38 protein-coding genes are annotated in these 46,121 nt (G+C 61.7%); 4 read left to right on the top strand and 34 right to left on the bottom strand.

The features are described 5' to 3' along the window. From HPA02_RS12510 to HPA02_RS12425, 18 genes are all read right to left on the bottom strand, one after another. The coding region (locus HPA02_RS12510; protein ID WP_146803539.1) for a methyl-accepting chemotaxis protein at window positions 1-1,605 on the bottom strand (1,605 nt) is incomplete at its 3' end. A 56-nt stretch (window positions 1,606-1,661) separates the two neighbouring features. Continuing rightward, window positions 1,662-3,371, bottom strand: coding sequence for a methyl-accepting chemotaxis protein (locus HPA02_RS12505; RefSeq protein ID WP_186809981.1), 1,710 nt, complete (start codon window positions 3,369-3,371; stop codon window positions 1,662-1,664). Window positions 3,372-3,521: 150 nt separating this feature from the next. Next, on the bottom strand, window positions 3,522-4,016 hold the full coding sequence (gene cheW / locus HPA02_RS12500) for a chemotaxis protein CheW (protein WP_146803538.1): 495 nt from the start codon (window positions 4,014-4,016) through the stop codon (window positions 3,522-3,524). Continuing rightward, window positions 4,013-6,166, bottom strand: a complete 2,154-nt coding sequence (gene cheA / locus HPA02_RS12495; RefSeq protein WP_146803537.1) for a chemotaxis protein CheA — start codon at window positions 6,164-6,166, stop codon at window positions 4,013-4,015. Before cheA ends, cheW begins: the two co-directional genes overlap by 4 nt. Before the next feature lie 68 nt (window positions 6,167-6,234). After that, window positions 6,235-7,197 (bottom strand): flagellar motor protein MotB, encoded by a 963-nt coding sequence (gene motB / locus HPA02_RS12490; RefSeq protein WP_146803536.1) that lies wholly within the window; start codon window positions 7,195-7,197, stop codon window positions 6,235-6,237. Then, window positions 7,194-8,057 (bottom strand): flagellar motor stator protein MotA, encoded by an 864-nt coding sequence (gene motA, locus HPA02_RS12485; RefSeq protein ID WP_146803535.1) that lies wholly within the window; start codon window positions 8,055-8,057, stop codon window positions 7,194-7,196. Before motA ends, motB begins: the two co-directional genes overlap by 4 nt. 228 nt (window positions 8,058-8,285) lie before the next feature. After that, window positions 8,286-8,864 carry a flagellar transcriptional regulator FlhC gene (gene flhC / locus HPA02_RS12480; RefSeq protein WP_146803534.1) on the bottom strand — a complete coding sequence of 193 codons (579 nt, stop codon included), beginning with the start codon at window positions 8,862-8,864 and terminating at the stop codon, window positions 8,286-8,288. A 3-nt stretch (window positions 8,865-8,867) separates the two neighbouring features. Then, window positions 8,868-9,200: a flagellar transcriptional regulator FlhD gene (gene flhD / locus HPA02_RS12475; RefSeq protein ID WP_146803533.1), complete on the bottom strand. Its 333-nt coding sequence runs from the start codon at window positions 9,198-9,200 to the stop codon at window positions 8,868-8,870. Window positions 9,201-9,513: 313 nt separating this feature from the next. After that, window positions 9,514-9,798, bottom strand: a complete 285-nt coding sequence (locus tag HPA02_RS12470) for an EscU/YscU/HrcU family type III secretion system export apparatus switch protein (RefSeq protein ID WP_146803532.1) — start codon at window positions 9,796-9,798, stop codon at window positions 9,514-9,516. After that, complete coding sequence (fliK, locus tag HPA02_RS12465; protein WP_146803531.1) at window positions 9,795-11,177, bottom strand: flagellar hook-length control protein FliK; 1,383 nt, start codon at window positions 11,175-11,177, stop codon at window positions 9,795-9,797. The genes HPA02_RS12470 and fliK overlap by 4 nt, the downstream gene beginning before the upstream one ends. Next, window positions 11,174-11,575 (bottom strand): flagellar protein FliT, encoded by a 402-nt coding sequence (gene fliT, locus HPA02_RS12460; RefSeq protein WP_146803530.1) that lies wholly within the window; start codon window positions 11,573-11,575, stop codon window positions 11,174-11,176. Before fliT ends, fliK begins: the two co-directional genes overlap by 4 nt. A gap of 2 nt (window positions 11,576-11,577) precedes the next feature. Further along, entirely contained in the window at window positions 11,578-12,009 is a 432-nt protein-coding gene (gene fliS / locus HPA02_RS12455) for a flagellar export chaperone FliS (RefSeq protein WP_146803529.1), read from the bottom strand. Window positions 12,010-12,179: 170 nt separating this feature from the next. Beyond that, window positions 12,180-13,877, bottom strand: coding sequence for an HD domain-containing phosphohydrolase (locus HPA02_RS12450; RefSeq protein ID WP_146803528.1), 1,698 nt, complete (start codon window positions 13,875-13,877; stop codon window positions 12,180-12,182). Window positions 13,878-13,983: 106 nt separating this feature from the next. After that, window positions 13,984-17,199: an EAL domain-containing protein gene (locus HPA02_RS12445; protein ID WP_146803527.1), complete on the bottom strand. Its 3,216-nt coding sequence runs from the start codon at window positions 17,197-17,199 to the stop codon at window positions 13,984-13,986. Further along, window positions 17,196-17,429, bottom strand: coding sequence for a DUF2835 domain-containing protein (locus HPA02_RS12440; RefSeq protein ID WP_146803526.1), 234 nt, complete (start codon window positions 17,427-17,429; stop codon window positions 17,196-17,198). Before HPA02_RS12440 ends, HPA02_RS12445 begins: the two co-directional genes overlap by 4 nt. Before the next feature lie 64 nt (window positions 17,430-17,493). Beyond that, window positions 17,494-17,865, bottom strand: a complete 372-nt coding sequence (locus HPA02_RS12435; RefSeq protein WP_146803525.1) for a hypothetical protein — start codon at window positions 17,863-17,865, stop codon at window positions 17,494-17,496. Window positions 17,866-17,982: 117 nt separating this feature from the next. Continuing rightward, window positions 17,983-19,941, bottom strand: a complete 1,959-nt coding sequence (locus tag HPA02_RS12430) for a diguanylate cyclase domain-containing protein (RefSeq protein ID WP_146803524.1) — start codon at window positions 19,939-19,941, stop codon at window positions 17,983-17,985. Next, complete coding sequence (locus tag HPA02_RS12425) at window positions 19,938-20,918, bottom strand: ABC transporter substrate-binding protein (protein ID WP_146803523.1); 981 nt, start codon at window positions 20,916-20,918, stop codon at window positions 19,938-19,940. Before HPA02_RS12425 ends, HPA02_RS12430 begins: the two co-directional genes overlap by 4 nt. 413 nt (window positions 20,919-21,331) lie before the next feature. Between HPA02_RS12425 and HPA02_RS12420 the strand changes: the two genes are divergently transcribed. The 4 genes from HPA02_RS12420 to HPA02_RS12405 all read left to right on the top strand — a co-directional run bounded on the left by HPA02_RS12420 (window position 21,332) and on the right by HPA02_RS12405 (window position 24,288). Then, window positions 21,332-21,958 carry a flagellar basal body-associated FliL family protein gene (locus tag HPA02_RS12420; RefSeq protein ID WP_146803522.1) on the top strand — a complete coding sequence of 209 codons (627 nt, stop codon included), beginning with the start codon at window positions 21,332-21,334 and terminating at the stop codon, window positions 21,956-21,958. Between the two features lie 451 nt (window positions 21,959-22,409). Then, window positions 22,410-23,237 (top strand): SrfA family protein, encoded by an 828-nt coding sequence (locus tag HPA02_RS12415; protein WP_146803521.1) that lies wholly within the window; start codon window positions 22,410-22,412, stop codon window positions 23,235-23,237. Window positions 23,238-23,432: 195 nt separating this feature from the next. After that, window positions 23,433-23,783 carry a hypothetical protein gene (locus HPA02_RS12410; protein WP_146803520.1) on the top strand — a complete coding sequence of 117 codons (351 nt, stop codon included), beginning with the start codon at window positions 23,433-23,435 and terminating at the stop codon, window positions 23,781-23,783. A gap of 34 nt (window positions 23,784-23,817) precedes the next feature. Further along, entirely contained in the window at window positions 23,818-24,288 is a 471-nt protein-coding gene (locus tag HPA02_RS12405) for a DUF4234 domain-containing protein (protein WP_146803519.1), read from the top strand. A gap of 147 nt (window positions 24,289-24,435) precedes the next feature. On the opposite strand, the gene HPA02_RS12400 is transcribed toward HPA02_RS12405, so the two are convergent. From HPA02_RS12400 to HPA02_RS12325, 16 genes are all read right to left on the bottom strand, one after another. After that, window positions 24,436-24,774: a hypothetical protein gene (locus HPA02_RS12400; RefSeq protein ID WP_146803518.1), complete on the bottom strand. Its 339-nt coding sequence runs from the start codon at window positions 24,772-24,774 to the stop codon at window positions 24,436-24,438. Window positions 24,775-24,962: 188 nt separating this feature from the next. Next, on the bottom strand, window positions 24,963-26,297 hold the full coding sequence (locus HPA02_RS12395; protein ID WP_146803517.1) for a UDP-glucose dehydrogenase family protein: 1,335 nt from the start codon (window positions 26,295-26,297) through the stop codon (window positions 24,963-24,965). Between the two features lie 41 nt (window positions 26,298-26,338). Next, the gene (locus HPA02_RS12390; RefSeq protein WP_146803516.1) at window positions 26,339-27,121 is read right to left on the bottom strand and encodes a cephalosporin hydroxylase family protein; all 783 of its coding nucleotides are present in this window, start codon (window positions 27,119-27,121) and stop codon (window positions 26,339-26,341) included. 12 nt (window positions 27,122-27,133) lie between these two features. After that, window positions 27,134-27,919 (bottom strand): NAD-dependent epimerase/dehydratase family protein, encoded by a 786-nt coding sequence (locus tag HPA02_RS12385; protein ID WP_146803515.1) that lies wholly within the window; start codon window positions 27,917-27,919, stop codon window positions 27,134-27,136. Beyond that, complete coding sequence (locus HPA02_RS12380) at window positions 27,919-28,407, bottom strand: acyltransferase (protein WP_146803514.1); 489 nt, start codon at window positions 28,405-28,407, stop codon at window positions 27,919-27,921. Before HPA02_RS12380 ends, HPA02_RS12385 begins: the two co-directional genes overlap by 1 nt. Before the next feature lie 35 nt (window positions 28,408-28,442). After that, a complete protein-coding gene (locus HPA02_RS12375; RefSeq protein ID WP_146803540.1) occupies window positions 28,443-29,663 on the bottom strand; it encodes a methyltransferase domain-containing protein in 1,221 nt (406 codons plus the stop codon). After that, window positions 29,663-30,220, bottom strand: coding sequence for a dTDP-4-dehydrorhamnose 3,5-epimerase family protein (locus HPA02_RS12370; protein ID WP_146803513.1), 558 nt, complete (start codon window positions 30,218-30,220; stop codon window positions 29,663-29,665). The genes HPA02_RS12375 and HPA02_RS12370 overlap by 1 nt, the downstream gene beginning before the upstream one ends. A gap of 44 nt (window positions 30,221-30,264) precedes the next feature. Further along, window positions 30,265-31,314, bottom strand: coding sequence for a CDP-glucose 4,6-dehydratase (gene rfbG, locus HPA02_RS12365; RefSeq protein WP_146803512.1), 1,050 nt, complete (start codon window positions 31,312-31,314; stop codon window positions 30,265-30,267). Window positions 31,315-31,335: 21 nt separating this feature from the next. After that, window positions 31,336-32,106 carry a glucose-1-phosphate cytidylyltransferase gene (gene rfbF, locus HPA02_RS12360; RefSeq protein ID WP_146803511.1) on the bottom strand — a complete coding sequence of 257 codons (771 nt, stop codon included), beginning with the start codon at window positions 32,104-32,106 and terminating at the stop codon, window positions 31,336-31,338. Window positions 32,107-32,138: 32 nt separating this feature from the next. Then, window positions 32,139-35,924 carry an O-linked N-acetylglucosamine transferase family protein gene (locus tag HPA02_RS12355; RefSeq protein ID WP_146803510.1) on the bottom strand — a complete coding sequence of 1,262 codons (3,786 nt, stop codon included), beginning with the start codon at window positions 35,922-35,924 and terminating at the stop codon, window positions 32,139-32,141. Between the two features lie 39 nt (window positions 35,925-35,963). Next, the gene (locus tag HPA02_RS12350; RefSeq protein WP_186809980.1) at window positions 35,964-38,900 is read right to left on the bottom strand and encodes a sulfotransferase; all 2,937 of its coding nucleotides are present in this window, start codon (window positions 38,898-38,900) and stop codon (window positions 35,964-35,966) included. Between the two features lie 143 nt (window positions 38,901-39,043). Next, a complete protein-coding gene (locus HPA02_RS12345; RefSeq protein ID WP_146803508.1) occupies window positions 39,044-39,865 on the bottom strand; it encodes a flagellin N-terminal helical domain-containing protein in 822 nt (273 codons plus the stop codon). A gap of 325 nt (window positions 39,866-40,190) precedes the next feature. Next, window positions 40,191-41,552, bottom strand: a complete 1,362-nt coding sequence (gene fliD, locus HPA02_RS12340; RefSeq protein WP_146803507.1) for a flagellar filament capping protein FliD — start codon at window positions 41,550-41,552, stop codon at window positions 40,191-40,193. A 224-nt stretch (window positions 41,553-41,776) separates the two neighbouring features. After that, window positions 41,777-43,462 (bottom strand): putative bifunctional diguanylate cyclase/phosphodiesterase, encoded by a 1,686-nt coding sequence (locus tag HPA02_RS12335; protein ID WP_244945923.1) that lies wholly within the window; start codon window positions 43,460-43,462, stop codon window positions 41,777-41,779. Between the two features lie 140 nt (window positions 43,463-43,602). Continuing rightward, entirely contained in the window at window positions 43,603-44,904 is a 1,302-nt protein-coding gene (locus HPA02_RS12330) for a sensor domain-containing diguanylate cyclase (protein ID WP_146803505.1), read from the bottom strand. A 424-nt stretch (window positions 44,905-45,328) separates the two neighbouring features. After that, a partial coding sequence (locus HPA02_RS12325; protein ID WP_146803504.1) for an OmpA/MotB family protein occupies window positions 45,329-46,121 on the bottom strand: 793 nt, incomplete at its 5' end.

The following is a 46,121-nucleotide window of genomic DNA, read 5'->3' as shown; positions in this document are numbered from 1 at the left end:
CAGCGCCAGGATATTGGTCTGGAAGGCGATGGAGTCGATCACGTCGATGATCTCGGTCATCTTGCGGGACTGCTCGGTGATGCGCCCCATGGTCTGCACCACCTCGCCCATCAGCTCGCCGGCCTGCCCCACCTGAGTGGCGTTGTCCACCGCCAGGCCGCTGGCCTGGCGGGCATTGTCGGCGTTCTGCTGCACCGTGGTGGTCATCTCCTCCATGCTCGAGGCGGTCTGTTGCAGGGAGGCCGCCTGCTGCTCGGTGCGCGAGGAGAGGTCCTCGTTGCCCTGAGCGATGTCCCGCGCCGCCGGCGTCACCACGGAGACGCCGCGATTGACGTCGCCGACGATGCTGCCGAGGCTCTTGCGCATGATATCCAGGGCATGCATCAGGCGACCGATCTCGTCGCGGCGCCGCGAGGGCATGCTGGCCCCCAGGTTGCCGGCGGCCATCTGCAGGGTGAAGGCCGTGGACTCCTTGAGCGCCTTGATCATACTGCGCACCATCAGGGTCCCCAGGCCCACCAGCAACACCAGGCCGACGATCAGCAGGCTGAGCTGGGCGAGCATCATCTGCTGCTTGCCGGCGGCGGCCTCCTCGGCCATCACCAGGGCCGCGCCCTGCTTGTCCTCGATCAGGCCGTTGACCTGGGCGGAGAGCTCGCGACCGCTGGATTGTAGGTTATCGCGGCGCTGCTGGGCGCCGGTGAAGATCTCGAAGGCGTCCTCGGAGGAGAGCACCGAGACCATCTCAAGGATCCCGTCCTCGATATAGGCCGACAGGCCCTCATCGAAGGTATCGGCGCGGGGGGTGTGGTTGACCTCCCGGTTCCGGTACTCGCCCCAGATGGTCTCCAGGCGCTCGGCCACACCGGAGAGCTCCCCGACCAGGCGCTCGGAGTTCTGCACCAGCTCCATCTGGTTGGTGGTCAGCAGGGACTCATAGCCGGCGGTGATCAGGCGATCGAGCTGCTGCAGCCGCGCCACGTCCTGGAGACCGTCCTGGTTGAGGGCCTGGAGTCGCTCGCCGGAGGCCTGCAGCCCGTAGAGGCCGAGCAGGCCACTGGCCAGCATCAGCACCATGGAGATCGCCACCATGCCGCTGATGCGCGCGCGCATGGAGCCCAGATTGACGCGCTTGAGCTTGGCCATCACCCCGCGGCGACGCAGGCGGCCGCGGTGCAGGGTCAGGTGTTTGCCACGCCCCTCGCGAATCTCCGCGTAGGCCGCCTCGGCCTGGGTCACCTCCTCGCGGCTGGGCTTGACGCGCACCGAGGCATAACCCACCGTCTCGCCATTCTCGACGATCGGGGTGACGCTGGCATGCACCCAGTAGAAGTCGCCGTTCTTGCAGCGATTCTTCACCACCCCGGTCCAGGTCTCGCCCTCCTTGAGGGTCTCCCAGAGGTTGGCGAAGGCCGCCTCAGGCATGTCCGGGTGACGCACCAGGTTGTGGGGGGCGCCGATCAGCTCCTCCCGGGAGAAGCCGCTCACCTCGACGAAGGCCGGGTTGGCATAGGTGATGCGGCCCTTGAGATCGGTCCGCGAGATCAGGAAGGTGTGCTCGTCGAGGGGATACTCGCGACGAGTCACCGGCTGGTTATTACGCATATCGTGGCTCCCTGCATGGCGCCCCCCTGGGGCGCCGGGTCGTTATTTTTTATTGGTCAGAAACTTTCCCAGTCATCGTCGTCGCCCTGGGCCCGCGCCACCGGGGTCGCCGCCGGCTGCGGCCGGGACTCCCGGGCCTCGCCGCGGGCGCTTCCCAGGTCGGGCAGCCAGCGCGCCAGGTCATCGTCGCCACGCGTCTCGTCGACGCGGAACTGGGCCACCGATTCGCGCAGCCGCGCGGCTTCCTCCTCCAGGGCGGCGGCGGCGGAGGCGGCCTGCTGCACCAAGGCGGCGTTCTGCTGGGTCACCTGATCCATCTGGGTCACCGCCTGGTTGACCTGCAGGATGCCGTGACTCTGCTCCTGGGAGGCGGAGGCGATCTCGTCCATGATGTCGCTGACTTTCTGTACCGCCTGGACGATCTCGCCCATGGTCTGGCCGGCGCGATCCACCAGCGCCGAGCCGGTATCCACCTTGGCCACCGAGGCGTCGATCAGCTCACGGATCTGGCGGGCCGCCTCGCCGCTGCGGCTGGCCAGATTACGCACCTCGCCGGCCACCACCGCGAAGCCGCGGCCCTGCTCGCCGGCCCGGGCCGCCTCCACCGAGGCGTTGAGCGCCAGGATATTGGTCTGGAAGGCGATGGAGTCGATCAGGCCGATGATCTCGGTGACCTGCCGCGAGCTGTCGCTGATCTCACGCATGGTCTCCACCACCTGGCCCACCACCTCGCCGCCCTGACCGGCGGTCTGGGAGGCTTCCTCGGCCAGGCGGCTGGCCTGGCGGGCGTTGTCGGCGTTCTGCTCCACGGTGGAGGTGAGCTCTTCCATGCTGGAGGCGGTCTCCGCCAGGGAGGCGGCCTGCTCCTCGGTGCGCGCCGAAAGGTCCTGGTTGCCGCTGGCGATCTCCTGGGTGCCGCCATAGATGGACTGGCTGCCACGGCGCACCCGGCTCACGGTACCGGCGAGCCCCTCCTGCATGTGCCCCAGGGCGGCGTAGAGGCGACCGATCTCATTGTTGCCGCGGCGCTCGACCACCCCGGAGAGATCGCCCTTGGCGATCCGCTCGCAGTGATCCACCACCCGGCCCAGGGGACGAATCACGTTGACGGTGACGCCCCACAGCACGACGACCACGGTGGCGGCGGCCACCAGCAGCACCAGGATGATGGCCAGCTTGACCGTATTGGCGACGCTGAAGAAGTTCTCGTAACGCTGGGTCCCCTCCGCCTCCACGGTATGGAAGAAGCTCACCGCATCGGCATAGAAGGCGGCGTTCAGGCGCTCGGCCTCGCTGCGCAGGGCCTGAAAGCGCTCGATATCGCCCTCCGCCAGGGCGCGCTGCTGGGGGATCAGGGCTTCGTCGAAGAGCGCCGCGACGCTTGCCGCGATAGGCGGAATCAGCGCCTCGTTCTCCGGCTGGGCGGGAAGCGCCACGAACTCCGCTAAGACTCGCTGGGCGCTCTCCAGGCGCTCGCCCAGCGCCACCGCCGCCTGTTGCGCCTGACGACGCCCGCTATCGCCATCGGCATCGACAAGCTGCGCATGCAGGTCCTCCATGGCGATTCGCGCGGACATCATCATCGAGTTGCCACGATTGAGGGTGGCCTGCTGATCCACGTTGACGGCGCTAAAGGCCGCCAGCTCCCGCTGGCTATAGTTGACGGCGTAGAGGCCCAGGCCGCTGAGCAACAGCAGCAGGGCACTGAAGGTGACCAGCACCAGGGTCCAACTGACCCGCACGGTCATGTTATCGAGAAGCTTCACGACTACCCCTTGAATTACCGGGCCCCACCCCTGGGGTGGAGCGACTTGAGCGTTGGGCCGCGGCATACCGCGGCCGTATCAGGGTCGTTGTTGTTGTCTACCCGACGCTCTGCGGCGTCTCGGCGCCGAGTCGCCCCGGCGCCCTCCCCGTCATTCGCTGACGTTTTCCACCAGCGCCATCTCGTCGCTGGTCAGCAGGCGTTCGATATCCACCAGCACCAGCATGCGATCCTCCAGGCTGCCCAGGCCGCTCAGGAAGTCGGAGGAGAGGGTCACGCCGAATTCCGGCGCCGGCTTGATCTGTTCCGGGGTCAGGGTCATGACGTCGGAGACGCCATCGACCACGATACCCACCACGCGCTCGCCGACGTTGACCACGATCACCACCGTCTGGCCACCGTACTCGACGCTGTCGAAGTGGAACTTGATGCGCAGGTCGACGATCGGCACGATCACCCCGCGCAGGTTGGTCACCCCCTTGATGAAATCGGGGGCATTGGCGATCCGGGTGACGTTCTCGTAGCCACGGATCTCCTGCACCTTGAGGATATCGATGGCATACTCCTCGTCTCCCAGGGAGAAGACCAGGAATTCACGGCTATCGGCATCCACGGCGGCGGCGCTGGCGGCATTCATCTCGCTCATGAGGGTTCGACCTCCTTCTCGGTCTGGGGCAGGTGGTGAGTCGGCGCGTGCCGACGCTGTTCGTAGCCGACCTGCTGCTTGCTCTGATTGAGGCGGTGCAGGCCGGCGATATCGAGAATCAGGGCGACGCTGCCGTCGCCGAGGATGGTGGCGGCGGAGACGCCGGGCACCTTGCGGTAGTTGGTTTCGAGGTTCTTGACCACCACCTGCTGCTGGCCGAGCAGGTCATCCACCAGCAGGGCATAGCGACGCCCCTCGCCCTGGACGATCACGGCGATGCACTGGGTCGGCTCGGTGCAGGCACCGGCCACGTCCAGGGCCTGGTGCACCGCCACCACCGGCAGGTACTCGTCGCGCACCTTGAGCACCACGTCATCGCCGGCCATGGCGTAGAGATCCTCCTGGCGCGGCTGCAGCGACTCCAGCACCGCCGACAGCGGCAGGATAAAGACCTCGCCGCCGACCTTGATCGACATGCCGTCGAGGATCGCCAGGGTCAGCGGCAACACGATGCGGGTGGTGGTGCCCTGCCCCGGCCGCGAGAGGATCTCCACGTGACCGCCCATCTCCTGGATGTTGCGCTTGACCACGTCCATGCCCACGCCACGGCCGGAGACATCGCTGACCTCCTGGGCGGTGGAGAAGCCCGGGGCGAAGATCAGCTGCCACACCTCGTCGTCGCTCATCGCGTCGGAGACCGAGAGGCCGTTCTCGCGGGCCTTGGCCAGCAGCTTGTCGCGGTTGAGGCCGGCGCCGTCGTCGATCACCTCGATCAGGATATTGCCGCCCTGGTGCTGGGCGGAGAGGGTCAGGCGACCGGTGCGCGGCTTGCCGGCGGCCTCGCGGGCCTCGGGGGATTCGATGCCGTGATCGAGGCTGTTGCGGACCAGGTGGGTCAGGGGGTCGATGATGCGCTCGGTGAGGCTCTTGTCGAGCTCGGTGGACTCGCCCTCGGTGACCAGTTCCACGTCCTTGTCGAGCTTCTTGGCCAGGTCGCGCACCAGCCGCGGGAAGCGGCTAAAGACATAGTCCATGGGCACCATGCGGATCGACATCACCGACTCCTGGAGGTCCCGGGCATTGCGCTGCAGCAGGCTCATGCCGTTGACCAGGGCGCCGTTGGAGACGTTATCCAGCTCGCTGACGGTCTGATCGAGCATCGACTGGGTGATGATCAGCTCGCCCACCAGGTTGATGATCTGATCGACCTTGTTGACCGGCACGCGAATCGAGGTCGTCTCGCCGCCCTTGGCCGCCGCCTTGGGCTTGGCGGCAGGCTTGGCGGCGGGCTTGGCCGAGTCCGCCGCCTTGGCCGGCGCCACCACGGCGGGGGGAGTCGTCTTGGCGGACGCCGTCTCGGAGGGTGCCGCAATCGGCGGCTCGGCCTCCGCCGATGCCGACGGCTGGGGCGCCGAGGCCTCGCGCACCTCCACCTGCTCCGCCTCGACGATAAAGCACATCACCGCCTCGATCTCGTCGCGGTCGCTCTCGGTGGCCAGGCTCACCTCATAGCGTTCGGCGTCGCCGCCCTGCCCCTTGATCTCGCCCAGGTGTCCCAGCTCCTCGATCAGCAGCTCGCGATCCTTGTCGCCCACCTTGAGCAGGGCCACCACCAGGTTGGCCCCCTCGGCCGGCGCCGGTGCGGCCGGGGGCACCGACTCGACCGGGGGCTCGGGCCGGGGTTCCGCGGCGGGCGCCTCGGCCGGCGCTTGCGGAGCCGTCGCCTCGGGGGCGGCGCCGCCGGCCCCTTCCAGCCCCTGGCCCATCTCGTCCAGGGCGATCTGCTGCAGCACCTTGCAGATGCGCTCGAAGGCCTCCGGATCGGGCTCGCCGCCCTGACGATAGGCGTCCAGCTGATCGTTCAACATATCCTTGGTTTCCAGAAAGGTATCGACGATATCGCGGCGCAGGGCGAGCTCACCGCGCCGGGTATGATCGAGCAGGTTCTCGAACAGGTGCGTGGTCTGCTGGAGCACGTCGAAGCCGAAGGTGCCGGCGCCCCCCTTGATGGAATGGGCGGCACGGAAGATCGCATTGAGCTGCTCGGGGTCCGGCGACTCGAGGTCAAGCTCGAGCAGGTGGCGCTCCATGTCCGCCAGCAGCTCCTCGGCCTCTTCGAAGAACGTTTCGTAGAAATCACTGAAATCCATGCTAGTCCCCGCCTTGTAATTCGATGATCAGACCCGATCCGAGCCCCTCGCTGTATCCGTTGGTCCGCTCAGGGCGTCGGCGCCGCGGCGTCTTCGCCATCCGCCTCGACGGTCCCATCCGGCAATGCTTCGACGGCGCCTTGCGGCAGCACCTCGGGGTCCGCGGTCATGCCCTGGGAGAGAATCTGCTGCGCCGCCCACTCGTCCAGTACCACCAGGCTGATACGGCGATTCACCGCATCGTCCGGGGCGGTGTCCGCCATGGGCACCCGGTCGGCCATGCCCGCCACCCGCAGCAGCCGCTCCGACTCCAGGCCGCCGGCCACCAGCTCGCGGCGCGAGGCATTGGCCCGGTCGCTGGAGAGCTCCCAGTTGCTGTAACCACGATTGCCGCCGATATAGGGCACGCTGTCGGTGTGGCCGCTGATGCTCAGGCGATTGGGCAGCTCGTTGAGCAGCGGCGCGATGGTACGCAGCAGGTCGCGCATATAGGGGGCGACCCGATCGCTGCCCAGTTCGAACATGGGGCGCCGCTCGGAGTCCACCAACTGGATACGCAGCCCCTCCTGGGTCAGGTCCAGGCGCATCTGCTCGCGCAGCGGACGCAGCTGCGCATCGGCCTGGATCGCCGCCTCGATGCGCTCTTGAAGCTCGCGCAGGCGCCGACGCTCCTCGGCGCGCCCGCGATCGCGCAGGCGTTGTCGCTCCACCGCCTCGCGACTCTGGTCGCGCAGCTCGATGCGCGCGATCTCGCCCTCGGCATGGGCCGGATCGGGACCGCCACCGGGAATGGCGCTGTCGCTGGAGGTGGTGCGATCCCCGCCGGCGATGGCGGTGGTGAGCGGCGTGCGGAAATACTCGGCCACCGCCTCCAGCTCGGCACGGCTCGACGAGGAGAGGATCCACAGCACCAGGAAGAGCGCCATCAGGGCGGTCATGAAATCGGCCAGGGCGATCTTCCAGGCGCCGCCATGGTGGTTATGCACCACCTTCTTGCGGCGAATGATGATCGGGCGACGCTGCTCGCTCATGCCCCACCCTTGGCGGCACGCACGTGCTCCTCCAGCTCGATGAAGCTGGGCCGCTCGGCGCTATGCAGCGCCTTGCGCCCGAACTCCACCGCCACCTGGGGAGCGCAACCATTGAGGCTGGCCAGCAGGGTGACCCGCACGCACTGCAGCATCTTGACCCCTTCGGCCACCTGGCGCTCGATACGATGGGCCAGAGGATTGACGAAACCGTAGGCCAGCAGGATGCCGAGGAAGGTCCCCACCAGGGCGTGGGCGATCATGACGCCCATCTCGTCGGGGCCCGCATCGGCGGCGCTGAGCGCCTTGACCACCCCCATCACCGCCGCCACGATGCCGAAGGCCGGCAGGGCATCCCCCACCTTGGCCAGGGCATCGGAGGGAATGCTCGCCTCGTGCTCGAAGGCCTCGATCTCGTGGAGCATCAGCTCGTCGAGCTCCAGGGGATCCATGCTGCCGCTGACCATCAGCCGCAGATAGTCGGTGATAAAGCCCATGATCAGCGGATCATTGAGAATCTTCGGATGCTCATTGAACAGGGCGCTCTCCTGGGGGTTGTCGATATCCCGCTCAATGCCCAGCATGCCCTCCCGGCGCATCTTGGCCAGCAGCTTGTACTGCAGGGCCATCAGCTCCATGTAGGCATCCTTGTCATAGCGGGTGGTACGCTTGAGCTTCGAGGCGGTACGCAGGGTCGCCTTGATCGCCTTGCCATTGTTGGCGGCGACGAAGGCCCCCACGGCGGCACCGCAGATCATCAGGATCTCGGTGGGCTGGTAGAGGGGCCCCAGGTTACCGCCGGCCAGCACGAAGCCGCCGAAGACGGATAGGGTGACGATCAGAAAGCCTATGGGTATCAGCACGACCAGGATCCTTCGCTACAGCATGGGTGGCATCTTCCAGGGTTATCGGCATGCCCCCGGGGGACTTGAGGCATCTCACGAAAAAATCTCGCCATGGACGTCGAATGCGCTCGCCTTCGGCGGGTTTCTCCGACCGGCGCCGACACACGAAAAACTCTCGCCCGGATACGACTGGCCCCGCCACGGCAAACCGGGGCGGGGCCATCCACGAGACACCAGGAGCCAGGCTTAGCGACCGACCAGGCGGGCCGCCGGCAGGGCCTCGGTAGCGGTATCGGCCGCGGCGCGCCGGTTCTTCTTGGTCTTGCCGGCCCGCGACGGGGGCTGGCAAATGCCGCAGACATAGCCCTGACCGGGGGTATGGGCGTGGGTCACGAAACGCCCGCCGCAGCAGGTGCAGGCGGTGAGCTCGAGCATCTCGCTCTCGAAGAAGCGCACCAGGGTCCAGGCCCGAGTCAGCCCCAGCACCGGCTCGCTGTCGTCACAGGCCATCTGCTCCAGATAGAGGCGATAGGCCTTGACGAAACCCTCCATGCGGGCACAACCGAGCTCTTCGGTGAGACGCCGATAGAAGTTGTAGAACAGCGACGAATGAACGTTCGGCAACCAGGTGATAAACCAGTCGGTGGAGAACGGCAGCATGCCCTTGGGAGGCGACATGCCACGCACCTCCTTGTAGAGCTTGACCAGGCGGCTGCGACTCAGCTCGGTTTCGGTCTCCAGCACCTGCAGGCGCGCCCCCAGCTCGATCAGCTCGATGGCCAGCTGCACCTGATGCATTTCCTTGACCAGACTCTTGTCAGCCACGCCTCACCCCCTCGCATCGGCGATGGCGGCGCCGGCCCCGATGGTCGACATCAGCAGAGCCGCATGGGAGGAAGCCAACCCCTGGTCGCGGGGGTTGCTGGTCAGCTGCTCGAGCTGGGTGGCATCGTCGAAGTTGAGGCGACACAGCAGCTGATTGGTGCGGGCCAGGCGGCCCAGCTGCTTGCCGGAGAGAGAGAGGATCAGATCCGCCATGGCGTCGTCCATCTTGAGACGGAACATGGCCGTGGCACGATCTTCGCTGAGCAGCCGCTGCACCAGCAGCAGATACGACAGATTCAGATCCTGGATATCATCCAGAACACTATCCATTTGCATTATGACAGATTCCCTACGTACCCAAGTGTTCCGAGGTCGCGTCGATGAGCCCCGATTCTTATGGCCGATCGCTATGCTTGTGCTTGTTACGATCAGCATGCCTTTGATTAGGCATTTTCGTACGTTGTTGTAGGATTTTTATGACAGCTTTTCAAGTCGCGACAAAAAACGCTCGTTTCACGCAAGCGGTCGGTTTTTCGCCGGATTTTCACAATTAAGTTGCAAAAACAAATGATTGCCCAGGGGGGCCGGTCCCGTGACGGGGCCTATCACATACAAAAAGCTACAAAATGCTGGGCTTATTTACCGAAAGCTAGTATGAGGGGGAATCACGCTCCAGGTCCCTGACCCAGATCAACAACTCGGCGATTACCTGGTAGAGCTCGGGGGGGATGCGCTCATCCAGGTCGAGCTGCATCAGCAGCGCCACCAGTTCCGGAGAATCATGGACCTGGAGGCCGCTCTCGCGGGCCGCGCTAATGATGCGCTCGGCCAGCTCGCCATAGCCCTTGGCCAGGACTCGCGGCGCCTCGTCGCCATCCCGGTAGGCCAGGGCCACCGCCTGGCGACGCCGCCGCTGCTGCCGGGTATCGCTCATGTGCCCTCCTCCGGCCTATGCCGCGCCGCCAGGCGGGCCTCGAAACCCAGCGCCTCGAGGCGCCGGGCCAGCCGCGGCAGCCCGGCCTCGAGACGCGACACGACGCCGGCCTCGGGGCTATCCAGGGTCAGGTTGAGGCGCCGTGCCACCAGGCGCAGCTGGACCGCCAGCTCGCCGAGGCCGGGCAGCACCAGGGTCAGCTCCGAGGCCCAGGCCTCGCCCTGGCCACCCTCCTCCTCCGCCTCCTGGCGAGCCCGCTCGTCGAAGCCCGCCGGCATCTGAATCGCCAGGGCCATAAAGATCCCCGACCAGACATCCCCCTCCCAGCGGATCACCGGATTGACCAGCAGCTCCAGTTGATGACGCAGCACCCCCTGCAGTGACTCGGCGATGGGCTCGCCGACGCGCAGCGGGACCGGCTCGCGAGATGCCTCGACCGCTTCGCCGACCTGGGCGGGGCCCGGCGCCTGGCCGGCGAGCGCCGAGGACGCGGCGGCCCCCAGCGGCACCGCGGGTGCCGCGGCCGAGGCCCCGGGCATGGCCCCGGACGCAGCCCCAGGCGATACGCCGCTCCCGGCCGACCGGGACGACCCCAGGGCCTGGATCTCGGCGAAGGCGAGCCCGCCGCGCCCGGCCGCTTCGCCACCGGTCGGCGTAGCCGCCGAGGCCGCCACGAAGGGAACCGGGGTCGCGCCCCCCTGAGCGCCTGCGGCCTGGGCCACCATCTGAAGCGGCGAGGCGCCTCCACCCCCCGCCATCGGTGCCGCGCCCCGTGTCGAAACACCGGCCGAAACGCCAGCCCAGGCGCCAGGCGCGGGACGCCAGGGCGCCGCGGCGACGTTCCCCTCGGCGGGTGCCGGCCGGAAGGTGAGAGTGCGCCACTGCTGGGGTTCCTGAGTCAGGGCGGTCCGGGGCAGTTCACCGCGGTACCAGCGCGCCAGATGGGACTCATGAAAGAGCCCGCTCTGGCGGATACTGCCCTCCAGGCGCTGGGCCAGGGCATCCGCCGACGGCGGCTCCCCCTGGGGCATCAAGGGCATCGCGGGACGCACCGCCGAGGGCGGGGCGGGGAACCTGAGCAGCAGGTCGGCGATGGTGTGGGCGGTGGGACTGAAGTGGGTCTGGAAGGAGCCGCCGGGGGGCGCCGCCGGCGCGGCGGGCAGGGCGGGACGCCCCTCGCCACGGGTGGCGGTCGGCGTCAGTTCGGCGATGGGGGGGCGACGCCCGTCGAGGCGGGAATCGCTGTGCAGGGCCCGGGCGGCGTCGGAGGCGTTGAGGGGCCGCACCGGTTCGTTGAGATCCCGGGGCGGCGGATGATCGACCCGCTTGCCCAGCACCTGGTGCAAGAGGGTGTCGAGGATAGGAGTGATACCACTCACGACGAGCCTTCGGGGAAGCGCGCCCGGGCCTCGATCACGCCACTGCTGGGATTGCGATAGGCCCGCTCCAGGTCACGCTTGCGCCGGGAGTTGCCGATCAGCTCGCCCAGCTCGTCGCGCCGCGCCACCAGATGGCGACGCACCTCCATGTCCTGCTCGAGGATGCGCTCCAGCAGGCCGGCCTTGCGCTCGCGCTGCGCCGGTTCCAGCTCCAGCCCCTGATCCTCCCGGGCGAGACGCTCCACCTCCAGCACGTAGTGGGACTCCTCCTCGATCAGGGCATCCCAGGCCTCTTCCCGGGCCTTGGCCAGCATCCGAGTGGAGCGCTCCAGCAGCGCCTCGTAGGCCGCCAGCAGGCGCTCGGCATCGCTCGCCGCGGATTCAGGGTGGTGAGTCATGCTTAGCCCCCTTGGTCGGCGCGACCGATCTCGCGCCAGGCCGAGCCGATATCCTCCAGCAGGCGTTCGGCCTCATCGAGGGCATCGGTATCGTTGCGCAGGTTGGCCTGCAGCAGGCGCCGGCCAATATAGTCGTAGAGCCCGGCCAGTTGAGTGGCGACCTCGCCCCCCTTCTCCTCGTCCAGGGCCGCCGCCAGGCCGTTGTTGACGATATCCAGGGCCTTGGAAATCGACTGCCCCTTGCCCGCCGTATTGCCCTGCTCGATATGCAGCCGGGCGGCACGAATCGCCGCCTGGGCGCCATCGAACAGCATCACGATCAGTTGGTGGGGACTGGCCGCCATCACCCCGCTCTCGACACCGACTCGGGCATAGGCGCCGGCGCCCTTGGCATGACCCTTGGCATAGGCGGCTGCGCCGCGTCTGGCACTCATCATCGGACTCCTCGTTGATCCACCGGCGCCCCTGGGTTACCGGCGGTGACTCTCGACTTACCTATTGTGACCGACACCCTGCCGCGGTCAGGGAGCGATAAGACAGCATCCTCGTCGCTAATTCCCCTTATCGGCGGTCCCGATGGGCACTTTAGCCCAGTCGAGCATATTTATGCCGGCGGCAGGGGCAACGCCTCGACCGGTTCGCCCAGGGCCGCCAGGGCACCATCGTAGAGCGGCGCCGCCAGGCCCGCCTGGGGGCGCGCGGCCTGCTCGACCCGACTGACCTGGCTGGGCTTGCCCTGGCGATCCAGGCGCCGCACCCAGGCCAGCTCGCCACCGGCATAGCGCACCAGGGTGCCCACCGGGAAGCGCCCGAAATGGGCGATATAGCGTTTGACCCAGCGCTGCTCGAAACGCTCCGGATGGCTCAACAGATGGCGATAGATGCTCGCGACACTCCAGGCCGGACGATCCGTGCGCGGCCGCCCCATGGCATCCACCACGTCCACCACCGCCGCCAGGCGCGCCAGCTCGGGCAGGTCGGGGCCGCGCTTGCCATCGGGATAGCCGCTGCCATCCAGGCGCTCGTTGATACCTCCCACCACCGCCGTGACCACGCTGCGCGACAGCCAGTGACAGGGTGCCGCCTGATCCAGGATCAGCGCCACATGCGCCTTGAGCTGACGGTACTGGGCCGCATTGAGGCTCTGGGCATGCTGCAGCTCGGCGGGCAGCATGCCCTTGCCCAGGTCATGGATCATCGCCGCCGCCACCAGGCTCTTGCGCAGCCCCTGGGGGAGTTGCTGGGTGGCGACCAGATCCACCAGGCGCACCGCCACCGCCAGGCCGTGCTGCACCAACTGGGCCTCATGGGTCAGGCAGCTCAGGGCGAAGAGCAGCTCCTCGCGATCCTCGTCCAGCAGCATCAGCAGGCGGTCGGCGTTACGCGAGAGCTCGATGCTATCCAGGCCATGGCCCTGCTGCAGGTCGAGGAGCTGCGCATCCAGGTAGGCGGCCAGGCGCGCCAGGCGCCGCGCCATGCCGGTGGGATAGCTCTCGGCGCGACGCCGCCCCACCTGGGGCGCTGCTTCCGAGGACTGAAACAGTGCCGAGGGGGCCCGGGTGGTATCGCCATCGCTGGCGTGGCGCGCCGCCTCCCGCTCGATCTCGCGCACATAGAACCACAGCAGGCGTTCCTGCTCGGGGGTGATATCGACGAAATGGAACCCCGCCTGTACCAGGTAGCGCTCCGGCTCCGGCTTGAGGTGGCGCACCTCGGCCTGCACCGAGAAGCGCTGCCCACTGGGGAAACAGAGCTCCAGTTCGAGGCGCTCCGGGGCCTGCGGCAGGGCGCCCGAGGCCATGGCCGGCAGCTCCACCCGACAGCCCTGCACCGAGAGGTCACGCAGGTCGCCCTGTAGGCTGGAGGCGCCGCCCAGCTCGCCATGCAGGGCGCGCAGGATCACTCCCACCTCCATGCTCAGGCGCAGCTCGGCGCGATAGCTGGCGCGGCGCTGCAGCACCTCGAGCCACTCGGGGCAGGCACTGCTGCACTGCAGGCGGCCGTCCACCTCGTGGCTCTCTTCCAGGCTCAGCCAGGGGCTGCGCAGCAACTTGCCATGCACCTGCCCCTCCAGCCGAAAGCGCTGGCCGCGGCGCAAGGGCCCGAGTATCTCGCGGATCGCCGAGATATCCAGCAGCAGCGTTTCGCCCAGGCGGGCGTCCAGCACCAGCACCGGCAGCGACGCCTCGCCCTCGCCCTCCAGGCGCAGCGATGCGCCGCCGGGCTCGGTCAGGCTTTCCAGCAGTTCGTGGAGCTCCAGGGGGCTGTCCACGCGAAGGTAGCGGGTCTCTTGCGGCGCCATCCGTGTCCTCATTCAACAAGCCGTCGACGTCGCGACCGGAGGGCCGCGACGGCATTTCGGAAATATTACCGGGTATCGGCCGCGATGCGCCGGACTTGAGCCCGGGCTACTCGGCGACCAGCCACTGCCGGCAGAAGGCCTCCTCCGGCAGCGGCGGCGAATAGAAATAGCCCTGCCCCTCGGGACAGCCCAGCGCCCGCAGCGCCTCGGCCTGGTCCCGCGACTCCACGCCCTCGGCGAGGGTCGAGAGCCCCAGGCTCTCGGCCATGGCGATGATGGTGGTGACGATGGCGTGATCATTGGCGTCGCTGAGCATGTCGCGCACGAAGGAGATATCGATCTTGATCTTGTCGGCGTCGAAGCGCTTGAGGTAGGCCAGGGAGGAGTAGCCGGTGCCGAAGTCATCGATATGCAGCGCCAGGCCCTCGGCCTTGAGCCGCTGAGTAATGGCCACGGCCTGGTCGGGGTCATGCATGAAGCCGCTCTCGGTGAGCTCCAGCGCCAGGCACTCCGATGCCACCCCATGCCGCGCCAGCGCGTCCTGCAGCTCATCGAACAGCTGCTCGTCCTCGAACTGGGCCGAGGCCACGTTGATCGCCAGGCGTCCGGGGAAGTCGACGCCCCGAGCCCGCCACGCGGCCAGTTGACGACAGGCCGCATCGATCACCCAGGCCCCCAGGCGGTGGATCAGGCCACGCTCCTCGGCCAGGGGAATGAACTCCGCCGGGCTCACCGCCCCCAGCTCGTCATCGAACCAGCGACACAGCGCCTCGGCACCCACCAGGCGCCCGCTGGCCAGGTCCACCTGGGGCTGGAAGTAGAGACTCAGGCCATCATGCTCGAGGGCCCAGGCCAGTCGCGCCGCCATGCGCAGTCGCTCGCCCACTCGGGTGCCCAGGTACGGCTCGAAGACGCAGTAGCGCTCGCCGCGCTGCTTGGCATGGTACATGGCGATATCGGTATGCTTGAGCAGCTCCCGGGCGCTGGCGGCGTGCTGTGGATAGAGGGCGATGCCGATGCTGACCGCCACCTCGAAGGCCTGATGGAGGATCCGCAGCGGGGCCGCCAGGGCCCGCTGCAGCCGCTCCGCGGCGGCACAGGCCGCGACCCGATCGGCGGGATCGACCATCACCACGAACTCATCGCCCCCCAAACGAGCCAGGAACTCCCCCTCGCCGAGGGCCGCGGCGAAGCGCTCCGCCACCCCGGCGAGCACCCGATCCCCCACGTCATGGCCCTGGGTATCGTTGATCTCCTTGAAACGATTAAGGTCGAGGAAGAGCAGCGCCAGGGGGCGTCCACGGGACGCTTTCAGGGCCCGCTCCAGGCGTTCGGTGAAGGCGGTACGGTTGGGCAGGCCGGTGGCGGCATCCTCATAGGCCAAACGGCGGATATTGGCCTCATCGGCCTGACGGGTCAGCTCGGCCCCAACCCGCGAGGCGAAGATCTGCAGCAGGCTGGTGACGAAGGTGGCCTCCTCCAGGGGCTCGGCGAACATCACCCCCAGCAGGCCGATCGCCCGTCCCTCGGCATTCTCGAGGCGGCGCCCGGCATAGCCGCGCACCCAGCCCAGGGAATCACGCAGCGCCGGGGGCAATGCGGCGGCGGCCTGATCGTGCACCACCACTTCGCCGGCCTCGAGCACCTGACCGCAGGGCGTGCCCGCCAGGAGATAGCTGAAATTCGTGAGGCTCTCGCCATCCACCACCGCCGCCAGGGTGGTGGCCTGCCCCGGCGTGTCGGAGTCGAGGCGCGCCACGAAGCCGAGCTGGCCACCCACCGCCTTGGCCATCTGTCGCGCCAACTGATCGAGCCATTCATCGCCGCCGCGCGCCGAGACGGCGCCGGCGATGGTCAGCACCGCCTGCTGGATCTGCTGCTGCTCGCGGCGATTGCGCAGGGTGGTGACCCCGTAGGCGAGGTTATCGGCCAGCTCGCCCAGCAGCCGAAGCTCGTCCGCCGATACCGCCTGGGGCCGCCCCTGGTAGAGCACCAGCAGGCCGAAGGGGCGGCCCTCCTGCTTCAGGGGTAGCGCCACCACGCCATGGTAGCCATGGGCACGGGCGGCCTCCCGCCAGACGAAGCCCGGGTCATCGTCGATGCAGGACACCACCTCGGCCCGGCCGCTGCGCAGTGCACGCCCGGCCGGCCCCCGCCCGCTGGGCGTCTCGGCCGACCAGCTCAGCGAGAGTTGTGACAGGTAGGTGGTGCCGATGCCCGCCTGGGCCAGGGGCACGATGCTCTTGGCACCGTCGTGGCGCGCCTCCCCCACCCAGGCGAAGCGATAGCCCCCTACCTCCACCGCCAGGCGACACACCGCCTGCAGCAATTGCGTCTCGGTGGCGGCATGAATCAGGGCCGCATTGCAGCGGCTGAGCAGGCGCAGGGCGCGATTGCTGGCCTCCAGTTGGCGTTCGTGGCGCTTGTGATCGCTGATATCGCTGATCACCCCCTCGATCATGCACAGGCCGCTACTCTCGTCCACCACCGCCTGGCCCTGCTCGCGGACCCAGCGCAGCTCGCCGTCGGCGGTATAGAGGCGGTAATTGACGGCGAAGGGCCGCTCGGCGGCCATCGCTTCCTCGACGCTGACCACCAGTCGTTCCTGGTCGGCGGGATGGATCAGGCCGGCGAAGCGTCGGGCATGCTCGCCGAGCAGGGCCTCGGGGGCATAACCGGTGATCCCCCGGGCGCCCTGGCTGACATATTCCATGGTCCAGTAGGGATCATGATGACAGCGATAGATCATGCTCGGCAGGTGGCGCAGCAGGGTCTCCAGGCGGCGGGTACTGATGCGCTGCTGACGTTCCGCCAGCTGCCGGGCCAGCTCGGCCCCGGCCCGGGCCGCCGCCAGGCGCAGCAACTCCTCGACCAAGGAGGAGCCCGGCAAGGGGCGCGAATCCAGCGCCGCCACCAGCCCCAGGGGGCGGCCGTCGGGGGCGCACATGGACACGCCGAGATAGCTCTCCACCTCCAGCTCGACCAGTTGGGCATCGTCGGGAAAGCGCGCGGCGACGCCGCGGGAAAAAAGGCATAGGGAGCGGTCGGAGACCGACGCGCAGGGCGTCCCCGCCAGCGGATAAGGCGCGGCGTGGCGATGCTCGCCTCGGGACCAGAAACTAAGGGGATGGGCCAAGTCGCCCTCGATACGCGCCACCAGGAGGTGATCGACGCCGAGGATCTCGGCCAGGCAGCGGCTCAGGCGATCGAAGAAGTCACCATGGGCCTCGAGACTATCGGCCAGGCGGCGAAAGGCGGCCCGGGCATCGATGGCGTCGGGTCGCGCCTCGGCGGCGGCCACTTCCTGATAAGCGTCGTTCATGGACCTCCTTGGCCTAACGGCGTGATCGACTCGAATCGGCCGGCGGCGCTGAAGTGAAGCCGAAAGCAGCCATGCACGCCATCCCGACCGACCAGTCGCCGCAGCGCCACCGCGGGAAAGGCCACCCGGCGACCATCCAGGCTACGGGCAATGACCCGCTCGATACGCCCCTCGTAGTGGGCCAGGCAGGCCTCGGCGGACAACGCGAGTCGAATATCGATACTCGGCACACGGGGCTCCTCGGTGACACCGACCCTCGGATTATCGGCCGGTGCGCCCCGGACTTGAGGCCGCTCAGGCGCTTCGACGCTGGTCGAGCAGGGCCAGGGCCGCCTCGGCGGTATCCACTATGGACGCGCAGTGATTGAAGGCCAGCAGACGCAGCTCGTGCTCCAGGTCATGATCGGGCCAGGTTTCCAATACTAGCCCCACTTCCTCGGCCAGGGCGAGACGCCGCGACGGCGATAGCTTGGCCGCCTTGCGACATAGCAGCTCGAGTAGGGAGTCGGGCAGCCCCTCGATACGCAGCAGCGACAATTGTGCCGCCTCACGGCAGCGATGATACGACAGGGTGACCTCGGGGCGCGATGCACAGCGCAGTCGCCAGCGACCATGGCACCCCCCCTCGCTATCCCGGGCAACGGTAAATTGTGTGGTTATTCTCACCGACACTCCTTAGCTGAGACTCATCATCCCTCCCTGCTCAGGAGAAGAGGCAGGGACCTACTGTCTTTATCGGCCGCCCCCGGTGGGGGTTGAATCAACAAAGCCTGAAACAAGCCCTCAAAGCGGTGCCATTTCTACGCGATTCTTGCCCTTGCCCTTGGCCGCGTACATGGCCTGGTCGGCATGCCGCAGCAGGGTGTCGGCATCCGCCGCCTGCCCGGGGCCATAATAGGCAACGCCGAGGCTACCCGAGACCCGTACCTCGAGATTCGCCGCCAACCACACCGGTGACGAGATGGCCGTCAACAGCCGTTCGATTACCGCCTCCCCCAGCGCCGGGGCCTCCAGGTGGGTGATCACCGCCACGAACTCGTCGCCACCCAGCCGGGCCAGGGTATCGACTTCCCGCAGCACCTCGCGCATGCGCTGTCCCAGGGCAACCAGCAACTGGTCGCCCACCTCGTGACCATGGCGATCATTGATCGCCTTGAAGCCATCCAGGTCGATAAAGACCACCGCCAGGTGGTGGGCATGGCACGCCACCTGGCGCATTCCCTCATTGATCCGCTCGGCCAGCAGCAAGCGATTGGGCAGGCCGGTCAGCACATCGTGCTGGGCGGCATGCTCCAGGGCCTGCTGATGCGCCTTGAGCTGGCTGATATCGGCGATCAGTCCCACATAGCACTGCAGGCGTCCCGCCTCGTCGGTGACGGCGCTGATGGTCAGGCGTTGGGGATAGACCTCGCCGCCCTTGCGGCGATTCCAGACCTCGCCCTCCCACTGCCCCAGCTCGAGCAGGCGCTGCCACAGGGAGGCGAAGAACTCGGGCTCGTGGCGCCCGGCGCCGAGCACCCGGGCATTGCGCCCCACCACCTCCCCACGCCGATAGCCGGTGATTCGCTCAAAGGCGCCGTTGACCTCGAGGATCACGCCACGCGGGTCGGTGATCAGGATGCCCTCGTGGGCGTGGCCGAAGACGCTAGCCAGTAGGCGCAGGCGATCCTGCTGCTGGCTCAGCAGCCGATTGCCCCGCCACAGCAGCAGCAGCAGGCCAATCACCACTCCCAGCGCCCCGCCCAGGCCCAGCAGCACCTGCCAGTAGCGCCCCCAGATATCCCGCCAGGTGAAGGCCGGCATGGCATCATAGGGCGGCAGGCGCAGCGCGCGCGCCAACTGCTCCACCGGCAGGTAGTCCTGGGGCGGGGCGAAGCCGGCGATCTGCGCGGCTTGAGCCGCCGGGTGCTGCGGCGATAGCGAGAAGAGCGCCACCGCCACCCGACGCACCGTCGCCGGGGCCACCTGCGGCAGGGCGATAAAGGGCCATTCCGGATAGAGCCGGGTGGAGACCCGGTAGGGAAAGTCGACCAGTTGCTGGGCATTGATTACCGCCAGCCGCGAGCCATCCAGGCGCCCCTCGGCCTGCATGCGCTCGAGAATACCGGTACGCACCCAGCCCGCTTCGGTGCGCCCCTCGAGCACCGCCGCGACCACGGCATCATGGCTGCCCACCTCGATCAATTGCGTCTCACGGTCGGGATCGATACCGGCCTGCCGCAATTCATAGGCATGGGCCTGGAAGCCGCCCAGGAAGCGCCGCCCGGGGATGGCGATGTGTCGTCCGCGCAGGTCGTCCAGGGTCTGGAGCTCCCGACGCTCCCGTAGGCGAATCATGGTTCCCCCCAGGTGGGTCACCGCCGCCCCTTCCTGAAAGTTGATCATGGTGGCCAGGGCCCCGGTGAGGCTGCTGCGGCTGCGCACCTGGAGATAATGACTGGGGTTGGTCATCAGCAGGTCGACCCGGCGATGGGCGATGGCCGACTCGATCTCGTCCAGGCCGAGCACCGCCAGCTTCACCTGGGTGTCTCCCAGTTGCTCGCCGAGGTACTCCGCCAGGGGACGGTAACGCGCCTCCATCACCTCGACGGGGCGATAGGCGAAGATGCCCAGGGTCAGCACCTCCCGAGGCTCGATATCGCCCTCGGCGACGCGCTCATCGCCGAGAGCGGCGCCCGCCTTGGCCGCCGCACTAAACAGCAACATCAGCCCCAACAGCCACCCGCACACATACCGGCTCATTGCCAGGCCCCCTCTGGCAGGTAATGGGGCGAGACCAGACCGGTCAGATCGGCCCGGCGCGTCATCAGGCCGCGCTCGACCAGCAACGAGTTGATGCGACTCGCGGCGCGCATCACGACGCCGTCGTCGGCCAGGTAGGCGTGATTGGCCGCCAGCCCCGGCAACTCCAGGCCGGCATAGGTGCGTCGTACCTCCGCCAGCGTCAGGCCCCGCCAGGCCCCGATACGCCGCAGGGCATCTCCGGGGTTGCTCTTGAGATGCCCCAGGCCACGGAAGTGGGCCGCCACCAGATCGGCCATGGCATGGCGTTCCCAGCGCAGGATATCGGTGCGCACCGCCAGGACATCGAGGACCAGGTCGGGGAACTGGCTACTGTCGAACAGCCGGATCGCCCCGGCCCGCAATAACTGGCTGGCAAAGGGCTCGTAGGTGATGGCGGCATCGAGGCGCCCCGCCTGCCACGCCGACAGTTGTTGATCCGGCGCCAGGTCGACCAGCGTCAGTTGCTCTCGACCGAGGCCCGCCGCCGCCAGCACCTGTGAGAGCACCAGCTCGCCCAGCGCCGAGCGCTCCACCGCCAGACGCGCTCCGGCCAACGCCGCCAGCGATGGCAAGGGCTCCCGGGACACCACCATATCGGCACCCACCGAGTCGTTGAGCACCGCTACCACGCTGAGCGCGACCCCGGCGACCCGGGCCTTGAGCACTTCGTCCAGGGTCAGGGCGGCCGCCGCCAGGTCGCCGGCCTCGAGCGCCGCCAGCGAGGCCCCGGCGTTCACCGAGCCATGCAGGGTGATTCGCTCGGGCAGCCAACCGAAATGCTCGGCCAGGTAGAGGGGCTCATACCCCGGCCAGGGGTGGATGCCGACGGCCAGGGCGGGCAGGGGCCGGCACCCCGCCAGGGCCAGGGGGGCAAGCGTCAGGCCAGCCAGCGCCCCGAGCACCTCGCGGCGACCCACGCCTCCTCCTCGCTGCATCCTGCCCTCCCGAGCGACCGTTTGCTTTTCCTGTCACGGGATATCGGCAAGCGCCGAAATTTCTTTAGCTGGCGCGAACCATCTCCCAGGAGGCTAGGGGCCCAAATGGCGATAGACCTGTACACAAAAAAGCACAAAAAATGGCTAAAGAAGCTATCGCCCGAACCGATGATAAGTTCAGGGACTATTCGATGCCGTGCCGCTCGGGACCCACAAGCCTCAAGGGTAGTGCCCAGCGACGCCGAAGCCTCGCCTAACCGCCCCGTAGCCAGCCGCGGTCCCTGCCTCAGCCTCCCATGACCCTGGTGCCTGATATCGATCGGCTTTCGAAAAGAAGATCCCCGCCAGGATCGTCGTAGACAATCGACCGACCGGAGCGTCGGTAAAACAAAGATGACAAGGAGTCAGCAGCCATGGAGCCCAAGATGTTGTGGACAATACTTCTCAGCGGCAGCGCCTTGGTGATCGCCCTCGGTATCGCCCTGGCCTACTACCGCAGCATCCACAGCCAGCCGCCGGCACCGCCCGCCGAGGAAAGCGCGGCCTCGACACCGCCTCGCCCTGACACCGCCCCGACACCGACGAGACGCGCCTCCCGTGGCCCGTCTCACCCCCACTCCCGCGCCCAGACCCAGGCGCTAAAGCAGTGCTGGTTCGTGGTTTTCGACACCCCCTCGGAGGCGACCAATCGCGGCCTCGCCGCGCGGCTGAACAAGCGCAACGCCTTCTATGACGCCGAGCTCGGCGTCTACTACGTCACCTCCCAGAGCGCCGCCTACCAGTTGACCATCGCCCACTCCAGCTCTCCGGGGCGCCTGCCACCGCTGCATCAGGGGGGCGAGCACCCACCACTGGACGGCATCTCGGTGCTGATCAAGTTCATCAACAAGCGTAGCGTGGTCCGCAATCCCAGCACCTTTATCGACCTGGTGCTGGACGTTCATGCCCTGGGCGGACGCATCCTGACCAGCGACCGGGAAGAGATCGCGCCGGACGACTTCAAGGCCCGACTCACCGATAACTCGGCGGAAAATGCCTGACTAGCCTCCCCGCCATCCTGAGAAACAGGTGGTCCGCCGAGACCACCTGCCCTCCGACACCGATACGAGCCGCTCAGCGCTACGCCACTCCTCATCGCCTCTAGCATTCGGCATCGCCAGCCATCCGACCTACTGCATAGCAGCAAATGCCTCAAGTCACCCGACGAGTGGCCGATATGGTGCGTGGACACATCGCACAAGCCACCACACGGCGAGCCGCTTCCCATAGACAGCCACGCATGCTAATTTATATTGTTGCAAATTAGAGACATACAAGAAGCCGATACCGATCGGCCGACTCAGAACGCAAGGGATGGCATAGCAAGTGCAGGAACCCCACCGAAAGAGCATGGCGCGCTCGGCGCCCCTGCTCGTGCTCTTCCTATGACTCCTGGCACCCCCAGGCACTGCGCCCTCGGCACAGGCGGCCATGTCAAAAGAAGAGGCGAGCATGTCAGCGACTCTGCTGCATAGCGGCAAGATCGAGCATTTCCGGGCCCTGGGAGAAACGGGGCAGCCGGTCTACCACTCCGCGCTTCAGCTCCGCAAGGTCATTTCCCGACGGCTACCGGGCAGGGAGCGGCACCTGGCCATCCCGCAACGCGACCAGCAAGGCAAGGGCGTCGACTGGTATAGCGGCATTTCCGGCGAGGCGATCCCCTGGGGAAGCGCCACCGAAGGCGAACGCGAGGATGCACGCATCCAACTGGAGGCCTTTCGCCAGGAAGTTATCGTCCTCCATCGGGCACCTCCCGAGGGGCAAGGCGGTGATCATGAGGTGTTCACCCGGCTGGTGCAGTGGGTGTGCCACTTTCCGGACGAGGCCTTCATCTACCTGGTCGATGGCACTCCCGTCATCGCCTTCTGGGGTAAGGGCTGCATGGCTCCGCGAGTCCACGGCATGTTCGCCGCGGATGAACGGCCACACCTGATGCAGGGCGTCAACGAGCTGATCGCCGACGATGCCCCCCCCCTCGGCGACAGCCTGCTACGAGCCGCGCAACTGGTCGATGGTCAGGAACGCGACGCCGTGATTCTCGCCTTCATCGATGGTGTCGATGGCTGCGGCCGAGACCAATGCGCCATCGCGCGGGAGATCGCCCGGCAACAGCCTCGCCTGAGGATCAATGTCATGGACATCTCGAACAGCGGCCAGTCCGACTGCATCGCCGAAGCGACCGGTGGCCGGGTATTCGGCTCACAGGATGCCGATGCCGTAAGCGATATGCTCAAGGATGCCGGCCGGGAGGCATTAAATGCTAGCTATTGCCCTGGATAACACCAGAAGAGCTGACGAAAACACACAAAACTACCAACCTCACCATAAAAAGTCGCAGAAACTAATATGAAAACGACCTTAATACTTCAGCAAGCAGAACAATAGATCCGGCCACACCTCCGGCGTACAATCCAAAAAAAAACAAAAATAGCAATACATAAATCATCAAAAACGCAGAGAAAAGGGACAAGCATGATGCCCAAAGGGATCTCGATTCTTTTCGCCACGACAGCGATGATCGCCATTTCCGGTTGCTCCAATAGTGTCCCGAAGTGCGGTGACACAGAGACGACGGATCTGGTCAAGGATATCGCCGATAGAGAGATGGCGAGACAGTATGGGAGGGATTTCGCGTCACTCTTCAGCTATTCCGTCGAGGCAATCAGGACCACATGGACAGACGAGCAGACAGGGGCGCATGAGTGCGCGGCTCAGCTGGTCATGTCGGCTAGCAATACCGGTCAGTCGGACGAAGCGCCTATCACCTATACCGTAGAGCTAACGGATGATGGCGAGGAATTCTTTGTCAATGTCTATGGACTGTGATACCTGGAACCGTTAACAAAGGAGGAAATTTCAGATGAGTACTATCAACGAGCTAAAAGACAGCCTGAACACCAAGACCCTGCACCTGGTATTGCTGACCATCGCTACCGGTGGGATCTACCCGCTGCTGTGGATCTACAAGAATACCTTGACCATCGAGCGGATCACCAAGAACCATATCGCCAGCTCCAGTTTTATTATCTGGATTGCCGTCTGCGTGGGGCTTGGGGGTGCCCTGGCAGGAAGCGGCGACGTATCCATCGATATGATCGCGGGCCTCTTGACGATCGCCTCATGGGTGCTTTATATCATCTGGGCCTTCAAGGCAAGAAAAGCCGTCCAGGAATATGCACTTCACGAGCATAAAGTCGACCTCAAGACCAACGCCTTCTATACCATTCTGTTTACGCTTTACTACGTCAACTACTGCATCAACGACCTACCCGAGGCCAAGCGGAAGCAGAATATCCTCGCAGGGAATGATGCCGAGGGCGTCGAAGCCTAGAGGCAGGGCTTTGGGTGGTCTGAGCGCCCATTAAGCCATCCCAACTGGCAGCAGGTCCGGCGCATGATAGTGCCGGGCCTGCTCCGTTCTTGCTAAGTCACTGTTTGCTATGCCGCCTGCCCCGCCAAGGGACCGCCCGCTTATCCATCACTCCCGATCACGCTCCCCCAGCCCCAGCTGCCGATGCATGGCCTCCAGGCTGGCGATCGCCTCCCGCTCGCTGGCATCCGGCTCGAGGATCGCATCGCTCTTGCCCTCCTCGGCGCGACGCAAGTCATGCGCGTAACGCCGGGTCAGGCTCTCGAAGTTCATACGAATCGGCAATAGCTGCAGCGTCAGGGCCTGACGCTGACGGCGACGCTGCTCGCGCAGCCGCTCGTCGAACCCATCGCGAATCTGCCGATCCAGGGTCAGGGAGGCATAGGTCTCGATCTGCCCCAGTTTGGGCAGAATATGCTCGAGAAAATGGCAGGCGGTCAGGCTCACGAGTCTCCTCCGACGATAGGGGTAGGGCATCACATTGGAACAATGGCTTCCCCCTGCTATCGGCTATATCGGATAAAGCTTGAGAACCCCACTTGGCGACGACATCATCGAAGCACTGCGCGAGCGCCGAGTGGCCGGCTTCTACCACGGCTTACCCGATGACTAAGTGCCGACCTCCGGTTCCCCGGTCAGTTCAGGGAAGCCCCACGCCCCACGGCGTAGTACAGGAGCCCGGCATCCTTGGCGAGGGATGGATCATAGAGATTGCGGCCGTCGACCACCACCGGGCAACGCAGCACCCCGCGTAGCCAAGCAAAGTCCACGGCGCGAAACTCCTTCCACTCGGTACAGATCACCAGGGCATCGGCCCCATCGACCGCTGCCTCTCGATCTCGACACAGCCGTAGGTCCATCCGTTCCCCATACAGCCTCCGGCACTCTTCCATCGCTTTGGGATCGAAGACTCGCACCCTGGCCCCGGCCTGCCATAGCGACTCCAACAATTCACGGCTGGGTGCCTCGCGCATATCATCGGTGTTGGGCTTGAAGGCCAATCCCCAGACGGCGATGGTCTTGTCGGCCAGTTCCCCATCGAAGGCCTGCGAGAGCTTGTCGAACAGCGTGCGCTTCTGGCGTCGGTTGACCGCCGCCACCGCATCGAGCAACTCCGCCGCATAGCCGACCTCGGAGGCAGTCTTCGCCAGGGCGCTCACGTCCTTGGGAAAGCAGGAGCCGCCATAGCCACAGCCGGGATAGATAAAGTGATAGCCGATACGCAGATCGGAACCGATGCCACGGCGCACCTCCTCCACATCGGCCCCGAGACGCTCGGTCAGGTTAGCCATCTCGTTGATAAAGCTGATCTTGGTGGCCAGCATGGCGTTGGCGGCATACTTGGTCAGCTCCGCCGAACGCACGCTCATGAACACCAGCTTCTCCTGGCGGCGGATATAGGGGGCATAACACTCGCGCATCAGCGACCGGACGCGCTCGCTCTCGGTGCCCACGATGATCCGTGCCGCGTGATTGAAATCCTCGATGGCCGAGCCTTCCTTGAGAAACTCCGGGTTCGAGCACACCTCGAAGGGAATCTCCACATCGCGCTCGGCCAGCGCCTCGGCCACTTGGGACCGCACCTTTTCGGCGGTCCCCACCGGCACCGTGGACTTGTCGACGATGACCTTGAAGTCACGCATATGACGGCCGATGCTCTCGGCCACCGCCAGCACATACTGAAGATCGGCGCTACCATCCTCGTCCGGTGGCGTACCCACGGCGATAAATTGCAGGGTACCGAAGGCCACCGCCTCGGCGGCCTCGGTGGTGAAGTGCAGTCGCCCCGTTGCCAGGTTGCGACGCACCAGCTCGCTCAGCCCCGGCTCGTAGATGGGCACCTCACCACGACGGAGTCGGGCGATCTTCTCGTCATCCACGTCCATGCATACTACATGGTGCCCCACGTCGGCCAGGCAGCAGGCGGTAACCAGCCCTACATAGCCGCTGCCGAAGACTGCTACCTTCATAAAGCAAGGCCTTGTCTACTGAATAAGAAACTACCGAACATTCACCTGACCTTCTTAAGAAAGCCCAGAGGGGCGGCGCTAACCATCAACTTATCATCTAAATATTTATCGACTTCAAACTCAGAGTGAGATTCAAGAAATTCTTTTATCGCCGTCTTGGGGTTATTTCCCGGTCCCCAAGGGCGATCACTGGAACACGACTCGGGAAGATCTTCTACCAAAGTATCGAAAACAATGCAGTAACTCCCCTTACTCACTAGTGGTGCATATGTTTCCAGCTCAGAAAGCACATGATCATGAGTATGATTGGAGTCCAGCATCACCAGGACTTTTTTATCTTCTCCCAGATCACGCTTCACTCTACCTATCACCTCAGCATCAATCGAGGATCCTTCAATCATGTCAATACGATTAGACATAGGGTGTGACCTAATCGCATCGAGATTGTGTCGCCTAATATCAATATCAATACCAATCACTCTTCTTTTAGGGTCATTAGGATCTAGCAGAGTCCCATTGTCAATGGCCTCACGATAATCCAGCAAGGCAAGCATTGATGCACTGAGCATCAGAGACCCTCCATGAGCGATCCCCGTCTCGACCACGACATCAGGGTTGACTTCCCAGATCAGCTCCTGAACAGCGACAATATCGGTAGGCGTCTGAATTATTGGCCTCCCTAACCAGTTAAAGTTGTACATATAGCGTTGTTGAAAAGCACGCTCTAGCCATTGATGAGAAAGCATTTTCCACGATGCGTCATCGGAGTATCCAGACACTTGATGACGCCTTTCTTCTTCAAAACCAGCTATCGGATCTACCATAACCTCACCTCACTAATAGAAATCCAAACCATCAGCAACGCTACGAGGAAAAAAGTCAAATTCACCCAAGCAGCGCTCTATGCCAATTAAAGGAAAGGCCCTTTTTTTGGCGCCAGGAGAAAAATAAACTCGCCCACCAAACACACCTTCCACACACCTGACTAATGATTCGTGACTTGTATTTCTACCACTCGCAACATTATAGATTCGCTCCTTTCCATACAGAGATATTTTTGGTAACAACTCAACGACATCATGAACTGAAACGTAATCTTTTTCCGAATCGGGAGACTCATGAACAATCGACTCACCTCGAGTCAAAAGGTCCTCGACTATGGATCCTAGAAACGTAAACTTGCTCTGACCAAGGCCATAGACATTCGATAGCCTTACTACCCTTACCGAGGAATTTTTCTTAGCCAAACAAACGGATTCACCAAGCAACTTGCTTATATCATATATTGCATCACCACCAGGCCTAACAAAAATCTCGCTCGTTTCATTTGCAACGGATTCAGCGCCCCCCCCCCCATAGACTCTTGTACTTGAAAGGTAAAGCCATGAACAATACTCATTGTTATCCATCAGCCTTTGCAGAGTCATTACATGGGAATCGACTGCCCCAGAAAAGTCTTCTCTAAAATTTCCGGTCATACCTATACAATAGATAACATGACCAAGATTTTTTTTATTCGGCAATGAATCCCGAGTAGGTGTATTGACTTTATATCCCTGCCTAGCAAGGTGTCTTGCCAAGTAACCACCGATAAAACCAGACGCACCAAATATGGTAAACATCAGTTCCGCCAACCTTTCAGGACAAGGGGATTCCCAACATTAATGCTATAAGCAGGAACCTCTCCGCGGACGAGAGACCCGGCGCCAATAACGCACCCCTGACGCAGTACGGCCCCATCCAAGATAATGGAGCCGGCACCAATCCAGACATCACTCTCGACTATAATTCCTCCGCGACTTGGCTGAAACCCCTGCTTCATGATTAGAGCTTTCTTCTCCTTGAACTCATGATTTACGGGCGCAAAAACGCAATTGGCAGCCACAGCCACGTCATCACTAATGTGCACGCCATTCCCAGTATATATGACGCACCCAGAATTGATGACGCTCCTCTTCCCGACATAACAATTTCCCGCACCACCGGCAGGCTTGATCTTGACAAAACTATCGACCACAGCGAAATCATCAATGAAGATCTCGCTACCTCGCACACTATCCTCTATATCTGCCAGTCGAGAAACATGTGCATTAGAACTAATGACTATCATGCTTTCTCCAAACTAAAAAACCGACCCCATGGCGGTCATATTTCAATCACTTCAAAAAGGGTAGAAACAGCAACCCCTTTTTCCGACAACCCGGAGAGCTGCTCCTTTATTTCATCGGAAATATTCCAAGGAAATATAATCACTTCATCAATATTCTCCACCCATAAAGCGTCGGGATTGAGAACTGGAATATGACTACCTGGAAGAAATTTTCCTTGCTTGGATGGCGCGGCGTCGACAATAAAAGGAAGCAGATCCTTCTTCACTCCTGAATAATTAAGAAGAGTATTCCCTTTTGCAGCAGCTCCATAGCCTACGACGACTCGGCCCGCTTTATATCGATCAATCAAGTAGTCAAGGAATGCCACCTTTATTCTCTCGGCTCTTTTATTAAAACCGAGGTATGTCGATAGTTGCTGCAAACCACAAGACTTTTCTCTTTCCAAAATAGCCGCTACAGAATCCGATATTGCTCGGGTGTCGGCCTCATGGGCGCCGTAGACTCTCAGGCTCCCACCATGTGTTGGAAGTTCATCTACATCAACCAGCTTTAAACCACATTCACGGAAAATCCTATTGACTGTGAACAGTGAAAAATATGAGAAATGCTCATGATACACCGTATCGAATTGATCTCCTTCAATCATTCTCGTCAGGTGTGGAAACTCTAACACCAAGGTCCCTTTTGGCTTCAAGATAGCAGCCAAGCCTAAAGTAAAGTCGTTGATGTCCGGCACATGAGCATAGACATTGTTAGCCACGACAAGGTCGGCTTGACCCTTTTCTTTTACCAGTTCTTCAGAAAAGTCATGATCAAAAAACCTCCTTATTGTAGCGACGCCCTGCTTTTCGGCCATCTCGGCGGTTTTTTCCGTAGGTTCGACGCCTAAGCAAGGAACCCCCATGTCAACAAAATTTTTCAGTAAATACCCATCGTTAGAGGCTATCTCAACAACAAAGCTTTCGTTATCCAGAAACAGCCTTGACTTCATTGATTCACAAAAATCCCTGGCATGCCTTAGCCAACTAGATGAAACAGAGGAAAAATAAGAGTAATCCTTATCAAACAGACCCTCGGCAGGTATAAAATCCTGCGTCTGAACGAGCCAACAGTTTTCACACACATATAGTTTGAGAGGATATGATATTTCTGGAAGCGATAGGTCATCGCTAAACAAGTAAGCATTAGATGGCGGAGCGAAACCAAGGTCTAAAAACACATGCTCGAGTGGAGAAGCACAATGCCGACACTTCATCATTCAACCCCCAGAAAATCATTCGTAAGCCACGGATGAGTTTTATCTCTAGCGGACCTCTCCGAGATACAAAGGGGCCACTCGATGGATACCCTAGGGTCCAGGGCATCGATCCCGCCCTCCGCTTCAGGGAAATATTTATTCGTACAAAAATAAATCACTTCACAATCATCCGTCATGGTCTGAAACCCATGTGCAAAGCCTTCAGGAATCACCAGGCTGGTATGGCCGGATGCTTTCAAGAACTCACCATGCCACGATAAAAACGTCGGGGACCCTCTACGCAGGTCAATCGCCACGTCAAAGATCTCTCCCTTCAAGCAAGTAACAATTTTCTTTTCTGAATAAGGAGGGTACTGAAAATGCATGCCTCGCAAGGTACCAGAATTTGCCGTCATACTCCGGTTTATCTGAGAAATTCTCCCCCCCCCGATAACCAGAGACAGTTCATCAACGCAAAAAAGGCGCTCCATAAAACCCCGATCATCACCCACAGGATGCCGAATCAATAAAGAGAGGTCTGGAATACTCGTCTCCGAGAGAGTCAGTCTAGTCATGATACATACCTTGCATGAAGACAACACCCATATTGTCGAGAAACTCAAATTTCGGTCAATTCGAAGGCATCAATATCATTCTCACAAAGCGAGCCTGCCGATTCACCTTCATAATATTTTCGGTACCAAGACATGGTTTGACTCAAGCATTTCTCTAGTGTCCAGCGTGGCTTAACCCCGAGACGAGTTCTCGCGCGAGTATTGTCTAGCGCTAGCCAACTGGCTTCATGTGGGCCTTGATCAACCTCTCCCCAAACAGTCGTCCCAGACGGAAAAGCAAGGCATGCCTGCTCTATTACTTCGCGAACCGTCGCTGCCTCATGAGGATTGGGCCCAAAATTATAAGCATCCGATAATTGAGGACAGTCCCATAAGCTTCTTGCGAGTTCAAGGTATCCCCAGAGCGGGTCCAAAACATGCTGCCACGGCCTAATAGACTGAGGGTTACGAACATGTAACGAACCACTACCTTCCCAGGCACGCACGGCATCAGGAATCAGTCGATCTCTTGACCAGTCTCCACCACCAATGACATTCCCGGCCCGAGCGGAAGCGACGGCAATACCTCTATTCTTTAAAAATGCCTCACGATAACTGGAGACGACTATTTCACAGGCGGCTTTACTTGCACTATACGGATCATGCCCACCCAAGGCATCCGTTTCACGAAAAGGGAAGGAATCACCTGGATTATGGTAAACCTTATCAGTCGTGACAACGACTATAACGCGGCAGCTTTCGACCTCGCGACACGCATCGAGAACATTTACAGTCCCTTGCACATTAGTGGAGTAAGTATTAATTGGATCTTGGTAGCTATCTCTGACTAATGGCTGGGCCGCCAAATGAAAAACGATTTCCGGACTGCAGCTTTTAACGATCTTAGCAACCGAGGATGCATCACGAACATCTAGAATACGGCTATCCAAGAAAGCGTCGCTTGATAGTAGCGTGAAAAGGTTAGGCTGAGTCACAGGAGATAAGCTAATCCCCGTAACTTCGGCACCTAGCCGACTCAACCATAAACCTAACCAGCTTCCCTTGAAGCCGGTATGCCCCGTAAGAAGCACTCGTTTTCCATGCCAAAAATTCATGCATGTTCCCCTTATGGAGAGTTACCAATGTTTCCAAGGCGCCCTACCGCTGCCCCATAGGGTTTCGAGATAGTTTTTATCACGTAGGGTGTCCATCGGCTGCCAGAATCCATGATGTTCAAATGCCATCAGTTGGCCCTGCTCGGCGAGCCGCATCAATGGATCCGCTTCCCAGGATGTCGTATCGTCGGCAATCAAGCTAAGACATTCTTTGGAGAGAATGAAAAATCCACCATTAATCAACCCTCCGTCACCACGTGGCTTTTCCATAAAACCAACTACATCGTTTCCCATCAACCGAAGGGCACCATACCTTCCCGGAGGCTGCACAGCAGCAACAGTAGCAAGCTTCCCGTGAGACTTGTGGTAGGCAACCTCTTCTGCAATATCTATATCACTTACGCCATCGCCATAAGTAAAACAGAAGCAATCATCTTCTTCGAGGTAACCAGAAACTCTCTTCAGTCGACCACCGGTCATTGAGTGATCACCGGTATCCACCAGTGTCACCTTCCAAGGTTCGGCCTTCTTTTGATGAACCTCCATTTCATTATTTTGCATATCGAATGTCACATCAGACATATGCAAAAAATAATTAGAAAAATACTCTTTTATTAAATATCCTTTATAGCCACAGCAGACGATGAACTCATTGACACCATGAGAAGAATACATCTTCATAATATGCCAAAGAATAGGTTTTCCACCAATTTCAACCATTGGCTTTGGCTTTGCGTGAGTTTCCTCTGAAATTCTTGTGCCTAGACCACCGGCAAGGATAACACACTTCACTTTAACCCCCTAAAAAGCATCACAAAAAACCATCACTGCGAGACCGTTTTTTTTGAAAAACGAATATCAAGAACCTCTGAAACATTCTTCAACATTATCGAGAAAGGGACTTTTACGCTACTTTCATTTATTTTATACAGAAGCCTCAACCCATCTTCATAGTATTTAAAAAAGTCATCTCTTTCGAGAACCTTGTTCTCTCCAGATATTCGCTGGGACTGGCTTTGATCTCTTGAGGAAAAATATCGCCTAATATACTTCACATCTGAAATTTGCTTTATCCCACCGAACCAAAGAAGATGGCTCAGAAGCACATGGTCTGCGGAAATAGTTTTCCTAAACTCGAACCCCCTGAGTAGCCGCCGGCGGAATACAGAATGAAAAACTGTACAGTTAGAGATCTTGGCAACTGATTCAAGATACCTAACTTCAGGAAGAGCATCGTTATTAAAGTTATAAACAGCCTTTTCGACAGGCGTTTCTATACGGCCATCATCAACGACTCCAAAGGGATAACCACAGACCATTGACAAGCTATTATCAGCTTCAATCTCACTTACCACTCGAGTTAAATAGCCTTTAGATAAATAGTCATGACCGCCTAGCCACATGAAATACTCTGAATTAGTAGAACGAAACAAAAACTCGAAGTTGGCATACCCGCCAATATTTTTTTCATGCTTGAAAACTTCAAATCGCTCATCGCCACAAACTTCCTCAAGGACGATTGAAAGCGAGCGATCGGTCGAGCAGTTATCAGAGATCAGGAAGCTGACATCTTCAAAATCCTGCTCCTTGAGTGACCTTATAGTTCTTCTAATATATTTTTCTTCATTATAAACGGGGACACCGACACAAAGTTTCTTGCCTACTTTTTTGCACTTCAAGTCATCTACGCAAGATACAAATGAAGCCCCGTGGCCATCCTTAACCGGAAAAGCTGGCGAGTCAGTTGGTGAAAGGGCGCCGATATGTATTCCATATTTCCTGGCAGTCTGTCCTCCCATCTTTTCCAATAGCCGGAAAGACAGATCTTTAATCCCGAAAAAAACATCAAGAACATATGCTAGTTTTTTGTTTTCCATCTCGGAAAGTTGATCCAACCTATCCGAGGAGGGAATAAAAAGTGCATTACCCCATTCCAGTTCCGAGGCGAAACCTTCAACCTGTTCCAGATGTTCAGGAAAATGACACCGGTAGTCCATTTTAGTTAAACTATGAAATCTGAAGCCATGCTTCTCCATCCACTGAATGGCTTTCCCTATCTCCAGCTTTCCATGATTTTGGGTGGAGAAGACTACCGCCACCTCAATCGCCAGGGTATTCTTTACCGCCTTGACGCCATTATCAAGAATGGACAAAGTATCATGAAGCTCATCAAGGATCAGCACATCGAGGTTTGGAATCCCCTCAATATGATCCAGTGCCACAGTATTTATTCTGGTTTCTTCCTCCGAGCCATCAAGGATGATATGACTCTTATTCTCATCCAAAATACTCCGCCGACTCAGCGTGGACAGGGAACCGTCACCATGGTCATACACAACCCTGGGACTGCCATCCCCGAGCACGGCATATGGGAAGTGGTGAAAATCCCCCTGAAAGGCCAGCGCATTTGCGCGCTTTTCCAGCTGATTGGCCGGGTCGAAACAAATAACTGCCAACTTTTTTTCGGCAACCGCTCTTGAGCATTCCGGGTGATATGCCAATCTAGCGGTATTATCGATAACGGTAACTGGCTCAGTCAACTCCCAATCAAACCTTTCATCCTGAGAGTCATCCCCTGATTCAACTTGTGTATTTACTACATCAGCAGCTGCTTTTACCACTTCGACAGGATTATCTTTCTGCTCACCAAACCAGGCATTCCCAGACTTATCAAAATTCAGCCGTTCGGGAGCCCTCCCCTGGCAGTGGCGCTGCCAGATGGCACGCAAAGCATTATAGAAATGAGAAGCGAAGCGAGGACCATCACATAGTGGCGAAGCCATTACACGCGAGCGCAAGGAGCAACGCAGCCTGGATAAAGCATCTAAATCAGTCGCCAAGCCCACCGCCTGATGAATAAAATCATCCCAGCTTTCTGCTACCAACTCGTCGAGACCGACTGCCGACAAATGGGTCGCACTATGTCGCCCGGCGAAGGTGGGGCCGACTCGGGTTACTACGGGAACCCCCATCACCAAGGCCTCACAAGTCGTCAGTCCGCCAGAATAGGGCCAAGTATCCAGCGCGATATCGATGCGTTGGTAGGTCGCCATAAACTGCCGGTGTTTAGCCCCACCTTCCAAAAGGAGTCGGTCACTACCGATGCCATGCTTGGCGAAAGCCTCTCTGAGCTTGTCGCAAAACCGCTGGCTCTCGAATTGAATACCGCGTAATAGCAGCTTACTATTGGGTACTTCTTCGAGTAGCTTGGCCCATTCAGCCAACATGGGAGGAGATAGCTTGGCAGGATTATTCAAGCAGCCGAAAGTAATGTATCCATTTTTCAGGACCGGCAGCTCGCCACAGTCGGGAATATAGTCCGGGGCTCGGTAGCAGATATAATCATCCGGAAGTCTTATCAGCTTTTCAGTATAAAATTGATCGACTCCTTCCGGCGTCTCCACATGATCGCTGATCAAGTAGTCCATACAGGCTAGGCCCGTCGTATTGATCAGTGTTCCCACCCACTTGACCAAGAGTGGTGCCGGTTCCTTCACCAGCGTGCCGTAGCGGGAGCCCTCCCCGGCACCATTCATGTCTATCAAAACATCGATAGAATCATCGCGTATTAATTTATCAAGCTGTTCGTCGCTCAGGCCTTCGACGACTTTCCACTCATCTACGGCGTCTTTAATCTCCCCAGTAAGGGCATCTCCTTTCTGATTCGTGCTATACGCAACCAGAAAGCATTCCTCTGATTTCAAGTTATTCAACGCGGGCAAAATCATCTGCCCTACCGGATGCGTGCGAAACCCTCCGGAGAGCAAGCCAATTCGTAACTGCTTTTCGGGATCCAAGAGCGTGCTGGCACGCTTGACGACCGAAGTGGAAGAAAACTTCTTATCCCACTCCACCGCCTGGTAGAACAGGTCTTCCAAACTATAGCCGGGATTATAGTGATTGGCTATGAAACGGTTGCATAACAACCTTCCATTATCCGGAGAGAGCTCGAGCTCGTTATTGAAATATTTTTCCGCGTTAGAATAATCCCCCTCCTTTACATAAAGGCTAGCAATATGATTATTGACACCGACACGCTTAGGCGCAACATCCAGAAGCCTTCCTAGCGTTTCCAGAGCGGGCTCATGCTGCTTGAGCCGATCCTGGATGCGCGCCCTCCAGACCAGGGTTTCCTCATGCAAAGGGTCGATGGCTAAGGCACGATCACTTACCGAGATCCCACTCGATGTATCATCCATTTCATAATAAGCGCGACTTAACCACGCGAGTGCTTCGACATTTTCAGGCTGATGAGACACAACGCGTTCGAGAGAAGCGATGGCTTTTTTGGCCTCCCCCCCCAGTATCAGGTACTGAGCCAACTTCAGCCATTGAGGGGGATTAGCCACCGGCGAGGTTTCCACGACGCGCTCCATGGCCGCCGCGGCCTCTCTCAATCTCCCTAGCACGGCTAGGCCATTGGCGTACAGCTCCCACGCTTGTGGTGATTCCGGAAACTGCGATGAGAGCTGCTCTGCATAAGCCAGGGCAGATTTGAGATCCCCCGATTGCTGCAGTTCCAAGAATCGCTTGATATGGCTTGGGTGAAGGGCCTTTTTCCTACCCATGCCGCTGCCCTTGGAATTTCGAGAGGAAGAATCTTTTCTCATATCAGCCTTCTGCCAAGCTATAAAAGTCACGAAAGAAGATCAGCGCTTTCGCAGAATATAAAATTCACGGTAATTAACGCCATCATCGCAAAGTGCCCCACGGTCAAGCTGCTCAAAGCCCTTGGCACAGATCTGCTTCACCTTGTCATCGAAGTCCTGCTCGGTCATGGTGGTACGGCGAATCCCTTGACTTTCCAGCAGTAACAGTCCGTCTTTTGAGAGCAACGAATGGAGGTGTCGTCCAAACTCGGGCATTGGCAGTCCGATCCAGCGATGTACCGCGCAGGCTATCAAGAGATCATGGCGCTCCGGCTGCTCGGCCATAAAGCTTTCGAAGGTCTGGGCAGATAGGCTGATATTGTCAATCTTCAAATGTCTAGCGACGGTATTGCCCACCTCGATGCAGGTCGGGCTAATGTCAAAGCCCGTACCGTGGTCCAGCTGATCTGCCAGTTCCAATAGGAGGAAACCGTGGTTGCAGCCAATATCCAGGGCACTGACGCTACCTTTTTTCTCCTTGAGTGCCGCAAGGTGATCTCGAAGCTTGTAGGCTTCGATTCGCGCTTCGGTGGGACGGCTTCCCGGCAAGGCGACACGGGCATAGCCTTGATAGGGCAACCCGAAGTCACCAAAGCTAAACTGCAAATCGTCTTGAGAGTAACTCTGCCATTGCCGCTCCAGCAGCCCATGCAGTCCCGCCCATTCGCGATGCACCGCTTCGCTGCTATCACCCAGCCAAGTGGTAAATCGCTGGTAGGCCTGCTGGGTATCCAGAGAGTAGGGGTGAATGCGACTGATGGCGTGAAGCATCTCAATAGCCGCTTCGACTCGCTCCAGCAGCAATAGAGTGGAAGCGTATTGGAGCCGACACTTGGCCTCTTGGGTCTGATGCCGTCCGTCGCTTTCTCCCGCCGCTGCCAGCATTGAGAGGGCCATTTCATGAAGCTCAATCGACTGCTCATTTCGCGCCAAGCCTTCAAGACTGGCTTCGAGGGAGGTCACGATGGGACTAGGCTGGGAGGCCGCCTTGAGTCGAGACAGCCACCCCCTGGCCACCTCCAGCTCATTGACGGTAGGCTCGATTCGTCGGTGCCTCTGGAGTTCGGCATGGTGACGATCGACGAAAGCCTGGAGTTGCAGCTGACAAGTGACGGCATCATTTTCTGGCCAGGTCCGCAGGATGCTGTCGGCTTGTTGCCAGGCCTGGGCGCGTAGCAGTGCTTCGACCTGCTGAATCTGGATATTGCGATCCTGCGGGCTCATCTCCCCGGCCTGAAGCAGCAGCTCCAGGCCCTGCTGATGGCGGCCCGACTGGGAGACATAGGTACCCAGGAGCGCCTTGAGTTCAGGCTGCCCCGGATCGAGTTCGAGGAGGCGGTTCACCACCCCCACGATGCCATGCACATTGGCTTCCTTCTGGCGCTCGATCAGTGCCTCGTACAATTGAATCAAGCGCTGCTGCTTGGCCCTTTCCTCCATCGAGGCCGACTCGGCCACACCGCGGTAGCCGGCGATCAGCGGCGCCAGTTGCTCGATCAGTAACTCCCCTAGGCCGTCGAAGCGGGAGTGGAGCCGAGTCGGCACTTCCACCGAGTCGGCCGGCCCTAGCTGATCCAGCAGGCGAGTCGCCTGCTCACGAAGCCGATCGTCATGACGATATTCATCCAGCCCGAGAGAGTGGTAAAGATTACGCGCCACCTGCTCCGGGTCCTTGACCAGCTCGGAGTACTCGACCATCAGGATGGGGTTGGGAAGGACATTGGCCCAGTGTTGCATCGCCTTTTCGTAGCTGGCGATATATTCACCCAAGGTGTGAAGATCGTAACTCTGCTGGTTGCCGGTATCATACTTGGTGAAATAGGCGGCCATGCCCATGTCGAGCAGGTTGCGCATGCAGAAGACGATCGGGGTCTTGGGAAACATCAACCCGAGGATCCCCAGCACGAAGATCGAGTCCGGGTGGGTATTCGTTACCATTTTCCCCTTGTGGCCCGCACGGTTCAGGTAGCCTTGGGATAGTTCCGGCATGTCCCCGGGCGAGAGGGCCTCGATAAAGCCATTCAGGGTCTCATGGGCGCTCGCCGACTCACGGACATAGTCCATGAACTCGAAACGCTCCCCTCCCTTGATGACAGATGGGTGCTGGGCCAGTATCGACTCCACCAGGCTCTTGCCAGAACGGGATGGGCCAACGATAAACAGCTCCGGTACCTGATCACTGGCGGTCTCGGCAAAGCGCTCGAAGAGCCCCTCTGGGTAGGTGCCGGCGACATATCCCAGCAGTTTTCTCCAGGGCAGACCATTGGCCGGCGCCAATGGCAGGAAGAGTCGATTCGCCGTATCAAAATGGTTGAAGGCATCCTCCAGCCGCCCCTGATTGAGGTCACGCTTGCCGAGGGCAAAGAGGGCATCGACTCGCTCTTCCGTGGCAACCGAGGCATCGGCCGCCACGGATACCAGGTAGTCCCATTGCTCGCTACGCAGAGGCACATGGCGGGAGAGCACCGTCAGGGCCTTGGGGGAGTCGGGGGCGATCTCGACACAGTACTCGAAGAGTGCCAAGGCCTCGTCGATGCGTTGACACCCGAGTAGTGCCATTCCCTTGAGGTAGAGCAAGTCGAAGCGCTCGGGTGCCTGGGGCAGGGCTCGTTCGATATGGCCCAGGGCACGTTCGGGATCATTGGTATAGAGACAGGCCTGGCCCAGTCCCGAGAGGATATCGAGCCGCTCGGGAAGATCCGCTAAGGCCTCCTCGAGATAGAGCTGGGCATGACGGTAGGACTTGAGCTGCAGTAGCTCGAGGCCGATGCGCCGACGTGCTTCGCTATCGGCAGGCTGCTGCGCCAGCAGCCCCTGGATCCTGGCCTGACGTGTGTCGGCAAGCACATCGGCCAGCTGAGCGGCGTGGGGGGCGTTTGGCTTAGCGGCGCGTCGACGACCCGCCGAGGCGCGGCGCTGGCTCTTCTTTGCGGCCATGATTCCTCTCATATCGGACTGGTAATAATGGGGCTTATGCCATTAAACAACGTAACCGGCCCGAAGAAAGGCAAAAAAAGGCCGCCTTGATGGCGGCCTTTCTCTCCATGGCTGAGCGCCAGGGAAGATCTCGCTGGTCAGACTTAACCCAGCAGCGACAACACGCTCTGCGGAGTCTGGTTGGCCTGGGCCAACATGGAGGTGCCCGCCTGCTGCAGGATGTTGGCGCGGGTCATGTTGGAAACCTCCACGGCGTAGTCGGCATCCTCGATGCGCGAACGGGCCTCGGTGAGGTTGGTCATGTTGGTGGTCAGGTTCTCGACCACGGAGTCGAAGCGGTTCAGGGTGGCACCCAGAGTCGCACGCTCGTCGTCGATGGTCTGCAGGGCGCTGTCAACCGCATCGATGGCGCTCTGAGCATTGGTGAAGTCGGCAACGCTCAGGGCATTCACGCTCAGGGCGGTGGCATCGACATCGACGGTGTTGACGGAGATATCGTCGATACCCGCATTGGTGTTGGCGCCGACCTGGATATCCAGGGTCGCGGCAGTATCCAGCAGGGAGGTACCGTTGAAGGTGGTCGCACCGGCGATACGAGTGATCTCGCTGGCACGCTCATCGATTTCCAGCTGGATGGAAGAGCGGTCTTCGGCGGAGAGCGTATCGTTTGCGCCCTGGACCGCCAGCTCGCGGATACGCTGCAGGTTGTCGCTGATCTGGTTCAGGCCACCTTCCATGGTCTGTACCAGGGAGACGCCGTCGTTGGCGTTACGCTGCGCCTGGCCCATGCCGGTAATCTGGGCAGACATGCGGTTGGCGATGGCCTGGCCAGCAGCATCATCGGCGGCGCTGTTGATGCGCAAACCAGAGGAGAGGCGCTCCTGGGCCTTGGCCAGCATATCCTGGGAAGTGCGCAGGTTGTTCTGACCGATCAGGGCAGTGATGTTGGTATTGATCACGGACATGGTGATTTCCTTCTTGCGTTGAGGGCTCCATTGGCCGCCCCGAGCCATGCATCGGTGGGGCCTGCCGCAACGGCGCCGTTGGCCGTTACCCTAATTAACGGCCAACGCCGACGGGACTTTAGGGCCGGAGTGAATTTTTTTCTGCCAAGGGCCTTAGGCTTATTCTCTTCCCCCACTTCGGCTGACCATCACCGCCCGAAAGGCCCGAGTGGTAGCTCCGATGGCGGCCTGAATCAGGCGGAACATGGGGCGGACGCGCTATAGCGACAATCACAAACACCACGGGCCCGATAGATATCGGGCCCGTGGCGATCTGACGAGGCAGTTACTTGTTACTGGCGAGTTGCGCACTCAACATATCGAACTGCTGGCCGAGATAGGCGCTGGTCGAGTTCATCCGCGCCATCATGGCATCGAGCTGAGCGAACTGCTTGCGATAGCGCTCGACGGTGCCTTCGATTCGCAGCTCGGTCCGCTCGAAGCGCTCCTCCAGGCGCTCCACCCGTCCCTCGGAGCTATCGATGGAGCGCTTGAGGATACCTTCGCTGTCCAGCACCTGGTCCAGCGTCGCCTCGAGACGCCCGGCCATGCCGGCCTCTTCACTATCCCCAGCGAAGAAATCGGCCAGCCCCTGGGGGTTGGTGGCAATCACCTCGTCGAGCTTGGCCTCATCGATCTCCAGTCGCCCCTTGGGGGTCAGCGAAATGCCCATCTGCGAGAAGAGCTCGATGTCGCCACCGGCCACCATATCGCCGAGATCACCGCTTAGGCGTGATTGGATGGTACGCACGGTACGATCCCCCACCAGCTCGCCAGCGGTCTCGACATCACCGGTCACCGCGGTCATGCGACCGACGGTGGACTTCATCTCGTTATAGGCGGTGACGAACTCCTGAACGGCCTCCTTGAGGGCCTCGCTATCCTGCTCGATCACCACCGTGGCCGTCTTGCCTTCGGCGCTGGCATCCAGCTCGAGGGTGATGCCCTGAATGGCTCCCTCCACGGTATTGGAAGCGCTGGTAATGGCAATCCCGTTGATCTCCAGGGAGGCATTTTGCCCGGCCTGGTGGGTGGTGGCGTCTTCCGCCAAGGCGGTATTGCCGAAGGTCATGTTCTTGATGCCGGCATCGAAGCCCGACTCGGTAGAGTTGAGAACCAGCCGGTAGCCGTTCGCGCTGCCGTCATTAATGATCGACGCACTCACTCCTGCATCCGGGTCGGCATTGATCGCATCGCGCACCTGGTCGAGGGACCAGCCCTCCTCGAGGGCGATATCGACGTCGGCCTTGCCCTCGAAACTCAGCGTCAGGGTGTCGCCTCCCGCGCCCACCAGCGGATCGCTGCTGTTGGCCACGCCCTGGGACGCCAGGCTCCCGGTCTTGGCGACCTGGGTCACGCTGACCTCATAGCGTCCGGCGACGGCGTCCTCTCCGGCGATGGCATTGACGCCGTCGCCGGACACCTCGCTGGTCATGCTCTGGTAAAAGGAGGCGTCGTTCAGCTTGCTGACCGCATCCTGGAACTTATCCAGGCCGGTTTGCAGGCGCCCATAGGCGGAGATCTTGGCCTGTTCCTGGGTACGCTGCTCGACGATCGGCTGCAGCTTCTGGCGTTCGGCCGAGCGTAACTGATCCAGCAAGCCATTCAGGTCGAGGCCCGACCCCACCCCGAGTGCAGAAATTGCCATACGACGCGACTCCCTTAGGTATCAACTAGGTTCCTGACCGTACTATCGGCTGGTGGCGCAAACACTTTAGGGGAAAATTCCAACGAGCGACCAGTAGCCGGCGCCGGGACGCCTTACGGCGCCAATCGCCGAGGCGTCGGAGCGCCGCTAAAGCGTGCTCCTACAAAACCCCAGTGGCTCGACGGTGGCCTGTGGGAACCCGGCCGTGCCGCGGGGTGGCCGAATCAGCCCAGGCGCTGCCACTCGCCCCGTCCCGGCCAGGTGGCCAGCCAGGTGGGCAACTGCTCCGGCGGCATGGGCCGGGCGATACCGTAGCCCTGGGCCTGAAGACAGCCCAGGCCGGCCAGGGCCCGGGCATGTTCCAGGGTCTCCACCCCCTCGGCGAGCATCGGTCGGCCGAAGCGCTTGGCCATGTAGATCACGCTCTCGACGATGGCCATGTCGTTGGCATCCACCAGCATATCGCGCACGAAGCTCTGGTCGATCTTGATCAGGTCCACCGGCAGCTGACGCAGGTAGGTGAGCGAGGAGAAGCCGGTACCGAAGTCGTCGATGGCGGTGGCGATACCCAGTGCCTTGCAGCGATGAATCGCCTCCAGGGCGGCCTGGATATCGTGCATGGCGGCGCTCTCCAGCACCTCCAGCTTGAGCCGCTGCGGAGCCACCTGCGGGTAGTGCGCCAGCAGCTGCTCCAGGCGCACCACGAAATCCGCCTGCAGCAGATGCACCGGACTGATATTGACGCTGACCGGAAGCTCGATGCCGGCCTCCTGCCAGGCACTCAGTTGACTCAGGGCCCGCTGGATTACCCACTCACCCAGCGATGCCGCCAGGGGCGTCCCCTCCACCACCGGCAGGAACTCCCCGGGCGCCAGCAGGCCACGCTCGGGGTGCTGCCAGCGAACCAGGGCCTCCAGGCCGGTGACCCGGCCGCTGCCCATGTCCACCTGGGGCTGGTAGTAGAGGCACAGCTCGTCGTTGTCGATGGCCCGAGCGAAACGCTCGCGCTGGGCCTGGCGCACCTGTAGCTGGCGATCATGGCCGGGATCGAAACGGTGGTAGGTGTTACGGCCACGCTGCTTGGCCCGATACATGGCCTGGGTGGCGTGCCGCAGCAGGACGTCGCCCTCCTGCTCGTCATCGGGGTAGAGGGTCACGCCGATGCTGGCGGTCAGGCGCAGCGACTGGCCATCCAGCAGCAGCGGCTGACGGATCGCCGTCAGCAGCCGCTCCAGGAAGGCCTCGTCGGGCTGGCGATGCAGCAGCAGCACGAACTCGTCGCCACCGATACGCGCCAGCACCTCGTCGCCGGCCAGCAGATGGCTGACGCGCCGGGCGAAGCTGGCCAGCAGCCGATCGCCGGCCAGTTCCCCTAACTGGTCATTGAGGCGCTTGAAGTGATCGATATCCAGGCAACACACCGCCAGCGTCTCGCCGGCCCCCTGGGCATGGGCGATGGCATCCTGCAATAGCTGGGTGACCAGGCGCAGGTTGGGCAGCCCGGTCAGGGCATCGAAGTAGGCCTCACGACTGGCGCGCCGGCGGGGCTCACTCAGGGCGCGATCCAGGGCGGTCAGGGTCACCACATGGTGGGAGACGGCGCCGGCGGCATCGCGCACCCGGCGGAAGGAGAACAGCGCCGGCCGGGCAGCGCCCCGGGCATCATGGAGCAGCATTTCCAGGCGCCCCTGCTCCTCCTGGAGCAGCAGCTGCCAGTCCGCCAGGCATTGGGAGGCGCCCTGCTGGGGAGCCACGAAACAGTCCGGCGAGCGCCCCCTGAGCGTCGCCTCATCGAGGCCCACCAGGGCCTCCAGGGCGGGGTTCACCGCCAGGATGCGCTGGGCGGCATCGGTGATCAGCATCGCCTCGCTGGCGTCGAAAAACGCCTGCTCGGCCTGGGGCAACGGCACGCGCCGCGCGTCGTGTCGACGCTCGCCCGGCCCGACGCTCGGACCTGTCTTCCGCTCCGGCACCAGCCCTTGAGAAGGACACATACTAGGGCTCCTTAGCCGGTGACATTGTGCTTGTTATATCAGGATTCAACACTAAATCATTCGCCTTGACCATCCATCACCACCCGGTTGCGCCCCAGTCCCTTGGCCCGATAGAGGGCCGCATCGGCTCGTTGCAGCAATTCCCCCCCCGAGTCGCCGCGACGATAGCCGCTTCCTCCCAGGCTGATGGTGACCCCGAGCCCCGCGAAACGGGCACTCGCCACCATTTGGCGCAGCCGCTCGGCGATCGCCCTGGCGCCCGAGGCATCGGTGCCCGGCAGCAGCAGGGTAAACTCCTCGCCGCCCCAGCGTGCCAGCAGGTCGCTGGAACGCAGGGCGGCCTGCACCCGGTGCGCCAGCGCCTGAAGGATGGCATCGCCGCGGTCATGGCCATGGCAGTCGTTGACCGCCTTGAAGTGATCGATATCGAAGATCAACAGCGACAACGGTCGACCGAGACACCGCGCCTCGGCCAGGGCCGCTTCCAGGGCGTCATCGAAGCCGCGGCGGTTGAGCGCCCCGGTAAGGTGGTCCCGGGTCGCCTGGCGAGCCAGCTCGCGCTCCATGCGCTTGCGCTCGCTGATGTTATGGAACACCGCCACGAAATTGCGGATCTCACCGTGATCGTCACGCACCGCGGTGATCGATTGCCAGAGCGGGTAGACCTCCCCGGCCTTGTTGCGATTCCAGATTTCCCCCTGCCAGTGGCCGGTACTCAATAGCGCCTCCCACAGCGCCGCATAGAAGGCGTCGTCGTGGCGTCCCGACTTGAAGAGGCGCGGCGTCTCGCCGATCACTTCCTCGGCGCGGTAGCCGGTGATGGCGGTAAAGGCGGCATTGACCCGCTCGATGCGCATCTCGGCATCGGTGATCAGGGTCGCCTGACCGGTCTCGAAGGCGGTGGCCAGCAGGCGCAGCTCGCTCTCGTGGCGCTTGCGCTGGGTGATGTCCTCCTTGACCACCACATAGCGCACCGCGCCGCTGGCCTCATCGCGCACCGGAGTGATGATCTCCGCCTCCCAGTAGAGTTCGCCGCTCTTCTTGCGGTTGAGCAACTCGCCACACCACACCTCGCCGGCCTCGAGGGTGCGCCACAACGACTGATAGACCGCCAGCGGAGTATGCCCCGACTTGATCAATGATGGGGTCTGGCCCAGCAACTCATCGCGGCGATAGCCGGTGACCTCGATAAAGCGTCGATTGACGAACTCGAAGCGTCCCTCGGCGTCGGTGATCGCCGTGGCCACCGGGCTCTGCTCGATGGCGATGGCCAGCAGGCGGCAATCGGCGGCGGTGGTAGCGAACGGTTCGAGCCGATCCCTTGGCGGGCACTCCAATTCCCGAATAGGCTCCTGCATCTGCTGAGAACTCCCTAGTTGTTATTGTGCCGGGCTCCATCCCGTGATTCGGACGCGATCCATCCTAAGCGCAGATCGCTCGCTTGGCGCCGATACCTCGTATCGGCGCCCCCTCCCTGGACGAGGTCTTCCCTGGGTCGAGGCAACATTCGAAATAACGAAAGTAGGCGAGTTATCACCGATGCGGGTTGATGTAGATCAACAAAGAGGGAATGAGCTTATCGCGGGGTGGTGGGAGTCCGGCTCCGCCGTACGATTGGGCGACGCAGTCGCCCCAGCGACGCCGGGGACCGCCCTGCGGGCGAATCGCCGAGGCGTCGGACCGGCGAAATCCGCGCCCCACGGAAACCACGGTGGTGACTCGAGGGGGCAGCATAGCCCCTCCCCTGAGTTAGGAGGGCCAGCCTTGGCTGGTCACGAAGGGTTATAAGTGAACGATCACTTCCACCCGGCGGTTGGCGGCACGCCCCTCGGCGCTGGCGTTATCGGCCAGGGGACGGGTCGCCCCATAACCAATGGCGCGCAGCCGCGAGGCGGCGACGCCGGCCTCCTCCAGCTGGCGCAGGATGGCGATGGCCCGGGACGAGGAGAGTTCCCAGTTGGAGGGGAAGCGGTCGGTGAAGATGGGCCGATCGTCGGAGTGCCCCTCCACCGAGACGGTGCCCTCGTAGCGCTGGATGATCGCCACCAGGCGCGCGATCAGCTCGCGTCCGGCCTCGCTCAGCTCGGCGGTGGCGCTGTCGAAGAGCAACCGATCCTGAATGCGCAGGTTGAGCCCCTCCGCCACCGGTGAGATCTCCACCCCCTCCAGGCTGGGCAGCTCGCGGGCCTCATCGAGGCGAGCGCTCACTCCCGCCTGGAGACCCTCGGCGGCGGCCAGGGCCTCGGCATCGAGGCGCCGGGTATTGCTCGGCGCCCGCTCGGTGACCACCAGGGTCAGGTCGTCCCAGGCCTCGGGGTCGAACCCGTCGTGAAGGGCCAGGGCCGGCAGCGCCGGCGCCCCCTGCGGCATGGCGAAGGGCACGCTGGCCACCACCAGGGCCGGCGCCGGCGCGGCGGGACGCGGCGGCGTCCAGTCGATGGGCCGCGGCAGATCGAGGGGATCACGGCCGTGCGGGCGCGGCGGCGCCGGCACCCGCGGCCCCGCGGCCACCTCCAGCGCCGCCGCCAGGGCGAAGAAGGAGAGCTCGGCGGGCGGTGCGCCACCCTCGGCGGGG

This window comes from Bisbaumannia pacifica, assembly GCF_007989625.1.
Taxonomy (GTDB): domain Bacteria; phylum Pseudomonadota; class Gammaproteobacteria; order Pseudomonadales; family Halomonadaceae; genus Bisbaumannia; species Bisbaumannia pacifica.
Note: the sequence above shows the minus strand (reverse complement) of the source record. Positions and strands in the feature narration are given on the sequence as shown.

What these genes read in the sequence shown, in the direction of transcription:
- fliD (WP_146803507.1), bottom strand. Translation starts at nt 41,552, where the DNA reads ATGGCAATTTCTGCACTCGGGGTGGGGTCGGGCCTCGACCTGAATGGC.
- HPA02_RS12350 (WP_186809980.1), bottom strand. Translation starts at nt 38,900, where the DNA reads ATGGCCGCAAAGAAGAGCCAGCGCCGCGCCTCGGCGGGTCGTCGACGC.
- HPA02_RS12470 (WP_146803532.1), bottom strand. Translation starts at nt 9,798, where the DNA reads ATGAGCGATACCCGGCAGCAGCGGCGGCGTCGCCAGGCGGTGGCCCTG.
- HPA02_RS12370 (WP_146803513.1), bottom strand. Translation starts at nt 30,220, where the DNA reads ATGACTAGACTGACTCTCTCGGAGACGAGTATTCCAGACCTCTCTTTA.
- HPA02_RS12390 (WP_146803516.1), bottom strand. Translation starts at nt 27,121, where the DNA reads ATGGTAGATCCGATAGCTGGTTTTGAAGAAGAAAGGCGTCATCAAGTG.
- HPA02_RS12330 (WP_146803505.1), bottom strand. Translation starts at nt 44,904, where the DNA reads ATGCAGGAGCCTATTCGGGAATTGGAGTGCCCGCCAAGGGATCGGCTC.
- HPA02_RS12405 (WP_146803519.1), top strand. Translation starts at nt 23,818, where the DNA reads ATGAGTACTATCAACGAGCTAAAAGACAGCCTGAACACCAAGACCCTG.
- cheW (WP_146803538.1), bottom strand. Translation starts at nt 4,016, where the DNA reads ATGAGCGAGATGAATGCCGCCAGCGCCGCCGCCGTGGATGCCGATAGC.
- HPA02_RS12380 (WP_146803514.1), bottom strand. Translation starts at nt 28,407, where the DNA reads ATGATAGTCATTAGTTCTAATGCACATGTTTCTCGACTGGCAGATATA.
- fliS (WP_146803529.1), bottom strand. Translation starts at nt 12,009, where the DNA reads ATGAGTGCCAGACGCGGCGCAGCCGCCTATGCCAAGGGTCATGCCAAG.
- HPA02_RS12445 (WP_146803527.1), bottom strand. Translation starts at nt 17,199, where the DNA reads ATGAACGACGCTTATCAGGAAGTGGCCGCCGCCGAGGCGCGACCCGAC.
- HPA02_RS12385 (WP_146803515.1), bottom strand. Translation starts at nt 27,919, where the DNA reads ATGTTTACCATATTTGGTGCGTCTGGTTTTATCGGTGGTTACTTGGCA.
- HPA02_RS12375 (WP_146803540.1), bottom strand. Translation starts at nt 29,663, where the DNA reads ATGAAGTGTCGGCATTGTGCTTCTCCACTCGAGCATGTGTTTTTAGAC.
- flhD (WP_146803533.1), bottom strand. Translation starts at nt 9,200, where the DNA reads ATGCAAATGGATAGTGTTCTGGATGATATCCAGGATCTGAATCTGTCG.
- HPA02_RS12425 (WP_146803523.1), bottom strand. Translation starts at nt 20,918, where the DNA reads ATGCAGCGAGGAGGAGGCGTGGGTCGCCGCGAGGTGCTCGGGGCGCTG.
- rfbG (WP_146803512.1), bottom strand. Translation starts at nt 31,314, where the DNA reads ATGAATTTTTGGCATGGAAAACGAGTGCTTCTTACGGGGCATACCGGC.
- HPA02_RS12450 (WP_146803528.1), bottom strand. Translation starts at nt 13,877, where the DNA reads ATGGCGCCGCAAGAGACCCGCTACCTTCGCGTGGACAGCCCCCTGGAG.
- cheA (WP_146803537.1), bottom strand. Translation starts at nt 6,166, where the DNA reads ATGGATTTCAGTGATTTCTACGAAACGTTCTTCGAAGAGGCCGAGGAG.
- HPA02_RS12420 (WP_146803522.1), top strand. Translation starts at nt 21,332, where the DNA reads ATGGAGCCCAAGATGTTGTGGACAATACTTCTCAGCGGCAGCGCCTTG.
- HPA02_RS12345 (WP_146803508.1), bottom strand. Translation starts at nt 39,865, where the DNA reads ATGTCCGTGATCAATACCAACATCACTGCCCTGATCGGTCAGAACAAC.
- HPA02_RS12430 (WP_146803524.1), bottom strand. Translation starts at nt 19,941, where the DNA reads ATGAGCCGGTATGTGTGCGGGTGGCTGTTGGGGCTGATGTTGCTGTTT.
- HPA02_RS12395 (WP_146803517.1), bottom strand. Translation starts at nt 26,297, where the DNA reads ATGAAGGTAGCAGTCTTCGGCAGCGGCTATGTAGGGCTGGTTACCGCC.
- motB (WP_146803536.1), bottom strand. Translation starts at nt 7,197, where the DNA reads ATGAGCGAGCAGCGTCGCCCGATCATCATTCGCCGCAAGAAGGTGGTG.
- fliT (WP_146803530.1), bottom strand. Translation starts at nt 11,575, where the DNA reads ATGACTCACCACCCTGAATCCGCGGCGAGCGATGCCGAGCGCCTGCTG.
- HPA02_RS12355 (WP_146803510.1), bottom strand. Translation starts at nt 35,924, where the DNA reads ATGAGAAAAGATTCTTCCTCTCGAAATTCCAAGGGCAGCGGCATGGGT.
- HPA02_RS12410 (WP_146803520.1), top strand. Translation starts at nt 23,433, where the DNA reads ATGCCCAAAGGGATCTCGATTCTTTTCGCCACGACAGCGATGATCGCC.
- HPA02_RS12415 (WP_146803521.1), top strand. Translation starts at nt 22,410, where the DNA reads ATGTCAGCGACTCTGCTGCATAGCGGCAAGATCGAGCATTTCCGGGCC.